Raw genomic sequence first — 55851 nt, forward strand, 5'->3', positions numbered from 1 at the left:
CGTCGGTTCTCCCGAGTTCGGCCAGCGCGCTCAGCGTATCCGCGTCCCAGTCGGATTTTTGGGGCACGGGTGCGATCAGACCGACCTCCTCCAGCGTCACGACCCGCCCGCCGAGCGCGCGGCCCAACGCCTCGGCCAGGAATACACCAACGTTCCCGGCCGGCTGACCGCCGTTCTTCCAGTGCGTGATGCTCGACTTGTTGGTCTCCAAGAGCTCGTCATGCTCGGCCGCCACTCGCCTGACCAGGCGCGCGATCGCATCGCCGGAAAGCTTCGTCTCGTCGATGACCTTCCGCAGTCGCTCGTTCGGTTCCCTCGTCGGCGCCAAAGCGCACCTCCCTGACGGGCCGTTAAACCGGTTAAACCGCTCAGCGTGCCCAACACCGTACTCCGAGTAGCGATTGGACGGTTCACTCATTGCATGCCGCTCCCCGGGTGGGACCGCCCTCGGATCCTGAACCCCTGCGGAGCGGCGGCCTGCGGCGGCTCCAGCCATGCATCCGGCATCGGGGGCGCCCTGCCGACTCGCGCCCCCGGAGACGCCAATGACGACTGCCGACCGCACACCCCACCCGTGGAGCCTCGCCGACTCCTCCACAACAGATGCCCTCGCCCCCGACCGGGAACGCGCCCGCCGACGCGCCCTGCGTCACCCCGCCGTCGGCCGCCGCCGCGAGCGACGGCCGGAGTCCGCGGCATGAGCGCCGGGAACTCCCCGGACTTCAAGCTGCTCGAGGACCGCCACCGGGGCCTGTCCATCCGCACGTTCAAGATCGCGCAGGACGGCACCCGGTACGACGACTCCGGCGTCATCACCGTGGAGTCGGAGCCCGACGCCTACGCCTACCACCCCTCGGCCACCTGGCCTGCCTGTCGCTGCCCGCAGCACCGAGGCGGCTGACCCGCTGTCCCTACGGCACCACCCATCCCACGAGTGAGAGGAAAAACCTCCCATGTCCCTCGAACAGCTCTCAGGAAAGACCGTGCTGGTCACCGGCGCCGGCGGCCTCATCGGCAGCCGCATTACGTCCCAGCTCCGCCGGCTCGGTGCCCGCCCCGTGTCGGTGTGCAAGCTCGACGCCTACCCGCACGAGGTGTACCGCGAGCGGTTCGGCGTCGACACCGCCGACCCGGACTTCATCGTCGGCGACATCGCCGAGCCGGACCTGATGCGTAAGGTGATCTCCGGCTGCGACTACGTCATCCACGCCGCCGCCCTGGCCGACGTGGCGGCCTGCACGCGTCGGCCGCTGGACGCCATCGACACCAACATCACCGGCACCCAACGTGTCCTGGACGCCGTCGCCGCCTCGAACCGGGTGCGCAGGATGGTGTTCGTCTCCTCCGCCAGCGTCTACGGCAACGGCAGCCCGAAGTTCGCGGAGGACGCGGCGGTCCAGCCGATGTCGGTGTACGGGAACAGCAAGGCGTGGGGCGAGTACCAGACCGCCGCCGTGCTCGGCGGCGCCGGGGTCTCGTACGCCGTCGTGCGGTACTTCTCGGTCTACGGCGAGCCCCAGGTCGTCAAGGAGCGCAGCCACTCCTGGGTGGTCGCCTGGTTCGCCATGCGGGCCACGCTCGGCATGCCGCTGCACCTCAACGGCGGCGGCCACCAGATCCGCGACATGGTCCACGTGGACGACATCGCCACCGGTACGCTGTGGGCGCTGGTCGCGCCCGATGCGCACAACGAGACCGTCAACATCGGCACCAGTACTGGCACTTCGATCCGGCAGGTCGCGGAGCTCGTTCGCAGCCACTACCCGGACGTCCCGTTGATCGAGACACCCATGCCGCCCGGCGACCCCGAGGGCGGATACGCCTCCGTCGAGCGGATGGAGACGCTGTTGGGGTGGCGGCCGGGCGTCACGATGGCGGAAGGCGTCGCCCGCTACGTGGCCTGGCTGAAGGCGACCCCGGAGGCTGTCCCCGGCTGGATGCGCCAGGCCGCAGCGGCCTAAATGATCGGCGGACGCCCCAGCTTGGTCATGCTCCACACCGTGCGCCAGCGCATCGGCTTGCGCCGACCGCACGGTGTGCGCCAGCCCTCGGCGAAGCCCGCGAACCACGCCTTCAGCCCGGCCGAATCCCGCGTCCGAGCAACGGTGAGCGCCATCCACACACTGAGGTAGACCGGCACGAGCAGGGTCGGGAGGTGTCGGCGCGCCAGGTACACCCGGTTGCGCGCGTTCACCCGGTAGAAGAAGGAGTGCCGAGTCGGGCTGGTGCGCGGGTGCTGGAGCAGCAGCTCGGGGACGTAGAGCACCCGCCACTCGGCATCCAAGGCACGCCAGGCCATGTCGGTCTCCTCGTGCGCGAAGAAGAAGGCGTCCGGCCAGCCACCGACCTGCTCCAGCATCTTCGAGGACAGCGCGTGGCCGCCGCCGAGGAAGCCGGTCACCTCACCGCCACGCATCGGATCACCAGCCCGCAGCCGGGGTACATGGCGCCGCTGGGTGACACCGGTCTCGTCCGCGATCCGGAACCCGACGATCCCGAGCCCGGGGTCGGCCTCGTACAGGTCGGCGATCCGGGCGAGGACGTCATCCGCGACCAGCAAGCCGTCGTCGTCCAGGTCGATCACCACGTCCACGTCCCGCAGGTGCTCCAGGGCGACGTTCCGCCCGCCGGTCACACCGAGGTTGTCCGCGAGCTCCACGCCCTCCACCCCGGCGGGCAGTTCCGGCAGCACGCACCCGTTGCCGACCACCACGACCTTCGCGGCCTTGACCGTCTGCATCCCCACCGACGCCAGTAGCTCGGCCAGTTCCTTCGGCCGCGTGCCCATGGTCAGGACCGCCACGCCCAGCTTGACGCCCACCGAACCTCTTCCCTTCGAGGAACCAGAGATGACCTCACGAACATCGAAGCCGGGTGCCACATCACTCCGCGATCTCGCCGAAAACCGGATCCTTCCCGCCCATCAGGTCATGGATCGGGACACACTCGCCTGGATCGACAGGAACCGTCCCGAAGCCCCAGTCGCGCCGCCCACCCTGCCACATCCGCCACTCATGCTGGTACCGGCCGACACCTGGTTCGCGCAGCCCCGGCTTGTGGACTCCATCCACGGCATCCGGCACAGCGCGCGCGTCTCCCTGCTCGCCGGTCTGCTCGCCCAGGAGTACGGACTCGACCCCGATCACACCGCGGCCCTGTGCACCGCCGCAGCAGTCCACGACTGCCGGCGGCGCGACGACCGCGACGATCCCGGACACGGCCGACGGGCAGCGCTCTGGTTCACCCGAAACCAGCAAGCCGTGACCACCATGCTCGGCCGAGAACTCCCCCCCCCCGGCCTCTCCCAGCAGGCAGCCATCGCCATCGGCCTCCACGACGTCCCGTACCCGGACTTCACCTCGCAGCAGGACCTCGCTTACCAGCGGGCGCCACACCTGATCGACCTGCTCAAGGCGGCCGACTGCCTGGACCGCTACCGGCTTCCCCTCACCCGCTGGTGGCCCGACCCGTCCCACCTGCGCATCGCCATCCCCGCATGGCTCCACCCCGTCGCCTTCCACCTCGTCGTCCGAAGCGAACAGGCCCGGCTCAACGGCGCCACCAACCACGGGGCACTCATCCACGCCAGCCGGTTCCTCAACCCCCGGCAGTAGGAGGCCGTTCATGCAGCACGAGTGGGACAACGCCCACACCGACCACACAGGCAGCGCCACCCGACCGGGGCCGTCCGGCCTCGCCGAGACCAAAGCCGACTGGCGCCGACACCTCGTACACGAGACGCCCAACGGCTGGCTGCTGAGCGGCAACGCCATGACCCAGGCGCTGACCTCCGGGCGCCCTGTCCACCTGATGCACACCATCGTCGCCCTGGACGCGATCCGCGCCAGCGGGCAGCTGTACGCCTCCACCGGCTGCCTGGCAGCCGCGCTCTACTGCGCACCCCTCGCCGCCGAGCCCGCCGGCCTACGTCCCCACAACCTGGGCAGCTACCTGCTTGAGACCAAGAAGCACACCCGCACCCTGGTCTTCGAGATCACCCCTGACGCTCCCGTGCCGCCCAAGGGCATCGACTACCTCCGGCTGGGCGCTGTCCACCTGCGCACCTACCTCACCCACCGCAACTTCCTCACCGAGGCCGAGGACGCCCAGCTCCGCCGAGCGGCGCTGGGCCGGGTCCGTGCAGCGGCGCCCTTCCTCGACACCCTCCTTGCCAACGCCACGGGGCACCCGACACCAGACGCGGAATTCATCGACCGGCTCGCCGCCACCGTGCCGACCTTCCCGTTCCTCGGCTACCTCTACTTCGAGGTGGTGTCCGAATACCTGATGCTCAACTCCAAAACCCCCGAGACGAAGGCATACGCCCAGGTCGCCGAGATGAACAACCGCCTCTACAAGAGGCTGGCATTCGCCGCCGTCCGGAACATGGACAAGCTCTTCGACCTGTCCCGCTTCAACCCGGGACACGATCGCCTCCTCCGGCTCATCGGACAGATCGAGGCCGGACTGACAGCCGGGGCAGCCTGCTACATCAGGCGGCGCGTGTCACACCTGTTCGCCACCGTGGCACTCGCACCCGGCCAGGACGCGACATCCGTCACCTTCGGAGCCGCGGACTTCGACATCCTCGGCGCGACCGCACCGCACCTGCTCGGGCAGCTCGTCTTCCGCGAGATGCGCGTCATCGACCGCTACCCGCAGCTGTACCTCGCATTCGAACAATCCAAGGCGCTTGAGGCGTGGGACTACTGGAACACCGAGGGCATCCCGATGCCGTTCAACGGCACGATCCCGAAAGGCGAGATCGGAATCAATCCGGCCTATCCTCGATCCCGGTGCATCGTATGGACTGCGGAGACCTGCGAGCGCGGCCTGCTGCACCCAACAGACCAGCTGGACGTGACCTTCCTCCCTCGCCTCGCCGAACTGGGCATGACCGCCATGCGGAGAGACGAGACAGGAAAGGCCGCAGGGCACCTTCGTTAGGTCATGTCACCCTCGCCCGGCGCGGAAGCAGATGAGGAGACGCAGCCGCCCGCCACCCTCTGCGCTCAGGCGGGTGAACCGTGCGGCGCGGGCCTGCCCCTGCGCGCGCGACACCACCTTCACCCCATGGGCCACCGCCCCGACCGCCTAGATCGAGGTCCGCGACACCGTCCGCTCCCCCACCACCCGGGGCCGGCGGCAGCCGGTGCACAGCTCAGCCGCCCCGCCAACAGGACGGCCGCACAGGCCGTCCCGCCCTGCGCACTCATGACGCCTCGGGCGCGGCACCGTCACCGGCTTCACTGCGGTGCCACGGCCCAACGGAACGGGCGGCACCTTCGTCAACCGCCCGCCGAGGATCGCCGCAACGCTGTGGGTCACCTTCCCCGGCAGCGGCGCGGCCAGGATGCCCATCAGCGCGTCCGCCGACCATCCGCCCGCCAACAGGCCCTCCACCCGCGCGGCCTGGTCCGCCAGCGGCTTGCCGGCCAGAGCCAACGCCGGCTCCTGGCAGCCGAGTTCGAGCAGAAGGCCCATCCCCTCCGTCATCCGGGGCACTGTCGTCACCGGAAGGACGGAAGGTTCCTTCCGCCTCACCGTCCTTACCCTCAAGGAGGGGCTTCCCGCCTTCCCGGGGCCGGACGGCCCGGCGGCCGGTGTCACGGGAACCGGTGGCAATGCGTGAACCGCCTTGTCCGCCAAGGGCACTTCATGCACGGAGACCACCGTCCTGACCCGACCCGTCACGGGGTCGCGCACGGTCCGCCGCACGTAGTGCCCGGCCGTCTCCAGCTCCCGCAACGCCCGGGCGACCGTCGCTCGCCCCTCGACGCTCTTCGCGGCCAGCGTCCGAACATCCTCCCGAGCGCCGTTCGGCAGACTGAGGAGGTAGCCGAGCAACCCGCGCGCCGCCCAACTGAGCGAGTGCTTCCGCACGACATGCCCGTTGTCGAGGATCGTGTACCCGGGCGCGTGCTTGGGGATACGATTGATCTGCATCTTGGAGGGCCTACTTCTCCTGGTGCCGTTCCCCGGGGTGTTGGCGCACCGCCGGGGCTTTCCTTTGCTGAACGCAATGATCACGCTAATCCAGCGAACAGCCCCGGAAACCTCATCCCCATCACCCGATCGGGCGGCGCACGCGCACCCACCCCGGCGCACTCGAATGCCGAACAGCGCCCCCATGTGATGAACCGTCCAATGCCGGACAGCGCCGCCGCCCATCACCGGGCGCGAAGGTCGGGCTCATCCCTTCGGCACCCCCACGACGGCGCGCCCCGGACGCCGTTGCGTCCGGGGCGCGCCGTTCCGCGAATGCGGGTCTCAGCCCTTCGGGCCGGCCGACTGCACCACGTCGAAGGACCAGAGCGTGGAGCCGCTGGCGGCGGGCCGCTGCGGGGCCTCGCCGTCCTTGGCCGCCGGGCGGTGCGCGGCCTGCATCGGGCCGGCGAGCCAGGCCTGGAAGGACTCCTCGTCCCGCCAGCGGGTGTACACCAGGTACTGGTCGGTGCCCTCGACCGGGCGGAGCAGCTCGAAGTACTCGAAGCCGTCCGAGTTCTCCACCGCGCCGGCCCGGGCACCGAAGCGCTGCTCCAGCACCTCCCGCTGCTCGGCCGGAACGGTCAGCACATTGATCTTGACGACGGACACGCCGTACCTCCTCAGGGTTGTTCCGGGAGGCAGTCTGCTACACCTCACACGATCCACGGCGGGGCGACCCGGTCACCGGTGTCCAGGTTGACGGCCATGGAGGGCGCCGGGGAGGCGACGACGGCGGTGAAGCCGTCCACGGAACGCATCAGCCGGGGGAGGTCGGCGGGCAGGACGAGGGTGTCCCCGGCGCCGAGGGTGAACTCCTCGCCGTCCAGGTCGACGACGGCGGTGCCGGTGAGGAAGGTCCACACCTGCTCGGTGTCCATGGCGTGGCGCGGGCCCGAGCGGGCCGGCCGCATCTCCACCCGCCAGAGCGCGAGCCCGGTGCCGCCCTGGGCGGGCGAGGCGAAGGTGGTCATCACGGCGTTGGGGGTCTCGGTGCGGCGGGCGTCGGTGCTGCGGATGACGGACAAGAGCGGGTGTCTCCTCTATGATGGACAATCAGGTTGTCTATATGGTCAATGAGGTTGTCGATCATGTCAAGGGATTCCGGGGAAGGCGTGACGCCGGGCTACGAACTGCCGCTCCGGCTGCTGTTCGCGTTCCGGACGGTCATCGACGAACTGCACGAGCGGATCGCCCGCGAGGGACATCCCGACCTCCGCCCCACGCACGGCTTCGTGTTCCAGGCGATCGGGCCGCACGGCACCACCGCCGTCGAGCTCGGGAAGCGGCTCGGGGTGTCCAAGCAGGCCGCCGGGAAGACCGTCGAGCAGCTGGAACGGCTCGGCTACGTCGAGCGCGGCAGCGACCCGGCGGACGCCCGCCGCAAGGTGGTCCGGCTGACGGCGCGCGGGGTGGACTGCCTGGTCCGGTCGGCCCGGATCTTCGAGGAGCTGCGCGCGGAGTGGGTCGCGCAGCTGGGCGGCGAGGAGCGCCTGCGGGGGCTGGAGGACGCGCTGCGGACGCTCGCGCCCGGGGACCCGTTCCGACTGGACACCCCGAGGTGGTTCGGGGGCCCGTGACGCGGGCGTCAGAAGGAGCGGCCCTCGCCCTGGTACGGGGGCTGGTCCAGCACGGGGTCCGGCCGGTCCCGGCTGTCGGCGCACAGCGTGGAGGCCAGCCGGGTGAGCAGTTCGGCCAGGTCGTCGAACTGCTTCTCGTCCCAGTCGCCGAGGAGTTCGGCGAGCTGCGCCCGCCGGGCCGCGACCAGTTGCACGGCCGCCGCCTCGCCCGGCTCGGTGAGCCGCAGCGGCAGCCCGCCGGTGCGGGCCGCCAGCCCCCGGCCCTCGACCTCGCGCACCGCCTCCTCCACCACCGAGAAGGGCACGATCCGGCGCTCCGCCAGTTCGGCGGGCTCCACCGAGCCGTGGTGGTACATCTGGAGCAGCAGCCAGCTGGAGGCCGGTTTGAGGTCGAGACCCGCCGTGGCGGTGATCCGTTTGAACAGGTCGCGCCGCGCCTCCCTGGTCCCGAGGACGGACAGGGCCCGGCTGATCTCGTCCAGCGAGGAGCGCTCGACCGGGTTGAGGCCGATGGACTCGGAGAGGTCGGGGGCGGTCACGGTGGTGCGCAGCTTCTGCTCGCGCAGGAACAGCGAGAGGACGAAGGCGACCACCGCCACCGGCACCGCGTAGAGGAAGACCCGGGTGATCGACTCGGCGTAGGCGTGGTAGACCGCGGCCTGGGTGGCGGCGGGCAGCTGGTCGACGACGCGCGGGTCCGAGGTGACCGCCCCGGGGCCGAAGCCGGGCGGCAGCGGGACGCCGGCCAGGGCGTCACCGAGCCGGTCGTTGAGCCCGGAGGCGAAGATCGTGCCGAAGACGGAGACCCCGAAGGAGGCGCCGATGGAGCGGAAGAAGGTGGCGCCGGCGGTGGCGACACCGAGGTCCTGGTAGCCGACGGAGTTCTGCACGATCAGCACCAGCACCTGCATCACCAGGCCGAGGCCGAGGCCGAAGACCAGGAAGTAGCAGCTCATCTCGAAGGTGCTGCTGTGCTCGTCGAGCATGGAGAGCAGCAGCAGGCCGACGACGGTGACGGCGGTGCCGGCGATCGGGAAGACCCGGTAGTGGCCGGTCCTGGCGACGATCTGGCCGGAGCCGATCGAGGTGACCAGCATGCCGATCACCATCGGCAGCATGTGGATGCCGGACATCGTCGGCGAGACCTTCATGACCACCTGGAGGAAGGTGGGCAGATAGGTGAGCGCGCCGAACATCGCGAAGCCGACCACGAAGGAGATGACGGCCACCAGGCTGAAGGTCCGGGAGCGGAACAGCCGCAGCGGCAGGACGGGCTCCTCCGCGGTCCGCTCCACCTGGACGAAGGCGACCAGCAGGACGAGGCCGAGCACTCCCAAGCCGATGATCTGCCAGGAACTCCACCCCCAGGTCGTCCCGCCGAGCGAGGTCATCAGCACCAGGCAGGTGGCCACCGAGGCGATCAGCACGGTGCCGGGGTAGTCGATCCGGTGCCGGCGCCGGGCCTCCGTCCCGTGCAGCACGGCGGCGATCACCACCAGGGCGACCACACCGATCGGCAGGTTGATGTAGAACACCCAGCGCCAGCTGAGGTTGTCGACGAACAGGCCGCCGAGCAGCGGGCCGAGCACGCTGGTGACGCCGAAGACGGCGCCGAAGACGCCCTGGTACTTCCCCCGGTCCCGGGGCGGCACGAGGTCGCCGACGATGGCCTGCGAGAGCACGATCAGACCGCCGCCGCCCAGGCCCTGGACGGCGCGGAAGGCGATCAGCTCACCCATGTTCTGGGCGATGCCGCACAGCACCGAGCCCAGCAGGAAGATCACGATGGAGGCCTGGAAGAAGACCTTCCGGCCGTACATGTCGCCGAGCTTGCCCCACAGCGGGGTGGCCGCGGTCGCGGCGAGCATGTAGGCGGTGACCACCCAGGACAGGTGCTCCAGACCGCCGAGGTCGCTGACGATGGTGGGCAGCGCGGTGGAGACGATGGTCTGGTCGAGCGCGGCGAGCAGCATCGCCAGCAGCAGGGCCCCGATCGGCACCCACAGACTGCCCGCGGTGACCGGAGGCTGGGCGGGGACTCCCGCCGGCCCCGGTCCTGGCCCCCGGTCCGGGCTCCGGTCGGACGCGGCGATCGGATCCGTCATGGCGTCTCCGTATCCCTCACAGGTCGGCAGATGATCACTCCAAGCCACCATGCTGTCAGAAATGCCCCGTTCTGCTCCGTTCAGTTGAGCCGAACGTAAGCACGGCCGTCAGCCGGACCTTCACATCCGCCCACCCACCATTCATCGACGACCAACCCCCACCAACCGGCACAAGGCCCCCACACCGGGCCGGACGCCCCTGTCCCCCCTCGGGGACGTCCTGCATAATCAGGCCCGTCCATCGCCTGAACACGAGTCCGACCGACCACGCGTCCGGGACCGCGAACGACCGCGAACGACCGAGAACCGAGGAGGGCCGGCCGATGCCGGACCAGCGCTGCCCGACGTGCGGCTCCGCACGATCCACCGGGTGCGGCTGCCTCCCACCGGACCACGGCCTCGACGACACCGCCGTCCTGCCGCACCTGGAGGGGCCGCCACTGGTCCGCCCGTACGTGCCGCAGGCCGTCGGCCAGGTGGCGGACCCGGCCTTCCCCGAGCCCCTCGAAGCTCCCCCGGCACCGGGGCCGCCGCCGGGCGACCCGTTCGGCACCACCGTGCTGCCGCCGGTCACTCACCCGCCGGTCAATCCCCCGCCGCTCGCTCCCCCGCTGGGGCCGGACGCCGACGCCTACGCGACCACCGTGCTGCCGCCGGTGGGCGCCGGCGCCCCGCGCTTCCCCCCGGCCCCGCCAGGGGCCCGGCCCCGGGCGTACGACGCCGCCGACGACGGCGAGCTGGGCGTCTTCCCGGTCGCCCCGGCCGCCCCGGCGCCCACCGGCGGCCGGGCCGCCCGGCGCGCCGCCGAGCAGGAGAACGGCGGCGGGCCCGGCCGCCGCAAGGGGCTGCTGGTCGCGGCCGGCGCCGGTCTGCTGGCGCTCACCGTCGGCCTGGCCTACGCGGTCACCCCGTCCGCCGACCCGGACGACCGGGCCGCGCCCCCGCCCAGCACCACGATCGCCCCCGCCCCGGTGGCCCCGACCACCCCGGCCGCGCCGAGCCCGAGCGCGCCGCCGCCCACCAGTGACACCCCGACGCCCACGCCGAGCCGGACGAGCGCCAAGCCCTCGCCGACCCGGTCGACCGCGAGCACCCCGCCCCCGGCCGCGCCGAGCACCACGGTGGCCGCCGCCCCGCCGGCCCAGGTTCCGGCACCGACCGCTGCCCCGGCCACCCAGCCGCCGGCGCCGTCGAGCCCCGCCCCGACCCCCTCGGCGAGCCCGACGCCGACGGCCACCGTGACGCCCAGCGGCACGCCGACGCCGACCCCGACCCCCACGACCCGGGTGCTGCAGTACGGCATGCAGGGCGCCGACGTGCAGGCCATGCAGCAGAAGCTCGCCGTGGTGATGTGCTGGATGGCGCCGGACATTCCCGTGAACGGCTACTACGACGGGGACACCGAGTACTTCGTGTCGTACTTCCAGAGCATGCAGGGGGTCCGGGGCGACAAGAAGGGCGTCTACGGGCCCAACACCCGGGCCGCCCTGGAGAAGCGCACCGGCTGCTGACCCCCGGGGCGCCGCCCCGGACGGGCCGTCAGCCCGTGACCGCCTTGAAGATGCTGAACGCGGCCATCAGCACCATGATGCCCGCCGCCACCCGGATGATCATCTTCATCGGCACGTGCTTCAGCAGCTTCTGCCCGCCCAGGATCGCGATCCCCGCGACCGCGCACAGCGCCAGCCAGGCACCCAGGCCCACGGCCAGCGGGTCGGCGTACTTGGCCGCCAGGTTGGCGGTCATGATCTGCGTCAGGTCGCCGAACTCGGCGATCGCCACGACCACGAAGCTGGCCCCGGCGACCTTCCAGAAGCTGTTCGCGGACGGCTCCTTCGCGGCGTGCCCGTCCTCGTCGTCGCCCCCGCCGTGGAGCAGCAGCATCGCCGCGCCGGCCAGGAACAGCACGCCGGTGACACCCTCGACCCAGCGCTGCGGCAGCAGCGAGAGCAGTTGCCCGGCGACCAGGGCGATACCCACCTGGAGGGCGAAGGCGGCGGCGATCCCGGCGAAGACGTAGCTCGCCCGGTACTTGGCGCCGAGCATCAGGCTGGCCAGGGCGGTCTTGTCGGGCAGTTCGGCCAGGAAGACGATGCCGAAAGTGATCGCGGCGACGGTCAGGCTCATCGGGGGTGGTGTCCCTCGGTTCGGGCTGCCGGACCGCGGGCAGCTCCGTCAGGGGTCGCTCCGGCCCGACAGCGCTGGTGGGAAGACACGTGGGACGCACGGACGCGCCCACGTACACAGCACTGCGGCCGAAGGTCTCGCCGGCACCCGTCGGACGAAGATCCGCGGTGCCCCGGGCGCCGGGCCCCGAGGGGCCAGTATGTCGACGGTCCGGTGGAGGGCTACTCCCCTTCAACTCGGGCCAGCCTACCCGATCACCGCTCCGGCCGGCCCGGCGCGGACCAGTCCCCGGCCGACCAGCTCCAGCACCACCACGACCGCCGTCGACTCCACCGCCAGCAGCGCCACCAGCACGAACAGCTGCACCGCGCCCGCCTGGACCGGCGAGGCCCCGCCCAGCAGCATGCCCACGAACGCCCCCGGCAGCGTGACCAGGCCCACCGTCCGGGTCTGGTCGAGCGCCGGGACGAGCGAGGTCGCGGCGGCCGTCCGGCAGATCTCCATCCGGGCGTCCCGCTCCTCGAAGCCGAGCGCCAGCGCCGCCTCGACCTCGCCGTGCCGCTGGCGCAGCTCGTCCAGGGCGCGCCGCCCGGACAGCGAGGTGGCGGTGAGCGCGCCGCCGATCAGGATGCCGGAGACCGGGATGACCGACAGGCCCTTCGGCGGCAGCAGTCCGCTGCCGAGCAGCAGCACCAGCACCGGCAGCACCCCGGCGCCGATCGGCGCGGCCGCCCACAGCCAGGCCCGCCCCCGGTCCGGGACCATCCGCCGCCCGGCGGTCCGCACCGCGACGGTGAACATCAGCAGCACGAACAGCGCCGACCACCACAGCGAGTCGACCACCCAGGCGATCACCAGCGCGACGGCGGCGAGCTGGACCACCGCGCGCAGCCCGGCCCGCAGCACGGCGTGCCCGTGCCCGAGCCGGCCCCCTCCCGCGACCGCGACGGCCGCCAGCAGCAGCACCGCGGTGACCGCGCCCAGCGCCGGGGTCACCGGCAGCAGCTGTCCCCCGCCGGCGGCCGACAGGACACCGGGCACCGGTCAGATCCAGGTGGTGAACCACATCCGGTCCTGCCAGGACGTCATCGGGATCACCTCCGCCGTGTACAGCGGGTAGAAGAACGCGAAGCAGGCCATGACCGCCAGCACGACCAGCCCGGCGCCGGCCGCGCCGATCCGCCGCCGTCCGGGCGGGCAGCCCTCCGGTCCGAGCATCGCGCCCAGCATCTGCGCGACGGCCAGGCAGAGGAAGGGGACGAGCACCACCATGTAGAAGGAGAAGACCGTCCGCTCCTGGTACTGGAACCACGGCAGGTAGACGCCGGCCACCGCGCACAGCACCGCGCCGGAGCGCCAGTCCCGGCGGAAGGCCCACCGCCAGAGCAGGTAGACCAGGGCGAGGCAGGCCGCCCACCAGAGCAGCGGGGTGCCGAGGCCGAGGATCTGGGCCGCGCAGCCGCCGGACGCGGTGCAGCCGTGCTGACCGGCCGGTACCTGCTCCCAGTACATCGAGACCGGTCGGCCCTGGACCAGCCAGCTGAACGGGTTGGACTGGTAGGTGTGCGGGCTGCTGAGGCCGGTGTTGAAGTCGTACATCTGCGCGTGGTAGTGCCAGAGGCTGCGCAGCGGCGCGGGCACCCAGCCCATCGGGAGCTGCGGCAGCGGGACGCCGAGGAAGCTGTCCGGGGACAGGCCGGCCCGGTCGTCGGCCCAGTGCCGGTCGAAGCCGCCGCCGGTCGCGCCCTTGCCGCCGCCGGTGAACAGCCAGCCGGCCCAGCCGCCGACGTAGACGACGAACGCGGCGCCGACCGTGGCGAGGAAGGCGGGCCCGGCGTCCCGGCGGAGCATCGAGCGCCAGGGGCGGCGGGCGCCGGCCCAGCGGCGGCCGGACCGGTCCCACAGGACGGTGAGCACACCGAAGGCGGCCAGCACCATGACGCCGTTCCACTTGACGCCGGCGGCGGCGCCCAGGCAGACGCCGGCGGTGATCCGCCAGGGCCGCCACCCCAGCCGGACGGTGTCCCCGCCCCGGTCGGGGAGGACGGCGGCGAGGCGGGCCCGGGCGTGGTCGCGGTCGATCAGCAGCGCGCCGAAGGCGGCCAGGACGAAGAACATCTGCACGCCGTCGAGCAGGCCGACCCGGCTCATCACCAGTTGCAGACCGTCCACGGCCATCAGCAGGGCGGCGGTGCAGCCGACCAGGGTGGAGCCGAAGAGCCGGCGGCCGATCCGGGCCAGCATCAGCACGGTGACGGTGCCGAGCAGCGCGGTCATGAACCGCCAGCCGAAGGGGTGCAGGCCGAAACCCCACTCGCCGAGCGAGATCACCCACTTGCCGAGCGGCGGGTGGGCGATGAACTCGGGCGCCGAGGTGAGCGGGATCTGCTGCGGGACGGCGAGCACCTGCTCGTTCGCGTGCTCCGGCCAGGTGCCCTCGTAGCCCTGCCGGAGCAGGGACCAGGCGTCCTTGGGGTAGTAGGTCTCGTCGAAGACGAAGGCGTTGGGGTGGCCGAGGTCCCAGAACCGCAGCAGCCCGGCGAAGAGCGCCACCGCGATCGGCCCGAGCCAGTCCCAGCGGACCGCCGCCGGGCGCGGCAGCCCTCGCCGCTCCGGTGCCGGGTCGGCGGGCTCCGTCGCGGCCGGTGGGTGGGTGAGCGCCGCTTGGGTCATGGTCTCGGTAGCCTCGCCGCTTCGCCGTTCTCGCCGGGTTCCGGCCCCGAGGGGGTCGGGCCGGACGGTCAACAGCCACCGACACTATGTGCCGGTGGGCGCGAAACCAAGCGCGACGGGCGCCGGACAGGTGACCTGTCGGGCGCCCGTCGCGGGGCGGTCGGGCGGCGGGGTCAGGCGGCGGTCCGCAGCTCCCGGACCGGCCGGGCCGGGGTGCGGACCGGGGTGGCGGGGGCCTGCTCGTCACCGGCGGAGGGGGCCGCGTTGTCCTGGGCCGCGGTGAGGTGGGGCCGCAGGCGCAGCGCCTGGACCACGATCAGCACGGTGCAGCCGGCCATCGCCGCCAGGTAGACCGGCCAGGTGCCGGAGCCGACCAGCAGCACGCCCACGGCGGGGCCGACGGCGATCGCGATCTGCTTCACCAGGGCGTACCCGGCGTTGTAGGTGCCGAGCAGCCGGGCCGGGGCGAGGTCCGCGACGATCGGGCCCATGGTCGGGGCGAGCAGCGACTCGCCGACGCCGAACAGGGCGTAGATCGAGACGATCGCGACCGTGGCGGCCATCGCCTCGGTCCGGACCAGACCGGCCACCAGGGCCATCGCCCAGGCGCCGAGCCAGACCACGCCGGCGGCGGCCATCGCGGTGGTGCGGCGGCGGCGGGCGGTGATCCGCACCATGAACATCTGCAGCACCACGATGGTCAGCGCGTTGGCGCCGATGGCGAGGCCCAGGGTGGACGGGGCGGTGCCGACGGTGTCGGTGGCGAAGGCCGCGACGCCGGACTCGAACTGGCCGTAGCAGGTGAAGAAGATCAGCCCGGCGAGCACGCAGAGCCGGACCATGGCCTTGTCGGCGACCAGGGCGCGCAGGCCCCGCGGGGCGTCGGCGCCGTCCTGGACGAGCACGGGCGCGGCCTTCGGGATCCGGGCGCTGCCGGTCACCAGGGCGAGGCCGAGGAAGGTCACGGCCTCGATGGTGAACAGCCGGGTCAGGCTGGCCGGGTCTGCGACGTCCACGATCTGCCCGCCGACCAGCGCGCCGATGCCCATGCCCAGGTTGATCAGGGTGAACTGGAGCGCGAAGGCGTGCGAGCGGGTCGCGGCGGTGGAGCAGCGGACGATCATCGTGGCGAGCGCCGGCTGGCAGGTGGTGATACCCGCGCCGAACAGGAACGAGGAGACCAGCAGTGCCGGGGTGCCGGTGGCGTGCCCGAAGGCGAACGCGCCGGTGGCGGCCAGCGCGGCGCCGGCCAGCAGCACCGGGCGCGGGCCGTAGCGGTCGATGCCCCGGCCGGTGAACGGCAGCACGGCGAGCGCGGCCAGCGCGAAGACGGTGAACACCATCCCGGCGGCCGGCGCGCCCAGTCCGCGCACCTGGTCCACGTACACGAACATGTACGGCATCGTGAAGCCGCTGCCGAACGCGCTGAGCGCGTTCCCGATCTGGACGCGGCGCAGCGGGCCGCCCGCCCCACGCCGCTGCTGCCTCTGCTGCTTCACCGTGCCGGTCACCGTGCACACACCTTCCTGTGGACTCCGCCCGTCAGGGCTTCGTCAGGTTTCACTGGATACTCTTAAGCCCGGAAGACTTAAGAGCTAAAGTTTGACTCTAAAGTCTTAGCACCGGAAGAGTGCGGAGTCAAAGTCTTAAGGAGTGCATGCCGCGTGCGACACTGGTCCGCATGACTGCAGAGAAGCCCGCGCCGGCCACCGCCCGCGAGCTGGGCATCGCCGAGCAGGTGGCGCTCTACCAGCGGGAATTCCCCACCGTGGACCCTCAGGTCGAGACCATCGTGCAGAGCCTCTCCCGGGTCGCCCGGCGGATGACCGTCGCCTACGACCGGCAGCTCACTGTGCTGGGAATCACCGCCGCGGAGTGGGAGGTGCTCAAGGCGCTGGTGGTGTCCGGCAGCCCCTACCAGCTCGGTCCGGGCGAGCTGGCCAAGCGGCTCGGACTGACCCCGGCCGCGATGACCCACCGGATCGACCGGATGGTGGCCGAGGGCCTGGTCACCCGGGACCGGGACGAGGCCAACCGGGTCCGGGTGATCATCGAGCTGACCGACCTCGGCCGGGACAAGTGGCTGGAGTCGATGCGGATGGCCGCCGTCTTCGAGGAGGAACTGCTCCAGGACGTCGTCGGCGAGGACCGCGCGGTGCTCGCCGGGATGCTGGCCAGGATGCTGCGGCGGATCGAGGAGAGCCGGCCGGACACCCCGGCGCGCGCCGCCGACCAGGGCTGAGGCAGGCCCCCGGGCAGCCGAAAACGTCCGGCCCGCCGGGGGATGTCCCCCGGCGGGCCGGACGCTCGGTGCGACGGGTGCGAGGGTCCGTCAGGTCCTCACCCGGTCAGTACCGCGGGATCAGCAGGGGCCGTTGTCGGCCCAGACGCCCCAGGCGCCGCTGGCGCTCGGGTCGTCGCCCTTGGTCCACCACTTGTTGGTGTAGTAGTGACCCTTCCAGGAGACCTTGGTCGAGGTCGCGTAGGTGGCGGCCGCGTCCCAGCCCGGGGCGCCCGCGCAACCGGCCGGGGTGGTCGGCGGAGTGGTCGGCGGGGTCGTGGGCGGGGTGGTGGGCGGAGTGGTCGGCGGGGTCGTGGGCGGAGTGGTCGGCGGCGTGGTCGGCGGGGTCGTCACCGGCGGCGCCGGGCAGCCCGCGGCGGAGCCGTTGGTGGCCTCGACCATCTTGTCGAACAGACCGGTCTTGGTGCCCAGGTCGTACAGCGAGAAGGCGAACGAGCCGCCGAGGCCGTTGCAGTGCGCGTAGTCCAGCTTGGCCTGGATCGAGCGGGCGTCCTCACCGGACCAGAAGGTGCTGCCGTCGTAGAAGTACGTCGTCTTGGCGTCCTCGTCCCAGTACGTCTTCGCCGGGTTGTCGACGAATCCGGCCAGCTCCTTGTACATCTGGATGCCCGCGACGTTGCCCGACATGGAGGCACCCGCGGCGGGGCCGGTGGCGGGCTGGAAGAGACCGTTCTTGCCGTTGTTCTGGACGCCGGTCCAGCCCCGGTAGTAGAACGGCACACCCACGTTGATCTTGTTCGCGGGGAAGCCGCCCGGGATGCCGTACTGCTGGTCGCCGGCGGTGTACGCCTTGACGGCCGAGTCGACCGAGTACTTGCCGGTGCCGCCCGGAACCGGGGTCATCGGGTCGTTCGGACCGGCGTAGATCGGGGCCTGGTGGTTGGTCGGGCCCTTGGACTCCCAGCCACCGTGCATGTCGTACGTCATGATGTCGAGGAACGACAGGTACTGACCGATCTTGTCGGTCTCGACGTTCTTGATCTTGTCCTGACCGGCGCCCACCGCGGCCGCGGTGTAGTAGCTCTTGCCGTCGGTCCTGCCCTGCGCGTCGAGCTGCTCGCGCAGCTCCTTCAGCAGCAGGGTGAAGTTCTGCTTGTCGTTCGGGCTCGACAGGTTGCCGGTGTGGCCGCCGCCGCCCGGGTACTCCCAGTCGATGTCGATGCCGTCGAAGATGCCGGCCGCCGAGCCCGGGCCGCCGTAGCCGGCCTCGACCGGCAGGTTGCCCTTGATGAACATGTCGATGCAGGACGAGACCAGCTTCTTGCGCGAGGCGTCCGAGGCGGCCGCCGCCGAGAAGTACTTGGAGTACGTCCAGCCGCCCAGCGAGATCAGGACCTTGAGCTTGGGGTTCTTCGCCTTCAGCTTCTTCAGCTGGTTGAAGTTGCCCACGATCGGCTGGCCCCAGACGTCGCCGACACCGTCGACCGAGATGTCCGGGCCGAAGCTCTTCTGGTAGTCGGCGAAGGAGTCGCCCGCGCCGTCACCGGCGTTGGGGTTGTTCTCGTCCTGGCTCGCCGCCTTGTTGGCCTCGAAACAGGTGAGGCTGCTGGGGTTGATGTTGGCGAACGAGTAGATCAGGTAGTCCAGCTTCCCGGCCACGCCGGTGTCCTGGATGGTCTTCGGGTAGTACCCGTTCGCGTAGATCGACCACTGGTCGAAGTACGCCACCTTGATGCCGCCGCTGGTGGCGGGCGCGCCGGTGGAGTTGGTGACGGCGGCGTTGGCCGTGGTGCCGCCGGTGAGCGCGAGACCCGCGCCGAGCAGCAGGGAGGCCGTGGTGCCGGCGGCGATCGCGGTCAGGCTCTTGGACCGCTTGCGACGGCCGCCCTCCTGAACCGGGGCGCCGGCCCTTTCGATGCGTGAACGGAGCATGGGTGCGTGACTCCTGGTGTGGGGGATTCCGCCGGGCCCGGGAAGCTCGCACGGGGTGGGGCCGTGCGACCAGGACATGACAGAACAGGATGGGGGAATCGAACGGAACATGCCTTGACGGACGCCGGGATATGCCGAACCGGCGCCAGCGGCGAACCGCTGACGCCGGCTCAGGGGCTCCCTGCACCTGGGCACTAAAATGGACTAGACCAACTAGCCCGTCAAGGGGTGATGTTGAGGCTTGAGCCGCCGTTAAGGTTCCCCCGGAACGGGTCCGCCCCCGCTGACCTGCGGGTCAACGGGGGCGGACCAGGTCGGACGGCCGGCCCGGAGCCGGCCGGGTCCGCTCAGTAGCGGACGGCATTGGCGACCACGGCCTTCACCGAACCCGAGAGGTCCCGGTTGCTGCGCGCCTTCACCTCGGTGCTCTTCCCGGCCTCGACGTCCGGCACGGTCACCGCGGTGGCGTCCAGCACATTGCCGCTGTCGTCGGTGAAGTTGACCTGGACCACGTACCGATTGCTGCCCTGCTGCTCGTGGTTGGTGACGGTCAGCGTCGCCTCGGCCTTGCCGTCCGTGAAGGACACCGCCCCCGCCGAGACGTCCGCCTTCGCGTCCAGGCCGCCCTTGACCCCGGCGAGCGCCGAGGAGGCCGCGGCCTGGGCGGAGGAGGCCGCGGAGGCCAGGGACGAGGAGATCCCGCCGGCCGCCGAGGCGAGCGCGGAACTCGCCGCCGAGGCGGCGGCGGAGGCCGCTCCCGCGATACCCGAGCCCACCTGCCCGGCGGCCGAGGAGACCGCGCTGCCCGCCGTGCTGTCCGAGGAGCAGCCCGCCAGCGCGGCCCCGCCGATCAGGGCGGCGCCCACGACCGCGGCCACGGCGCGGCCCGGCCGGCGGACGGCGGGGGCGCGCGGGTCCCCGGCGGTCGGCCGCGGCGGCGCGGCCGGGCGGGGGGAGGTGCCGGCGGTGGTGGCCGGGGCGGCGGTGGTGGGGGTGGTCGCGGTGGTGACGGCGGTCCGGCGGGGCGGAGCCGCGGTGCGGCGGAGCGGCTGGCGGTCCATCGGGGTCCTCGATTCTGGCCGGCGCCGGGGGCCCGGCGCGCCTCCCCGCCCACGTTCCGGGGGCCGGGAGACGCCCGCCAACAGGGCTGGTGCGTTCGGGTGAGCCCGGGCCGGCGGCGCCGGACAGGGCGGTCCGGGCGCGGTCCGGGCGGGTCCTGGTGCGGTTCTGGGGTGGCTGCGGGGCGGGTGCGGAACGGGTCCGGGGCGGGTGCGGGCGGCTCAGGAGAGTCCGGAGCCGTCCTGGGTGTCCGCCTCCACCGCCGCGCGCTCCTCCGCCAGCCGTACGGCGTGCCGGCGGCGGGCCACCACGCCGTACGCGGAGGCCGCGCTCGCCACGAAGGCCAGGGCGCCGATCCACGGCTGGTCGAAGGCGTGCCCGGTCAGGTGGTCGACCGAGTACCGGCCGGGACCGGCCAGCCCCAGCGCCAGGCCGGTCGTGCCCAGGAACGCCGGGTACTCGTAGCCGCCGGACGTCACGAAGAAGCCGGCCGGGGCGTGCACCGCGACCGCCCCGGCCATGGTGCCGGCCACCACCGCGCCGGCCGCCGGGGTGGCCAGCCCGACCAGCAGCATCGCGCCGCCGCCCGCCTCGCCGAGACCGGCGGCCAGGGCGCTCTGGCGCGCCGGATGGAAGCCCATCGCCTCCATCGCCTTGGCGGTGCCGTCCAGGCCGCCACCGCCGAACCAGCCGAACAACTTCTGGGTGCCGTGGGCGATCAGCACGCCGCCGACGGCGCCGCGCAGGGCCAGCAGCCCCAGGTCCTTACGGTTCAGAGCCATGTCGATGTCCCCTTCGGGAGCCCTCCGCCGAACGGAGGGGCGGTCCGGCTTCCATGGCACCGGAAACAGCGGCTCCACTCGACCCGGGGCGGCCGTTCGGGCGAATGACGGCGCGAGCGGGAATAACCGGCCGGGGGCGTGGCGGCCGGGCGGCGGTGATCGTCGCGGCCATGCTTGGCCCATGTTCGTCTTCAACCTGAGCAGCGCCTTCATCGCCTTCTTCGCCGTGGTCGGCCCGCCGAAGGTCCTGCTGTCCTTCGCCCGGCTGGCCACCACCCGGACCACCGGGGAGCTGCGGCGCCTCGCGGCGTGGAGCACCGTCATCTCCGCGCTGATCGGCACGGTCATGGCCCTCAGCGCGGACTTCATCACCACCCTGTTCCACATCAGCGACCAGTCGCTGCAGCTCGCCGGCGGGCTGATCTTCTTCGTCTACGCGGTCGCCCTGGTCTTCGGGGTCCACCTGGGCTGGGGCACCGACGAGGCGGACGAGCACCTGGCCGGGCCCCTGGTGGACGGCATCCGCGAACTGCTGCTGCCCTACCTGGCCAGCCCACTCGCGGTCACCGCGGTGCTGGTCGCCTCGCTCACCAAGGACGACTGGGGCTGGCACACCACCGTGGCCGGCGCGTACGTCGCCGTGGTGCTGATCAACTACGTCTGCGTCTTCCTGCTCGCCCCGCTGATGCGGCACAGCCACCGCACCTCGCTGGAGGTGCTCTCCCGGCTGCTCGGACTACTGCTGGCGGCGGTCGGCGTCGAGCTGTTCCTGAACGGGCTGGCCGGACTCGGCCTGCACCTGCCCGACGGGCACTGAGCCGCCCGCCGGTACAGGTCCCGCCCCCGGCGACGCCCGGCGGCTCAGACCGCCGCGGCCAGCCGGGCCAGCGCCTCCGCGATCCGGTCGCGCACCAGCGGGTCGGCGACCAGCCCGTCCGCGCCGACGTCCCCGCGCGCCAGCGGCAGCCGCACACAGGCCGCCTCCACCACGGCCGCCCCGGTGTACCCGAGCACCGTGCGCAGCGACTCCTCCGCGCCCAGGCCGCGCCCCGGCCCGGCGGCGTTGATCCAGGCGGCCGGCTTGTCGACGATCTCCATCCCGCCGACCGTCCAGTCCAGCAGGTTCTTGAAGCTGCCCGGCAGGGTCCCGGCGTACTCGGGCGCGCAGACCAGCAGCGCGTCGGCGGCCTCCACGGCCTCGCGCAGCGCGACGACCGGCCCGGGCAGCGGATCGGTGTCGAGGTCCGGATTGAAGTGCGGCAGCCCGGCCAGCCCGGTGTAGTAGGTGGTCGCGACGCCCTCGGTGGCCAGCGCCACGGCGGCGGCGGTGCGTAGCACCGTCTCGTTGACGGACCCGGCGCGCAGGCTGCCCGGGAGCAGCAGGATGTGACGGTCGTTCGGCATGGGCAGGAACCTATAGGTCGCAGCACCCCGTCCGCGCCCGATGTCCACCGGTCACGGCACGACCACCGGCCGCCAGGGCACCGGGCTGGAGAGGATCATCGAGCTGGCCGGCTGGCCGTAGGCGCCGAGGCGGTCGATCAGGGCCTCGAAATCGGCCATCGCGGGGACGGCGACCAGCAGGGCGCAGCAGGCACCGCCGGTCACCCGGTGCAGTTGCAGCACCTCCGGCCACCGGGCCACCTCCGGGTCGCGCAGCACGCAGCGCGGGCCGTAGCACTGGATCTGCACCAGCGCGGTGATCGGCAGGCCGGCCCGGGTGAGGTCGACGTGGGCGTGGTAGCCGGCGATCACCCCGTCGGCCTCCAGCCTCCGGACCCGTTCGGCCACGGCGGGTGCGGACAGGCTCACCCGGCGCGAGAGTTCGTTGTAGGAGAGGCGGGCATCGGCCTGCAGCTCGGCCAGCAGACGGCGGTCGACGGTGTCCACGACGGGCTCCCGAGGGTGTGGTGCGGGTGTGCTCCGGTTGGCCGGATCCCACCGCTTTGCGATCGTGAAGAGGATCAGGAAAACACCTCTTGTACGACAGGCGCGATCGAGGTTGCCGTGCCCGCCGCCCATTCAAATGCGGGACCGGACCACCGCACAATGGGGCCCCGGTGAGGACCGGGGCGACGGGACCGGATCCCGGGCCCGTCCGGTGGTCCCGCCGCCGGTGACTTCAGGAGGGATCGGTATGGGGCACGACACGGTGGAGAAGCCCAACCTGTCGTTCGGCCGGGCCGGGGAGCCGGTTCGGGGCACCCCGTACGCGCGCTACGCCCGGCTGGACGAACTGCACAGCCTGCAGCAGCCGCTCAGCGAGGCCCCGGCCGAGCTGTCGTTCATCGTCACCACCCAGGTGATGGAGCTGCTGTTCGGCCTGCTGCGGCACGAGTGGACGCTCGCCCAGCGGGCGCTGCGCGCGGACGACCTGCCGGGCGCGCTGGCCGCGCTGCGCCGGGGCACCCACGTCCAGGACGTGCTGGCGGAGTCCTGGGACCTGCTGGCCACGATGACCCCGCAGGAGTTCAACTCCTTCCGCTCGGTGTTCGGCGAGGCCTCGGGCTTCCAGTCCTCGGCCTTCGTGCACCTGGAGTTCCTGCTCGGCAACAAGAACGCCGCGCTGCTGCGGATGTACGACGACAGCCCGGAGGCGCTCGCCGAGCTGACCGAGGTACTGCGCTCCCCCGGCCTGTACGACGACGCGCTCGCGCTGCTGGCCCGGCGCGGCCTGGAGCTGCCGGACACCGTCTCCGAGCGGCGCCACCAGAGCGACGAGGCCGTCGCCGCGGCCTGGCGGCGGGTCTACGCCGAGGACGGGTACGCCGAGCTGCGCCCGCTGGCCGAGGCGCTGCTGGACGTCGCCGAGCGGGTGACCCGCTGGCGCCACCGCCACCTGATGGCGGTCAAGCGGGCGATGGGCGCCAAGCCGGGGTCGGGCGGCTCCAGCGGCCTGAGCTGGCTGCGCCGCTCCGCCGAGCAGGACGTCTTCCCCGAGCTGTGGGAGATCCGGGACGGTATGTGACCGGCACCGGCCGGGCAGGAACCGGGGCAGAAACCGGGGGCCGGAACCGGGGGCAGGAACCGGCCGGGCCAGGCGCCCGGACGGGCGCCTGGCCACGCGCCGCGGGCACGCAGCCGCGGGCACGGAGCCGCGGGCACGAACGAGGAACGGGAAAGGGCAGGGCATGATCACGCGCGAGGAGTGCGCGGCGCTGGACGCCGCCGATCCGCTGGCGGCGTTCCGCAAGGAGTTCTCGCTGCCGCCGGGGGTGGTCTACCTGGACGGCAACTCGCTCGGCGCGCTGCCGGTCCGCACCCCCGAACGGGTGCGGGCGGTGGTCGAGGAGGAGTGGGGCCGCGAGCTGATCCGCAGCTGGAACGACGCGGGCTGGTTCGAGCAGCCGTACCGGCTGGGCCGGCGGATCGCCCCGCTGGTCGGCGCCGCGCCCGAGGAGGTGGTGGTCTGCGACACCACCTCGGTGAACCTCTTCAAGGTGCTGACGGCGGCGCTGCGGCTGCGGCCGGGCCGCTCCGCGGTGCTCGGCGACCGGGCGGCCTTCCCGACCGACCTCTACATCGCCGAGGGCGTGACCGGGCTGGTCCCCGGCGCCCGCAGCCTGCTGGTCGACCCGGCGGAGCTGGACGCGCACCTGGACGGGGACGTCGCCGCGGTCGTCCTCTCGCACGTGGACTACCGGACCGGTGAACTCCTCGACATGCCCGGGATCACCGCCCGGGTGCGGGCCGCCGGGGCGCTGATGATCTGGGACGTCTGCCACTCGGTGGGCGCGCTGCCGGTCGAACTCGGTGCGAGCGGAGCGGACTTCGCGGTCGGCTGCACCTACAAGTACCTGAACGGCGGCCCCGGTTCGCCGGCCTTCCTCTACGTCGCCGAGCGGCACCTGGCGGCCGGGCCGCCGCAGCCGCTGAGCGGCTGGTTCGGGCACGCCCGCCCGTTCGCCTTCGAGCCCGGCTACGAGCCCAAGGACGGCATCGGCCGCTTCCTCACCAGCTCGCCCTCGCTGCTCGGCCAGGCCGCGCTGGAGTCCTCGCTGGACATCTGGGAGCGGGCCGACCGGGCCGCCGTCCGGGCGAAGAGCCTGGCGCTGACCGATCTGTTCATCGCCCTGGTCGAGGACCTCGACGGGATCGAGGTGGTCACCCCGCGCGAGCACGGGCGGCGCGGCAGCCAGGTGGCGCTGCGGCACGCCGACGGCTACCCGGTGGTGCAGGCGCTGATCGCCCGCGGGGTGGTCGGGGACTTCCGCGCGCCGGACCTCATGCGCTTCGGCTTCACCCCGCTCTACCTCTCGCACACCGAGGTGTGGGACGCCGCGCGGCACCTCGCCGAGGTGCTGGCGAGCGGCGAGTGGAAGGACGAGCGCTTCTCGCGCCGCGGCGAGGTGACCTGAGCCCCTCGTGACGCGAACGGCCCCGCGAACGGCCCGCGCCCGGGTTCCGGGTGCGGGCCGTTCGCGCCAGGGCGTTCGCGTCACGGCGTTCGCGTCAGGCCGTTCGCGTCACGGCGCTCACGTCACAGCACAGTCAGCTCCTGGACCAGCCCTCCGTAGACGGCGAAGGCCGGCTTGGGGGTGTAGTCGTCACGGAGCAGGCCGAAGTGGTGGAACAGGCCCGGCCCCGCGCTGTCCGCGTCGCGCAGGCCGAAGTGGCCGTAGCCGGTGAGGTTCAGCTCCCCGGCGAGCCCGGCGACCGTCCGGACCACCTCCTCGACCACCTCGGCCTGCCGCTGCTCGGGGCGGTCCGGGCCGGTCGGCCAGCCGTTCTCGCACACCCTGATCGGCACCGCCGCCCCGATCCCGGCCCGGACCACGGTCTCCCTCCGGAAGCCGGTGAGCACCGCCGTGACCGCCGCCCCTAGCACCCCGGCGGGGACCGGCCGGAAGACGTCCGGGAAGAAGTCCAGGCCGACGTGGTCGAGCGCGCGGTGGAACCGCTCGTCGGCGAGTTCGCCGAGCGCGGACCAGAACGGCTCGGCCGGGTCCGGGCTGAAGGCCGCGTTGAACCCCACGGCGAGGTCGAGGCCGAGGGCGAGCGCCTCCTCCTTGGCCGCGACCACCCCGTCGACCAGCGCCCGCAGGACGCCCGGGGCGGAGCCGTCGAGTACCGGCGAGTCGACGTTCGGCTCCTCGCAGATCTGCAGGGTGCCGATCCGCCCGCCCTCGGTGCGGACCGTGTGCCGGACGAAGTCGGTCCAGCCGTCCGGCCGTTCGCCGGGGCCGCGGTACTGGAGCACCAGGTCGAGCCGGCGCCCCTCGCCGAGGTACCGCTCCGGCTCGGCCGGGGTGGGCGGCAGGGCCGGGCCCGGCGGGTACGAGCGGTAGGCGCGGACCAGCAGGGCCGGTGCGGCGCCCTGGAGTTCGCGCAGCGCGGCGGTGATCCGCGCCGGGTCGTCCGGGCGGACCGGGGTGATCACGCGGCTCTCGTCGCCGAGCAGGCCGCCGGGATAGACGCCGAAGGTGAAGGTCATGGCCCCACCGTAGCCGAAATTCTTGGTGTCACTGCAAGTTTGGAGCGGCACTATGATTCCCTTATGGGACTTCGCGAGGAGAAGAAGCGGCAGACCCGGGCCCTGCTCGCCGACACCGCGACCGGACTGTTCGCCGAGCACGGGTTCGAACGGGTCACGGTGGCCGAGGTGGCCCGGGCCGCCGGCGTGGCCGTCAACACGGTGTTCAACTACTTCCCCACCAAGGAGGACCTCTTCTTCGACCGGCAGGAGGAGGTGGTCTCCCGGCTGGCCCTGGTCGTGCGCGAGCGGCCGCCCGGCAGCTCCCCCGTGGACGCCGTCCGGGCCGAACTCCTGGCCGGGCTGGACGCGACCGAGCCGACGTACGGGCTGGACCCGCGGGCCGCGGCGTTCTGGCGGACGGTCGAGGACAGCCCGGCGCTCCGGGCCCGGCTGCTGGAGCTCGGCGAGCGCGCCGAGGAGGCACTGGCCGGGGCCCTCGCCGAGGAGGCCGGTACGGCGCCCGGCGATCCGCTGCCCCGACTGGTGGCGGGCGCGCTGGCCGGGGCGCACCGGGCGGCCCTGGCGGAGGTCCGCCGGGGCATGGTGGCCGGCGAGCCGGTGGACGCCGTCCGGGCGCGGGTCGTGGCCGCGGTGACGGCGGCCTTCGGTCTGCTGACGGCGGGCCTCGACGGCTGGCCGGGCCGAGCGGGGGGCTGAACTCCGCCGCCCGGCCGGCCCGGGACGCGTCCTCGAGCCCCCGCCGACGGCCCCGGGCCGCCCGGTCGGAGTGACCGGGCGGCCCGGGGTACTGCTGGGGTACTGCCGTCGGCGCTCGCGTCAGCTGTGGCGGCCCCGGCGACGGGCGGCCAGGACGGCGAGGGCGCCGAGGCCGAGCAGGCCCACGCCCGCCAGGCCGAGGACCACCGGGGCGCTGCCCGCGCCGGTGGCGGGCAGCTGGCCGCCCCCGCCGCCGTGGCCGGGCGCCGGGTGGTGACCGGTCGGACCGTGACTGCTGGGACCGTGGCTCGACGGGCCGTGGCTGGTGGGCGCCGCGCTGGAGGAGCTGGGCGAGGTGGTCGGGGTGGTCGGGACGGCGGAGCCGGTGGTCGGCGTCGGTGAGGTCGGGGTCGGGGACGTCGGCGCCGGGGAGGTGCTGGTCGGGGTGACCGGGCTGGGCGAGGTCGGCGCCGGCGAGGTGGTGGTCTCGGTCGGGGTCGGGGTCGGGGTCGGCGTCGGGGAGGTCGGCGAGGGCGACGGCGAGGTGGGCGAGGGACTCGGCGTCACCTCGCACTCCGGCAGGTCCCCGTCGAACGGGTAGCTGTGGATCTCGTAGCCGCCGCTGCCGTTCTGGACCAGGTTGCCGGCCAGGTAGACCCGGCCGTTCATGCCCGGCATGGTGATGGTCGTGGTGCCGGCCGGGTTGCCGGCCATCACGGAGCCCTGGAACTGCGCGCTGCCGAGGATCTGCGCGCCGGTGGAGGTGGGGAAGTTCCACATCAGCCGGGAGCGCATCTCGGTGGTCTGGTCGCCCGCCAGGCCGGTGCCGGTGTAGGTGTTGATCACCGGGTTGTCCGCCAGCATGTTGACCACGACGGTGGCGCCGGCCGGGATGTTGTTGAACACCAGGCCGATCTGCCCGCCGGTCGGCGAGGCCAGGTTCCCGGGGACGTTGAAGACCTGTTTCATGCTGGTCCCGTCGCCGGTGAAGGTCGCCTCACTGCTGGTGACGGCGACGGTGCCGGTGGCGGCCGCCCGGCCGACACAGGAGGAGACCTCCTCGATCTGCGTGAGCACCGACCGGTACGGGGCGGCCGCGTCGGCGTCCTTGATCGCCTGGCCGGTCGGGTCGATGGCGACCGTGCCGGTGAGCGTGCCCGCGTACCGCAGGTTGCCGAAGGCCTCGCCCTTGGAGTCGCTACCGCCGATCAGCAGGCTGTTGCCGGGCTGGACGGTGACGTTGCCGCCGACGGTCAGGAAGTCGCTGCCGTTCGGCGGGACCACCCGCGAGCCGACGCCGACCACACCCGCGTTGAAGGCGCCGCCGCCCTCGCTCTTGTTGATCTCGAAGTTCCCGAGGGTGACGATCCTGCCCTCGGCCTCGGCTGCCCGGCCGGCCACCAGGTAGTTGCCGCCGGTGAAGACGGTGAGGGAGGCGTCCCGGCCGGCGAAGTCGCCGTTGTTCGGCGGCGTCGGCCAGACGGCGGGGCAGTCCGGTCCGCTGCACGGCCCCAGCGGCGGGGCCAGCGGAGCGGCCGAACCCACCGTCAGCACCGCCGCCAGGGGCAATACGGCGACGGCGGTCGCCACCGCGACCCGGACGGTCGTCCGCCCCCTGGGGGACGGCGGACGCTCCACGGTGGTCCTGCTGCGGTCCGGCGCACCGGTTCTCTGACCCTGACCCATCGGCACATTCCTCCGCACAGAGAAAGGCAGGTGGAGCAGCACCTGCCAGATTCCAGTCGATTCCCGATCATCTCGTCCCATTGCGGAGAATCCCGATATACAGGGAATTCCCTACTAAATCGGACCATCCGTACCTTACAGACCATCAGCGGCGATCCGAAAATGCTCCGGTCGGACGAGCCGACCGTGTCCTTCCGGGCCACGCGCGGCCCCCGCTAGGTTGGAGCCATGACTTCCGCCGACAGGACCTCCGACGCGGCCCGCACGACCGACGCGATCGCCACCGTCGCCGCGAGCGCCGACGTGCTGCGCCACCCCGAGGCCGGGGAGCACCTGCTCACCGGGGTCGAGAAGGAGCGCGCGGCCCGCTTCCGGTACGAGTCGGGGCGGGTCGACTTCACCGCCGGGCACATCCTGGTCCGGCTCTGCGCGGCCCGGCTGCTCGGCGTCCCGGCGGCCTCGCTGACGCTCGCGCAGCACTGCCCCGACTGCGGCAAGGGCGACCACGGCAAGCCCTACCTGCCCGACCACGCCGGGATCTCGGTCAGCCTCTCGCACACCAAGGGCGTGGTCGCCGCCGCCGCCGGGCACCGGCCGATCGGCGTCGACGTCGAGCTCACCGACCGGGGCGGCACCCTGCTCGACGTCGCCCCCCGGGTGCTCGCCGAGGAGGAGCTGCGGCAGGTCCGGGCGCACGCCGACCCGGCGCGCGCCTTCCTGCGGCTGTGGGTCCGCAAGGAGGCGCTGATCAAGGTCGGCCGGACCACCCTGGACGGCCTCGCCGCCGTCGACCTCTCCGGGCTGCCGCTCGACCTGCCCGGCGGCCGTCCGCTGCTCGGTCGCTTCGAGGACCTGGAGCTGCTCGACTGGGCCGACGAGTCGCACGGCGCGGCCGTCGCGGCGGTCTGCGGGCTCCCGCCGCGGGTGGTGGAGCTGTCCGCGCTCTGACCCGGGGGCTGCGGCGGCTCCGACGTGGGTGGCTGCTCCGACCCGGGGCCTGCGGCGGCTCCGACCTGGGTGGAAGGCGGTCGGATAAGCGGTGTTAGCGTCCTGGACGGGGCGATGAGAACCGTCCGCCCCGGCTGCCCGCGCCGCGACCGCCGCCGGGCCGCCCCGCTGAACCGCAAGGGTGCCCGCCATGGCCAAATTCCTGCTGAGCCTGCACGTCCTCGCCTCGGTGCTGTTCATCGGCCCGGTGGCCGTGGCCGTCAGCATGTTCCCGCGCCGGGCGGGCGCCGCGCTGGCCGGCGGGCCCGAGCAGGCGGCCGACGCCGGCATGCTGCGGCAGTTGCACCGGATCACCCAGGTCTACGCGCTGCTCGGGATCGCGGTGCCGGTCCTCGGCATCGGGCTCGCCCAGGTGATGGACGTGCTCGGGCAGTCCTGGCTGATCGCCTCCATGGTGCTGACCGCCGTCGCCGCCCTCGCGCTGCTGCTGTTCGTGCTGCCCGCGCAGCAGGCCGCGGTCGACGCGCTCGCCCTGGAGCCCGGCTCGGCCGAGCACGGCAGAGCCGTCCGCGGACTGAAGCAACTGCCGATGACGGCGGGCGTGTTCAACCTGCTCTGGGCGGCCGTGGTGGTGCTGATGATCGTCCGGCCGGGATCGACCACCGGCGCCTGACCGCCCCGGCGTCGGCAGTAGTACTGCCCGGACCGCCGCGGCACCGACAGTAGTACTGTCCGGCCATGACGATCATGGCGGGGATGGGGCCCGGCACCGGGACGGGAATAGGGCCGCTGCTGCGCGGCTGGCGGGAACGGCGGCGGCTCAGCCAACTGCGGCTCGCCCTGCTGGCCGACTCCTCGGCCCGGCACATCAGCTTCGTCGAGAACGGCCGCGCCCGGCCCAGCCAGGACCTCGTGCTCCGGCTCGCCGAGCACCTCGACGTCCCGGTGCGGGAGCGCAACGCGCTGCTGCTGGCCGCCGGCTTCGCGCCGCTCTACCCGGAGAAGCGGCTGGACGATCCCTCGATGGCGGCGCTGCGCTCCGGTATGGAACGGCTGCTCGCCGCCCACGACCCCTACCCGGCGCTGGTCGTCGACGGGTCCTTCCAGGTGCTCGCGGCCAACCGGGCGCTCGGGCTGCTGCTGGCGGGGGTCGCGCCGCACCTGCTGGAGCCGCCGCTGAACGCGATGCGGATCACGCTGCACCCGGAGGGGCTCGCGCCACGGATCGTGAACCTGCGGCAGTGGCGGCGGCACCTGCTGGAGCGGATGGAGCGGCAGCTCGGGCTGGTCCGCTCGGCGCCGCTGCGGGCGCTGCTGGAGGAGGTGCGGGCCTACCCGGAGCCACCGGGCGTGGCACAGGAGGCCGAGGAGGACCTCACCGAGCTGTTCCCGTTCGCGCTCCCGCTGCGGATCGCGCACGAGGGGCGGGTGCTGTCGTTCCTGTCGACGATCGCGACCTTCAACACGCCGATGGACGTGACCGTCTCCGAACTGGCCCTGGAGGCCTTCCTCCCGGCCGACACGGAGACGGTCGTGTTCCTCCAGGCCGCCGTGGGGGCGGAGCGGTAGGACCCTTCCGGCGGGCGGGCGTGCGGTCAGGCCGGGATCCGGCGCAGGGTGGTGAACTGGAGGACGGCGAAGAGTGCGACGGTGCCGGCCTGCAGGGGGATCCAGACGTAACCGGCGGTGCTCGGCTCGAACCACAGCTCCATCGCCAGCACGCTGAGCGCCGTCCAGCCCAGGTTGATGTCGATCACCGCCCGCACCGCGGTCCGCGACGGCTGCGGACGGGTGGCCAGCAGGCCGACCGCCAGGCCGAACACCGTCAGCACGGCGCCGAGTTCGAGCAGGGTCGAGCGGCCCACCCCCAGCAGGTCGCCGAGCGGGCCGGAGAAGGCCAGGTAGGCGAGGCCGTTGCCGCCGCTGACCACGGCGTCGAGGGCGAGGAACCGGCGCAGCGCCGTCCAGGAGGCGGGGGCGGTGCGACGGGCGGTGGTGACGGTGTGGGCGGACATGGCGGATCGACCTCCGGCAGTGGGGTGGGTTCCCGGTCGGCGCTCCGCCTCCGGGGTGGGCACCACTGTGCCGGGCGGCCGGACGGCCGTCGATTACCTCCGGGGTCATCCGTCCTCCTCCGGGGTCCTGCCCCGCGCCCGGGCGGGTGTCGGCCGGATCAGAACCGCTGGGCGCGCGGCCGGAGTACCTCGGCGCCCGGCGGCCGCAGCGGCACGCCCGCGCGCTTGACCGCCCGCGCGACGATCGCCGTCTCGGCGCGGTCCACACCGAGCGGGCCCAGAGTGTCCGTGACGAACCGGTAGAGGCCCCCGTGGTCCGGGCAGAACACCGCGGCCATCAGATTGGCCGGCCCGCTGGTCGCGAACACACCGTGCACCTGCGGGTGCCGGCCCAGCGCCGCGCCGACGGCCGCGAGCCGGCCCGGCGGCACGTCCAGCCACAGGTTGGCGTCCACCGCGAGCCCCAACAGCCGCGGGTCGACGGTGACATGGGTGCGCAGCAGCCCCGCCCCGTCCAGCCGGTGCAGCCGGCGCCGGACGGTGGACTCGGGGGTGCCGGCCGCCGCCGCCAGCATCGCGTGCGACTGCCGGGCGTCCTCGCCGAGCCTGGCCAGCAGGTCGCGGTCCAGCGCGTCCAGCGGCACGCCCCCGGCGGCGGGGCGGGCGGCCGGGAGTTCGGCGAGCAGGGCCGCCTCCGCCTCCTCCAGATGGCCGGAGCGCCATTGGCCGGCGTCCGCGAAGGCGTGCAGCACGGCGTGGACGGTGGTCTCGGTGACCGCGGCGGTGGCGGGCAGTTGCCCGTACAGCAGCCGGTCGCGGGCGCCCGCTCCGGCGAGCATCACCGCGCCGACCTCCTGGCCGCCGAGCATGACGTCGACGAAGGGCACGTCCGGCCGTTCGGCCAGCGCCCCGGCGACGGCGTCACCCTTGCCCCGCAGCACCCGGATCCGCAGCAGCAGCGCGCCGACCGCCGCGTTCCCGGCATCGGGCATCCGGACCACCCGGACCAGGCCGGTCTGCTGGAGCCGGACGAGCCGGCGGGTGACCGTGCGCGGGGAGACGCCGAGCACCTCGGCGATCCTCCCGGCCCCGGCCCGGCCGTTCACCTGGAGCGCGCAGACCAGCCGGCGGTCCAGGGTGTCCAGCACGGTGTCCGGATCAGCAGCAGCGGCGTCCATGGTGTCCGATCTCCGTCGTCCGTCCGCTCCGGACGTCCTGTCCGGGCGCTCCGACGGTACTCCTTGACCACGTGACCACATGACCACGTGGCCACGAGGAACGGGAGAGGGACCATGGGCGACATCGAGGTGCGGGAATTGCGGACGCTGCTGCCGGCCGTGGAGGCGGCGGTCCGCGAGGTCGGCGCGCGGCTGGCCGAACGGCGGCCGGCCGAGCCCTGCCCGGAGCCCGGCCTGGCCGGGGCGATGGCGCGGTTCGCCGCGTTCGACGACCCGGCGGCTGCCGAACTCCGCGCACGGCTGGGCGTGTTGCGCCCGGCGGCGGGCTGGGTGGAGGACGAGCTCCACTGCGCGGTGCCGGCCGAGGGCGAGTGGTGGCTGTGCGACGCCGTCGACGGCGCGGTGCAGTTCCTGCTCGGCATGCCGCAGTGGGCGGTGACCGCGACCCTGGTGCGCGACGGCGCGGCGGTGCTGGCCGTGGTGCACGCGCCGCAGCTCGGCGCCCGCACCTACCGGGCGGTGCGCGGCGGCGGCGCCGAGCTGGACGGGCGGCCGATCGCCGCCGTGGAGCGGGAGTTGGCGGCGGCGGTGGCCGGGACCAGCCAGCCGCCGACGGTCGCCGCCGACCCGGTGGCGCTGCGCCGGGCGGGCGCCTCGCTGTCGGCGGTGGCGGGCGCGGTGCTGGCCGTCCGCAATCTGGGACCGACCTCGCTCCAGGTGGCCCAGGTCGGCTCCGGACACCTGGGCCTGTTCTGGGAGTTCGGCGCGGACGCGGCCAATCTGCTGCCCGGCGCACTGGTCGCGGCGGAGGCGGGAGCGGCGGTCACGGACACCGCCGGGGCCCCGTGGACGCCCGCCGCGGACGCCTTCCTGGCCGCGGCGCCGGGCCTCCACGGGCGGGCCCTCCCCCTGCTGAACGACGTTGACTGACAGTCAGATCCGGAGCAGCGCAGCCGCGTTGTCGTGACAGACGGCACGCAGCCAGTCCTCCCCCAGCCCGAGCCGGTCCAGCACGTCCAGCTGGTGCCCGTACCGGTAGGGGATGTTGGGGAAGTCGCTGCCGAGCAGGACCTTGTCCCCGAGGGCGCGCAGCCGGGGCAGCTCGGCGGGCGGGAAGGGGGTCTCCCGTTCGGAGAAGTCGGTGAACGCCATGGTGGTGTCCAACCGGACACCGGGGTACCGCTCGGCGAGGTCGAGGAATTCGGTGTACTCGGGCAGGCCGAGGTGGGCCACCACCAGGACCAGCCGGGGGTGCCGGGCGAGCACCGCGCCGATCGGGCCGGGGCCGGTGTGCTTGCCCGGGACGGGTCCGGAACCGCAGTGGGTGACCACCGGCGTGCCGGTCTCGGCGAGCAGTCCCCAGACCTCGTCGAGCAGTTCGTCCGCCGGGTCGTAGCCGCCGACCTGGAGGTGCGCCTTGAACACCCGGGCGCCGTCGGCGAGCGCCCGGGCCACATAGCCGGGCGCGCCGGGCTCGGGGTGGAAGGTCGCGGTGTGCAGGCAGTCGGGGGTGCGGGCGGCGAAGCCGGCGGCCCAGGCGTTCAGCCACTCGGCCATCCCCGGCTTGTGCGGGTAGAGCATCGCGGTGAACGCCCGGACGCCGAACTCCCGCAACCGGGCGACTCGTTGCTCCTCCGCCTCGCGGTAGGCGATCGGCCAGGGGCGGCCGGTCAGCGGGCCGGCGGCGTCGAAGTACGCCCACACCTTGTCGAGCACGTTCTTCGGCATGAAGTGGGTGTGGACGTCGATCAGGCCGGGCAGGCCGAGGTGCTGCCAGAAGGCGCGCACCCCGGCCGGCTCGGCGGCGGGAACGGGGGCCGGCTCGGCGGCGGGAACGGGGGCGGGAACGGGGGCGGCCACCGGGTCGGGTCCGCTCATACGGCGGGCACCGGCCGGGCGCGGTCGATGATCGCCGCGACGTCCGGGCCGGGCGGCAGGGTGCCGAACGCGGCACCGTGGTCGCCACCGAGCCGGGAGGCGCAGAACGCGTCGGCGACCGCCGGGTCCCCGTACCGGACCAGCAGCGAGCCCTGGAAGGCCAGCGCCATCGCCTCCACCAGCCGGCGGGTGCGGTACTCCAGCTGGTCGAGGTCGGTCAGCTGCTTGCGCAGCCCGGCGACGGCCGCGTCGAGCCTGCGGTCGGCGCCCGCCGCCGCGTCCAGCTCGCCGAGGAGGGCGTCGACGGTCTCCGGGTGCTTGGCCATGGCGCGCAGCGCGTCCAGGGCGGCGACGTTGCCGGAGCCCTCCCAGATCGAGACCAGCGGCGCCTCCCGGTAGAGCCTGGGCATGCCGGACTCCTCGACGTAGCCGTTGCCGCCCAGGCACTCCAGGGCCTCGGCGGCGTGCGCCGGACCGCGCTTGCAGACCCAGTACTTGGCGACGGCCAGGCCGAGCCGGCGGACCAGCGCCTCCCGCTCGTCCCCGGCGAGGGCGGCGTCGGTGGCCTGGGCGAGCCGCATCGCCACGGTGGTGGCCGCCTCGGACTCCACCACGAGGTCGGCGAGCACATTGCGCATCAGCGGCTGGTCGACCAGCGCCCGGCCGAACGCCCGGCGGTGCAGGGCGTGCTGGACGGCCCGGGTGGCCCCGAGCCGCATCCCGGAGGCGGCGCCGATCGTGCAGTCCAGCCGGGTCATGTTGACCATCTCGATGATGGTCCGCACCCCGCGCCCCTCCTCGCCGACCAGCCGGCCGTACGCCTCCTCGTACTCGACCTCGGCGGAGGCGTTGGACTTGTTGCCGAGCTTGTCCTTGAGCCGCTGGAGGCGGAGCCGGTTGCGGCTGCCGTCCGGCAGGACGCGCGGCAGCAGGAAGCAGCTGAGCCCGCCCGGCGCCTGGGCGAGGGTGAGGAAGAGGTCGGACATCGGCGCCGAGGTGAACCACTTGTGGCCGGTGAGCCGGTAGCTCCCGTCGGGCTGCGGGACGGCGGTCGTGGTGTTGGCACGGACGTCCGAGCCGCCCTGCTTCTCGGTCATCGACATGCCGGCGATCAGACCGCGCTTGCCGTGCGGCTCGCGCAGCCCGAAGTCGTACTCGGTGGCGGCGAGCAGCGGTTCGAACTCGGCGGCCAGCGCGGGGGTGGCGCGCAGCGCGGGAACGGCGGCGTAGGTCATCGAGACGGGGCAGGTGTGGCCGGCCTCGACCTGGCTCCAGACGTGGAACCTGGCGGCGCGGGCGGTGTGCGCGCCGGGCCGGTCGTCCCGCCAGGGGGCGGCGTGCAGGCCGTGGCCGACGGCGGTGCGCATCAGCTCGTGCCAGTACGGGTGGAACTCGACCTCGTCGATCCGGTGGCCGAAGCGGTCGTGGGTGCGCAGCACCGGTGGGTGCTCGTTGGCCAGCCGCCCCCACTCGGCGGCCTGCTCGGAGCCGGCCAGCCGGCCGAGGGCGTGCAGTTCGGGCTCGGCCCAGCCGGCGCCGGCCCGGTGCAGGGCGGCGAGCAGCGCGGGGTCGGCGGCGGTGTCGTGCCCGTACGGGGGCGGGGCCTGGTTGGTGACCTCATGCGTCGCTGTCATCGCGTTCTCCAAGCGCTCGGAGGGTGAAGGAGACGAGGGCGGGGACCACGGCGTCGGGGGCTCCGGGGCCGTGCGGGGGTACCGCGGCGAGCGGGGGTACCGCGGCGAGCGGGCCGGTGAGGGCCTCGGCGGTGGCGCCGACGATCGCGGCGGCGGTCAGCTGCGGGTCCTGGGGCGGCAGCCGCCCGGCGGCGAGCGCGGTGGCGATCTCGGCGGCGAGCACATCGCGGAAGGTGCGGCGGAAGACCAGGCGCTCGGCGTCCACCACGGTGTCGGCCGGTTCGACCAGCAGGGCGTGGGCGAGCCGGGGGGCGCGCAGGGCGCGGGCGGCGAAGGTCTCCACGACGGCCGCGATCCGGTCCCGGGGGGTGTCGTGCCGGGCGACGGCCTCGTGCACGGCGGCCACCTCCCGGGTGACCACCCGGCGGAAGAGCTCGACCGAGAGTTCGGCCTTGTTCGCGAAGTGCCCGTACATCGAGCCGGTGGCGATACCGGCCCGCTCGGCCACCGCGGCCATGCTGCAGCCGCCGTAGCCGCGCTCGGCGAGCAGGCCCACCGCGGCCTGGAGCACCGCCTCGCGCTGGGCGTCCAGGCGGGCTTGCACGGCGGGGGTGCGACGGTAGGCCATGGAAGTATTGAAGCACCGATTCACTGCTTCGGGGAGGCATCGGACGCGGGCCCGGGGGTCGCCGGCGGGCGGCGGGCGGCGGGCCGCGGCGCGGACCCCGGAACGGCGGAGGGCCGCCCGTCCGCCGGGCGGCCCTCGCTTCGTACGGTCCCGGGTCCCGCGACCGCGGGCGGTCCGGACTACAGCCGGACGCGGTCCTGCTTCAGCCCCTCGATGTCCAGCGGGCCGATCGGCGGCACCTGGTACTGCCCGGTCAGCGCGCGGGCCGAGGCGTCCGCGCCGAGACCGGCCCACTCCAGCACCTTCGCGGTGGCCGCCGCCGACTCGCCGGCCGGCAGCTTGGCGATGTTGGAGCCGTGGTTGCCCCCCGGCACCGTGTAGACGTAGCTGTCCTCACTGCCCCGTCCGAGACGGAACGGCTCGGCGCCCCACGGGTCGTTCTGGCCGTAGACGTAGATGATCCGCTCGGCCGAGTTCCGCACCCAGCGGTCGATGTCGCGCATCGCGGACGGGTCGAAGCGCATCGGGATGGAGCGCGGCACATAGGTGCGCGGCGCGTACAGCTCCTTGTAGTCGTAGTGCAGCAGGCCCTTGAGGGCCGAGACGTCGAAGGAGGGCGAGCCCAGCTCGGTGCCGGCCTGGTAGTAGTACGCGGTGTACCCGGCGAGCGACTGGTCGCTGTTGCCAGTGATGCCGGACTGGGTGTCGAGCCAGGCGTACAGCGCGTCGTCGGTGCCGGCGGCGCCCGGGACGTTCACGCAGTCGGCCGCCAGGCTGTACTGCCAGAACGCCCAGACCGAGTCCAGTACGGCCAGCTCGTACGCCTTGTCGGCGCTGCCGATGGTGGTGAAGGTGGAGCCGGCGGCGGCGTTGTCGGCGGCGTAGCGGGGCTCCAGCCGGTCGCGGCGAGCCAGCAGTTCACGCTGGGTGGCGGTCAGCGCGGCCCGGCACTCCGGGGTCCCGACCTCGCGGAAGAACCGGCTGTACGCGGAGTCCTCGCGCTCGTCGACGTCGTTCGGGGCGACGTAGGCGATGGTGCCGGCCACGTCGTCCGGGAAGAAGCGCCGGTGGTAGGTGGAGGACATGCCGCCCTTGGAGCCGCCGGTGGACAGCCACTCCTGGTGGTAGATCCGCTTCAGCGCGGTGATCATCCGGTGCGCGTCGGTGGCCGCCTGCTTGATGCCGGCCTTGCTCCAGTCGGCGGGCTCGGGGCGGGACGGCGTGAAGTAGCGGTACTCGATGGAGACCTGGTTGCCGTCGACCAGCCGGGCCGGCTCGGTGCGGGAGGGCGTGGTGCGCAGCGTGTAGCCGTTGGTGAAGAACACGGTCGGCCGGTCGTAGCCCCGGTGCAGCACGCTCAGCCGCTGCTGGAAGGTGCCCAGCCAGGGGCGGGCGTGGTCGATCGGCTGGGTGTAGGTGAGCAGGAAGTACCGGTGGCCGGTGGTGGTGGGCTGCTCCTCGGTGACGGTCATGCCGGGGATCCCGGCCAGCCGGTCCTTGATGTCGGCCGACGGGTCGTCGGCCGCCGAGGACGCCGCGGCCGTACCGGTCGCCGCAGCGGTGCCATTCGCCCCGGCCGCGGCAGTCGTCCCGGCTGTGCCAACCGTCCCGGTGGGCCCGGCGAGTGCCGTCGGGGCCAGGCCGAGGCCGAGCAGCGGTATCAGCAGAACGGCGCCCAGCAGCCTTCTGATCGTGGTGGTCATCAACTCTCCATCGGGTCAACGGAACTGTGCGGTGTTCTGGTCCGAACTCTCCGGCAGTCGGCGCGCCGCCGCCGGGCGGACCGGCCGTCCGGTAGACGGCCGAATGGGCCACCCGCCGGTCGCGGATGGCCCATCGGGGAAGAAGCGCAGGTCAGGGGCGCGGCAGGGTGCAGCCGGCCCTGGTGAGGTCGAGCTTGTTCCCGGCGCCGAAGCAGGCGGGGATGAGGTACGTCTCCTGGGCGTAGCCGATGCCCCGGCGGACGGTCACCACGCCGTTCTGGTCCACCTCGCACGGGTTGTTCAGGGTGCAGCGCTGGCCGTCCTCGTTGATGGTGTTGTTCACCGCGACGACCTGCCCGCTGTTGGCGTCGACCACCGGGGAGCCGGAGGTGCCGCCGATGACGTTGCAGGTGGAGGTGTAGCGGAGGGAGTCCTTGAAGGTCCAGTCCGCTTCCTTGAGCCGGTAGGCGAAGCCGTCGGCCGAGCAGGAGTAGATCTTCTTCCAGTACCCGGAGACGACCTTGATCGAGCTGCCCTGGACGGGGTGGGTGGCCGCGACCGTCAGCGGGGCGATGCCGTAGCGCGACTGGATCGCGGCATAGGTGGTGTTCAGCTGGTAGATCGACACATCGGTGTCGGTCATGGTGCCGTAGACCATCTTGCTGGCCTTCACCGTGCCGAGCGATCCGCCGCTCGCGCTGAGCAGGGTGAAGCTGCGGCTGGAGGTCTGGTTGGTGACCACCTGGCCGGGGCCGGGCATGCCGGACTCCAGGCAGTGGCCGTTGGAGAGCACCAGGGCCGGGTCGTTGGCGGTCGAGGCGGGGAACCGGACCAGCGAGCCGGAGCAGTTGCTCAGCGCCACCGTCCCGGCGAACGTGACGGCGGCGGCCTTCGCGGCCTGCGGCGACGTCGCGGTCGTGCTCGTGCTCGTGGCGGCGGTGGACGCGGTCGCGGCGGGGGCGCCCGCCAGGGCGGTCGCCCCGGCGAACAGGAGCGCGGCGGCCGTGCCTATGAGCGGCTTCTTCATGAGAGACCTCTCGGTGTTCTCGGCGTGGGGGTGCCCCAAAGCTGGCGCGGACATGACGCCCTGTCAAGGGTCCTGTCGCGGCCCCCCGGGCCAGAGGGCCGTGTTCCGGCCGCCGGACCCCGGTACTGTGATCGGGACGGCAGGAAGACCATCTGGGGGGCTGACATGACCGGCGACCACCGCACGGACGACACACGGCTCGGACCGACCGGAGGCCGGCTGCTCGCGGTCAGCGACCTGCACGTCTCCTACCAGCAGAACCGCGACCTGGTGGAGCAGTTGCGCCCGGGCTCGCCCGACGACTGGCTGATCGTGGCCGGCGACGTGTCCGAGTCCACCACCACCATCCGCTGGGCCCTGGGGCTGCTGGCCGAACGCTTCGCCAAGGTCGTCTGGGCCCCCGGCAACCACGAGCTGTGGACCCACCCCAACGACCCGGTGCAGGTGCGCGGCGTCGAGCGCTACCAGCACCTGGTGGACATGTGCCGCGAGCTGGGCGTGGTGACCCCCGAGGACCCGTACCCGGTGTGGACCGGCGCGGGCGGCCCGGTCGCGGTCGCCCCGCTGTTCCTGCTCTACGACTACAGCTTCCGGGCCCCCGGCACCTCCACCAAGGAGGAGTCCCTGGCGGCCGCCTACGAGACCGGCGTGGTCTGCGCGGACGAGCGCTTCCTGCACCCCGACCCGTACCCGGACCGCGACTCCTGGTGCCGCGAGCGCGTCCGGCTGACCGAGAAGCGCCTCGTCGAGCACGACCCCGGACTGCCGCTGGTCCTGGTCAACCACTACCCGCTGGTCCGCCGGCCCACCGAGATCCTCTGGTACCCCGAGTTCGCCCAGTGGTGCGGCACCGAGCTGACCGCGGACTGGCACCTCCGGTTCAACACCGCCACGATGATCTACGGGCACCTGCACATCCCCCGGCGGACCGAGTACGACGGGGTGCCGTTCGAGGAGGTGTCGCTCGGCTACCCGCGCGAGTGGGGGCGGCGCGGCCTGCCGGACCCGCTGCTGCGCGAGGTGTTCCCGGACGCGTGAGGCGTCGCGCGCCGGGGTGTCCGGGTCCCCGGCGCGCCTGCCCGGTTACTCCGCCGCCGACTCGGGACGCGCCGGCTCGGGACGCGGCGGCTCGGGGCGTGCCGGCTCGGGACGCTCCGACTCGGGCTCCGGATGCGCCAGCGCCACCGTCAGCCGGCCGTCCGACGCGTCCGCGACCAGTGTGTCCCCCTCCCCGACCGTGCCGTCCAGCAGCAGGTCCGAGATCCGGTTGTCCAGCTCCTGCTGGATGGTGCGGCGCAGCGGCCGGGCCCCGAACGCCGGCTGGTAGCCGAGGTTCACCAGCAGTTCCCTGGCCTGGTCGGTCACCTCCAGGTCGACGTCCTGGGCCTTCAACCGGCGCCGGGTGCGGTCCAGCATCAGGTCCACCACCTGCAGCAGGTCCTTGCGGGTGAGCGCGTGGAAGACGATCACCTCGTCGATCCGGTTGAGGAACTCCGGCCGGAACTTCGCGCGCAGATCCCGCATCAGGTCGTCCCGGATCTGTTCCACATCGCCCGCGTGGTCGAGGATCCGCTGCGAGCCGATGTTGCTCGTCATGATCAGCACGGTGTTGCGGAAGTCGACCGTACGCCCCTGGGCGTCCGTCAGCCGGCCGTCGTCCAGCACCTGGAGCAGCAGGTTGAAGACGTCCGGGTGGGCCTTCTCCACCTCGTCGAAGAGCAGCACGCTGTACGGCTTGCGGCGCACCGCCTCGGTGAGCTGGCCGGCCTCGTCGTAACCGACGTACCCGGGCGGGGAGCCGACCAGCCGGGAGACGGTGTGCTTCTCCTGGAACTCGCTCATGTCGAAGCGGATCATCCGGTCCGGGTCGCCGAACAGCAGCGCGGCCAGCGCCTTGGCCAGCTCGGTCTTGCCGACACCGGTCGGGCCGAGGAACAGGAAGGAGCCGGTCGGGCGGTCCGGATCACCCATCCCGGCCCGGGCCCGACGGACCGCCTGGGCCACCGCGGTGACCGCCCGGTCCTGCCCGATCACCTTCTCGTGCAGGTGCTCCTCCAGCCGGAGCAGCCGCTCCCGCTCGGTCGCGTTCAGCTCGGCGACCGGGATGCCCGTCCGGCCCGAGAGCACCTGCGCGATGTCGTCCGCGGTGACCTCCACGACCTCCTCGCGGTCCTCGGCGACCGCCGCCAGCTCGTCCTCGGTCTGCCGCAGCTCGGTCTTCAGATTGGCGGCCCGGACGAACTCCTCCTCCGCCACCGCCTCCTCCAACTCGCGGCGCAGCTTGGTGATCCGGTCCCGCACCGGCACCGCGGCCGTGGAACCGCCCAGGCTGCGCAGCCGCACCCGCGCACCCGCCTGGTCCAGCAGGTCGATCGCCTTGTCCGGCAGGAAGCGGTCGCTGACGTAGCGGTCCGACAGCGTCGCGGCCGCGTCCAGCGCCTCGTCCGTGAACCGCACCTGGTGGTGCGCCTCGTAGGCGTCGCGCAGGCCCCGGAGGATCTCGACCGTCTCCTCCACCGTCGGCTCGGGCACCAGCACCGGCTGGAAGCGGCGCTCCAGCGCGGCGTCCTTCTCCACGTACCGGCGGTACTCGTCCAGGGTGGTCGCGCCGACCACGCTCAACTCACCGCGGGCCAGGGCCGGTTTCAGGATGTTGCCGGCGTCCATCGAGCCCTCTCCCCCGCCGCCCGCGCCGACCACGGTGTGCAGCTCGTCGAGGAACAGGATCACGCTCTGGTCCGCCTCCGTGACCTCGTCGATCACGTTCTTCAACCGCTCCTCGAACTCGCCCCGGTACTTGGAGCCGGCCACCAGCGCGGTGAGGTCGAGGGTCACGACCCGCTTCTCCCCGAGGGTCCGCGGCACGTCCCCCGAGACGATCCGCTGCGCCAGCCCCTCCACGATCGCCGTCTTGCCGACCCCGGGCTCACCGATCAGCACCGGGTTGTTCTTGGTCCGGCGGGACAGGATCTCGACGGTCTGCTCGATCTCCTCGGCCCGCCCGACGACCGCGTCCAGCCGGCCCGCCCGGGCCTCCTCGGTGAGGTCGCGCCCGTACTCGTCCAGCGTCGGCGTCGCGCTCGGCTGCCCGCCGCCGGCGCCCCCGGCCGGGTCCCGCCCGTCCGGCGCCGCGCTGCGCACCGCCGCCCCCGCCCCGGACCGCTCCTCCTCCAGCAGCGCGCCGAGGATGTGCTCCGGCCCGATGTACGAGGCACCCGCCGCCTGCGACCGCGCGTGCGCCGCCAGCAGCGCCCGCTTGGCCGCCGGCGTCAGCGCCGGCCGCCCCTCCTCCCCCGCCGCCCGCGACCCGGACGGCAGCGCCTCGCCCAGCTCCCCCGCCAACCGGTCCGGATCCACCCCCGCCCGCTCCAGCATCCGCCGCGACGGATCCACCCGGGTGGCCGCCCACATCAGATGCCCGGTGTCGAGATCACTGCCGCCACCCTCGGCCGCCCGCCGAGCGGCGGCCGCGAGCAACTCCTGCGCCGACTCGCTCAACAGCCGCCCGATCGGCACCCGTTGCACCGCGGGCGGCGAGGCCAACGGGCTCATCCCGAAGAACCGACTGAGCAGGTCCGAGAACGGGTCGTTCGACCCGAACGGCGGCATGGTCACGGAGGATCACCTCTCCCGAACGTTGTGCGCCCACCCAAACACAGGCCCCACCCACGCGCCTCCCGGCCAAAGCACCCGACTGACCCCGCCGCCCGTCAGCTCCGCTGCAGCAGCAACCGCTCCCGCGCCGCCCTGGGCATCCCGGCCACCACCCGCTCCCAGGAGTGCTCCACCATCTCCCGCAACTCCTCGTCCGGGACGGTCGAATCCAGCACAACCGTGATCCAATGCCGCTTGTTCATGTGGTACCCGAGCCCCACCGCCGCGTACTGCCCTCTCAGATGCACCGACAACCCCGGCTCACACTTCAGCGTCACCCGCTCCTCCCCCAGCACCGCGAACACCTTCCCCTCCACCTGCAACACCGTCACCCCCGGCCCGAACGCCTCGTCGTCCGTCACCCCCGGCAACCCCGAAGCAACCTCGAACAACTTCTCCGCCACCATCCACTTCCCCTTATCTCCCACCCCACAGTCCGATCACGGAACCGTACGCCCCCGCCCTGATCGACCGACGGCCTTCTTGTCAGAGTGCGCGCCGCGTGCTGATCTCGTGTCAGGGCCGGAGCGGAGGGGGCAACGTGGCGGAACTGACGGTCAAACCGTGGCGGCGGGCGGGCAAGGATCGGCTGTACGTCAATCTGGCCGGTCCCCGTGGCCAGGCGGTCGCGTGGCTGGACTGTCCGACCGGGGTCGTCACGATCACCGATGCCGCCCATGAATCGTCGGCGCTCGATCGGATCAGGGAGTGGTGCCGGACCTGTGGTCGGGCGATCCCACCGCTGACCGTGGTCCACAAGATCTCGCCACCCGTCCCACCACCCGTCCCACCGCTCGTACCTCCTCGTCCTACCTCTCCACCGGTGGTGCTGCCCGCTCTGCCGCCGCTCACGACCGAGGACGACCTTGCTTCGAACTGCCCGGGCGAGGGAGTCCGAGGCATGATCCGGGCTGATGAGAGCAAGCGGACGTGGCTGGTGCGCATGGCGGCCAAGCTCTCCGGCGACGACCTCACCCGCTCCGAGCTGAGCAAGGGGCTTGACGGGGAGAAACTGGTCGGTGGGCTGCTCGACGGGCTTCGGGCCTACGGCTGGTACGTGTTGCACGCCGTCCCGCTGCCGAGCGGTGCGGACATCGACCACGTGGTGATCGGGCCACCCGGGGTGTTCACGGTGAACACCAAGCACCACCCCGACGCCATGGTCTGGGTCGGGGACAAGCGGATCACGGTCAACCGCAACAGCTACCCGTACATCGAGAAATCCAGCCTCGAAGGCAGCAGGACGGCAGAACTCCTGCACCGCTGGTGCGGTCTCGCTGTCCCGGTGCATCCGGTGATCGCCGTCGTGGGCGCCCGGACGCTGACACAAAAGGGAAGCCCTGGTGTTGATGTGGTGGACGGCACCCGGATCGCGGGTGTCCTCGGCTCCCGCCCTCCAATTCTCGAGGCTCACCGCGCAGCGGCCGTCTTCGAAGTCGCGCGTCGCCGAAGCGTCTGGGCCCAGTTCGGTCGCCGTACCGGTTGAAGTCACCCGGTCAAGGCGCGAGCAGGAACCCCAGAAACGATCAAGGGCCGGTTCGGGAGGACGCTGCCTCCGAACTGGCCCTTCTCTGCTGTGGGCGCGGACGGTTTCGAACCGCCGACATCTGCTTTGTAAGCCTTGGCCTGCGACGCCCTCCCCGACCTGCAGCCCACCCGACCTGCCTGTTTCCAAACCACCGCCCCGCCAGCGTCTGCGGCCGACCGCCATGCACCGCCCGATCTGGCACGCCTGTGGCACGGTCAGCGCACGGTCCCTAGCAGCAACCACCGGCCGAGAGCTGCCGCAACTGGTTTTCCCTTCTCATCCCTATCGCATGATTCACTTATGCGTCAGAAGCCTCAGCGTCTTCTCGGCCCTTAGAGCATCAGGGTGCTCAGGGCCAACAGAGCCACAATAGATGGCAATTGCCTTACCCAAGTTCATCACAGCCGCAGGAATCTGGCCGCACAGAGCCTCGACATTTGCGAGGCCTTCAAGGCATTTAGCAGTCCTTACATTGTCGATCCCAAATGATTCCAGAGAGATATCCAGTGCAAGTCTGAGCCATTTAATGGCGGCTGCGGACTGCCCCAGTCGCATTAGGGAATTTGCGAAGTTATTTAGGTCTGCTATTAGTTCGGGGTGACGCTCCCCATATACTGCTTTATCGATGTCGATAGCCCGCTTGCACACCTTGACAGCGTTCGCATTGAGCCCTAGCGAGGTGTACACAGTTGCGAGGTTAACCAGCGTCACTGCGACCTCGCGGTGTGCTGGACCAAGAAGCTCCTCCTGCCTGGCGAGGACATTCTCCATGATCTTCCTGGCCTCGACGTGAGAGCCAGCCGCGTCATGGGCCCTAGCCAAATTTAGCTGAGCAGTGAGAGACCTCGTAGTGTGAGAACCTTCCAGGCCTTCATAAATTTCAGCAGATCTTGAAAATGCTTCAGTGGCCTTCTCGATGAGGCCTAGCTCAAACAACGCAAGCCCAGCATTATTCCAGTCTCTCGCCGTACTTGCGTGGTCACCGTGAGATATCTTCTGATCATAATCAAGAGCAACCAATGAGGAATCAAGAGCGGCCCGAAAGTCCCCGTTCTCCAAATATGACAACGAGAGATTGCAATGCAACGTAGATAGCATACTTCCCGACGCATTATCGCCAACCTCATCAATGCAGCGCAGGAATTCTGAAATTGCCAGCTTTGCATCACCAAGTTCTCTCGCCAAGCTAGCACGACTGGAACGAATTGCAAGGACACTGTGAGAATCGGAGCTCACGGAACTCGCGGAAAATGAAGCCTCGCAGGACTCGAGCGCAGCAAGAGCACCTTTTAGATCCCCTTTTAGGTGATACAGGGAAGCCATCCGGCTCTTAATAATCGCCACGGAGAATCCGTCCACCTGCCCAACCTCAGGTCGATTGAGGGTGTGATTGCCTAGATCAAGGGCTTCGTCCAGCATGTCTGCGCCGGCCAGCGCCTCCATAAGGACACCGCGAACATAGAAATCTGATTCCATATCCGAAGATCCAATTGAGTCGAATTCACGAAAAGCTTCCTGTGAATATCCAAGGCTGCTGGCTCGAAGCCCGACCGCCCCAAGATATTCGGAGATCGAGGTGCAGAATAGGACCCGGCAGAACCTCGCCTGCTCTATTCCGGCCAGGCTATCAATGACTGATTCAAAATGAGGAAGAATGTGCGCGTAATGAGGCCAGTGATCGGAGTGATTAGGTGCCAGATATGTAACCTTGTAGAGCAGGTAGGCTGCAGTCAGCAGTGCCCCTTCACTCTCTTCTTGGGAGCACGATTGCCTAGCAAGCGCCTGCAGCAGGCTGTGGCACCTCAGCCCAGTCCCTTCCACCTCAAGCAGTGAAAACTTCCTTAGAGCAAAGATTGCATCGTGGAGATGGATGGGGTCAGCAAGCAACGTTCGCAGGGCTTTAAGGTTCGGCAGGTCATATTCACACTCAGCGGCATACGAGAGGCCCTGCCGGTAGACAGCTGGAGCCCCCGCTTTAATCTCCTCCTCTGACCTGACACTCGGGACCGTCCAGCCGAACAGCTCTTTAGGGAATACCTGATCCGCGAAGAATGAAAACACCTGAAGAAGCGTGAGCGCATTCGGATGGTCTTCTTTGAGCCTGCCCACTGTGACATCCCAGGCAGCCGCAACCCCTATATGTTCTACAGGGAGCGCCCTCGCCATAAGCTCTCTTGTACGGCCGCGCAGAATTGATGTATAAGAATCCACTGAGAGGCCAGTCACACTGATATACCCTGCAGCTTGCAAGAGCGCGAGCGGGTGGCCTCCAAGTGCAACCGAGAGAGCCTCCAGATCCGCTTCCTCGGCTATTGGCAGTGATGACTTCAGCAGCTGGATCGAGTCGTCGATCGGAAGCGGCCTTAGGTTAATTACCGCTGCGTAATTAGACCATGTCTGATCGGTGCTTGAAACCAAGACTTGCGACTTTCCGACCCGCGCGACGAATTCGATGATCTCAGGCGCAGCCATCGCCCCATCAATAACGATAAGGCCATGATTTCTGGCGACTAGCTCTATAACTGCATCAAGCGATCGCTGGGGCGAATCAGAAGTGATACCAAGCTCAGATCCGAGCTCAAGTAGGTCTGACGCAATCGAGGTCCAGGACTCACCCACTATCCACCAGACAAAATCAGCTTCGTCCCCCGCAGCAGAAATGAATTGCCTAAGAAGTTCCGTCTTTCCGACTCCGCTCATTCCTACGACCGCAACAACAGCAGGGTCGGAACCGAAGGACGAGAGCGAATCCCTAATTGAGGCCAAGGAATCCTGGCGTCCGAAGAATCTTCCCCTGGGGCGCCTTGTCTTGATGTTGGACACTCTTTGAATTGCAGGGCTCGCCGGCGATTCTGAAATGGCCTTCAGCACGTCTTCTTTGGTGATCGTTCGGCGATGAATCTTGGCAGAAACGAGCCGAGGCGCATGCAGGCCGTCAATACTCGAGAGCGAAAGCTGATCTGCATAGTCTCGAGAATCGAAGTCGCGGGAGGCCGAAGCAACCAGGTTGACAACAGAATCCCATGCCCTGCTCAGATCAATTCCACGATCTTTAAAGTCTGGAATTATCTTGGTCGCAAGGTTAACTATCGAGTCGGCTCGCATTGTCGTGCGATCGGGAACGCCAACCTCCAGATCAAGGGAGGTTAGGAATTCAATAGCCTCTACTTTGGAGCAGGAGAGACGTCGCATAGCATCGTCTGCAAACCCTTCCAGGGTCGATTGATCGCGATTCTTACATGCCGTCTCCAATTCAACTGCACGGTCCTTGCCGCCCTTCATTACCCCATTGGTGACAAGTCGGCATCGACTTCCATCGGGACTCTCCCGCCAACGCCCAAAAAGCTTCTTCAACCCTCCTTTTCCCCATAGATCTGCGAGTGGCCAGGGCCCTGCACTGAGTTCACGGTGCTTCACTGATACCAGATGAAGGGTGCCATTATCGTATTCAAGAGAATAGTCCGTGTGCCACTCGCAAATTACTGACTTAAGCGAGCCGCCAAGGATCATTGCAAGGCAATGCCTTGCGGCGCACTGATATTGAAAGTAGTATCGCGATGCGGTCTCGGTTCCCGAATCCTCCGGCGGCGGAGAATTAAGAAAGGCATCCACCGCCGAGATCTGCGGACTGTTCAAACGGCTCTCCATCTGGCTATAAGTCTTCCAGGTGACACAGCAATGCTCCCCTGGCGGCTACCCGCCTGGCAATACCCCTGGTGAGGGGTCGTCACGCGGGCGGTGGAGCGCTTTTGGCCGGTGTCCTGTCCGGTCTGGGTTCGGGCATGATCGGGGGGCCGTAAGCTGCTGCGGCTCGGTCAGGGCTTTTGGGCCTGACCGCAGTGTGGCCGAGTGGCCCCCCGGTCTTGTTCGACGCGGGTCCCTGGCCGGGGAGGTGGGTAAAACCGCGGAGCCGCCGGCCCCAGCCACCCTGCTGCCCCGTTCGGGCGGTCGCGACGGGAACGGGCGCCAGCCCGCACGCCCGGCGTCGGCCGCCCGGGGCGGGGCAGCGGCGCGCGCAGGGCGCGCGCCCTTGACCTTGTAGAGCGGAATTCGGCAGTGACTTGGGTTGGGCTTCGGGGCTCGCGGACTACAGCGTGACGGTGGCGACGGCGGTGTCGTCGTGGGCCTTGCCGCGGGGCCAGCGTTTGCCGTCGGCGTCGGCGAGTTCGGCGGTGCGGACTGCGCGGATGAGGGCGTCCGGGCCCTGGTCGTGGATGAGCTTGAGGGCCTCGGGCCAGTCGGCGAGGTGGAAGCGGTCGACCAGGCGGGAGGCGCCGTCGCTGACCATGGTGAAGCCGGTGGCCTCGGTGCGCGGGACGGTGCCGGTGAGGGCTGCGTGGGCGGCGGTGGGGTCGGCGGCGGCGACCCAGAAGCCGTCGGGCTGGTTGCGGTGGGCGCGCATGGCCTCGACGTAGCGGCGGAGGGCGTCGCCGTGTTCGGCAGTGCCGGTGGGAACGGCGTCCATGGAGCCGCGGAGGGCTGCGCCGACCAGGGCCTCGCGGTCGTCGGTGATGGCGACGGGTCCGGTGGCGGGGTCGGTGTGTTCGACGATCAGGGTGGAGTCGGCGAGGACCAGGTACTGGAGGTCCTGGTCGGTGAGGCGGACCGCGACGACGGTGGCCCACGGCGTGCCGGGGTGGGTGAGGTCGCACTCGGCGTGCAGTGCGGCGGTGGTGGTGATGGCGTCCGCGAGGCAGTCGGTCAGGGCGCGGTCGGGCTGGTTGGTCACACCGGCGAGCAGGTTGACGCCGAGCCGGGTGACGAACCACGCCACGCCTTGGGAGCAGCCGCAGTCGGATCCGGGCGGGGTGCCGGCGCCGTCGAGCAGGAGGACGGCGCTCGGGCTGGCCGCGACGAAGTCCTCGTTGGAGCGGTCCTGGCGGGCGGATTCGGTGGCGATCTCCAGATGCACCCGACAGTAGGCGGACGCGCACGGGTTCGTTGTCCTGGGGGTTGTAGTCGACGTTCAGCAGGACGGAGAACCGGCCGGTGCCGGCCTGCTGGTAGAGGTCGTTGACGATCAGGTGGACGACTCCGAGCGTGCCCTGCGGGTGGATCCCGGTGAGGACCATGACCAGGCCCTGGCCGTCGGGCCGCGGGAGTCGACCGAGGTAGGCCACGTTGGAGTTGAGGGCGGGTTCGGAGTCCATGCCGGAGCGGTAGGCGACGCCGGCCTCGCGGTCGCGCAGGTCCACGGTCGGTCGGGGCGCGTTCGAAGCAGATCGACGGGTCCTGGGCGAGCACCCCGGCGACGTGGCTGGACAGCCGGGGGCCGCAGATGACGATCATGTCCTCGCGGTTGAGGTCGATCTCGCCGCCGATCGGCACGTGCTCGAAGCTCGGTCCGAGCTTGTACGAGCGGGCGAGGTCGCCGAGCCGCTGGGCGGCCGAGAAGTCCTCGGCGGCCAGGACCGGCCTGGCATTGCCGGCCTCCTGCTTGAGCGGCGTCGCGATGATCAGCCGCGCGTTGCCCAGGAACGCCCCCTCGGGCGCGGGTGCCGACTGCTTGAAGTCGGCGACTTCGCCGCCACCTGGCTGCGGGACCGCAAGCTGGAGGAGAGCACCCGCGAGCGGTACGCGATCACGCTCCGCCAGTACATCCAGCCCGGCCTGGGCCACCGGACACTCGCCGAGATCACCCCTGTACGGGTGCGGTCCTGGCGGTCCGCGCTGCTGGAGGACGGAGCCGGCGAGCCCTCGGTGGTCAAGGCGTACCAACTGCTGCGGGCCATCATGAACACCGCCCTCGACGACGAGTTGATCCAGCGCGACCCGTGCCGGATCAAGGGCGCCGACACCTACGCCGTGCCGGAGCGACCCGTCCTCTCCGTCACCGAGGTGTTCGCCGTCGCCAGCGCGATCGGTCCGCGGTGGCGGGCGCTGGTGCTGCTGACCCCGTCCACCACGCTCCGCTTCAGCGAGCTGGCCGCGCTCCGCCGGCGGGACGTCGACCTCACAAACCGGCTCGTCCGGGTCCAGCGCAACCAGGCCGAGCTGAACAGCGGGCGCCTCTACGACAAGGCACCCAAGAGCCGCGCGGGCTTCCGGCCTGTGGCCTTCCCCGCCGAGATCGTCGACGACCTGGCCCACCACTTCGACGGCTACGCCGGCCACGGCCCGGACGGGCATCTGTTCACCGGCCCCGTGGCGGCAAGCTCCGCCGGAGCAACTTCCGGGACGACTGGATCCGGGCCCGCACGGCTGCCGGGATCAGTGAGGATGCCCACTTCGACGACCTCCGCCACCCCGGGAACACCCTCGCCTCGCAGAACGGGGCCAGCACCCGTGAGCTCATGACCAGGATGGGCCACAGCAGTACCCGGGCCGCGCTCATCTACCAGCACATGACCAGCGACCGGGACCGGGCCGTCGCCGACCGCATGGGGGCTGCGGTCAGAGGCGCTCGGCCGGCCGGGGACTTCTGGCGCGGGGGTCACCCGGGGCGAGTAGGGCACCAGCTAACTCAGGGGCCAGTTCGGGCAGGTCCTGCCTTCGAGCTGGCCCTTCTCACCTGTAGGCGCGGATGGTTCCGATCCGCCGACATGTGCTGCGGGTAGAACTACATGCCACGGCTGCCGCGTCCTGATTTGGGCCCTGAAGACTGGCTGCCTGCGAGATCTACCAAGGATGCGACTCAGGACGTTGGGATGTGTTGGTCCGCGTCGGCGCTGGGACGCCCTTTTTCTGCGTCTCGCTGACCACTGAGCGCGGCATCACTAGCATGAGGGTGCGCGCGACGGATGCAGAGACTAACGCACCTGCAGAGCACCGCACTTCTGCGTACTTGCGGCCGACATGACACCGCCCGCCTGACCGTAATGCTGCCATCGAAGGACCGGAATGGCCGATCAGCCCACCCCGTACCCCCACTGGCCTCCCGCGCCTGCGACCGAAGCGCCGCTCCTCCGTTGGATACGGCATAACCCAAGGCCCACCATCGCGATAGGGACAACCACGCTGCTCGTTCTGGCGGCTGTCGTTGCCGGTACTACGGCTTCCGACGACCTCGACCGTACCGAGTACGACGCGAGCAGCGACGTGGTAGGTGTGAGCTGTAGTAGCAGCCCTGAGTACACCGCTGGCATTCTCATGGAGTGGACTGGGTGCACCGCGAGCATTCACAACACCACCGGCCGCCTACAGGCATACACGCTCTACCTCAACTGCCGAACCTTCGCTGGCTATGGACCAGACGCAATACATGATGTCCAGTATGTCGCCCCTGACCCGAACCCGAGTAGTCAGTTCGTCGAACTGAGCCGGTTTGCGAGCCAGGTCACCTACGGTCCACAAGACTGCCAATTCATATCGGCGACACGGCGAAACGTCCGTCCTGACGAGCTTCAGCCAACCACTTTCCAGTAAGACACAGCCTGCCATTGCGCTCCGGGGTCGCTGGCCATGACCGGGATCGGCCACTGCCTACTTGGGCGACGGCAAACCCGCGATGACCGGGACGGAACGATCGCCAATCGGATGGGCCGCTATCAGGGAGGCGCTCGGCCGGCCAGGGGCTTCTGGCACGCCAGTGGCACGGGAGAAGTAGGCCCCCACAAACGATCAAGGGCCAGTTCGGGAGGATCCTGCCTCCGAACTGGCCCTTCTCTGCTGTGGGCGCGGACGGTTTCGAACCGCCGACATCTGCTTTGTAAGAGCAGCGCTCTACCACTGAGCTACGCGCCCCCGGTCGGGCGGGTCCCGGGGTGGGGCGCACGACGAGTGCCCAGGGTACCTGGTCCGGCGGGTGGTGTGGTGCAGGTGGTGGGGCGGTGGGGCGGGTGGGGTGCCGGGTCCGGGGGGTGATCGGGAAGAATGGGGGGTGGATCAGCGGTCGGGAACCAGGGAGCGCGCAGTGAGGGTGGCCGGCGGTGGCGGGCGGGGGCGACGGCGGGGGCCGGGGAGCGCGGTGGCCGAGGCGCTGGTGCTGCCGGTGGTGGTCGCGGGGGCGTTGGCGGCCGCGGGGGCGGCGTCGTTCGGGGCCGGCGGGGGCTGGTGGGGGCGGCGCGGCGGTGACGGCATGCGGGCGGACGCCCGGGCGGCCAGGGATGCGGCGCAGCAGGCGTTCTACGACGTGGACTCGACCCAGCGCGAGGTGCGGCTGGCGGTGGAGACGGTGCGTGCGGTCGGGGACAGCGCGACGGCCCGGCGGGCGGTCGCGGACTTCGAGGCGATCTCGGGCCGGGTCGACCAGGTGACCGTGAACTACCTGTCCGCCCTGGACGCGCACGACCTGGACGCGGAGGAGCTGGAGTCCGGCGCGGCCGCGCGGGCCAAGCACCAGCTGGACGATGTGAAGGGCCAGCTCGGTTCGGCGCTGGCGGAGCTGAGCGACTTCCTGCGCAGGCTGCAGCCGACGCTGGAGCGGGCCGAGTCGCAGTTGATGCGGGTGGCGCCGGCGGTGGAGCAGGCCAAGCGGGCGCTGCTGGACGCCAGTAACGCGCTGGACGTGGCGCGCGGCGCCGGGCTGCGGGCGGACGGGCCGGCGGCGCGGCTGGCGGAGCTGGCGCCGGAGCTGGGGCGGCTGAACGAAGGGGTGGCCCGGCACGGGGTGCCGGACACGCTGGAGCGCGCGGAGCGGGTGAAGGAGCGCGCGGAGGCGATCGCGGCGGAGGTCGGGCACCTGCCGGAGCGGGCCCGGGAGATCGACCGGCGGGTGGCCAGTCTGCGGACCAGGATCCAGGCGCTGGAGACCAAGGCCGGCACGGTGCCGCCGGCGCTGAGCGAGCTGCGTCGGCGGTTCTCGGCCTCGTGCTGGCAGGACCTCCAGCGGGTGCCGGACCAGGTGGCGGAGGCCGGGCAGGCCGCCGAGGGCAAGCTGGCCGAGGCGGCGCGGGCCCGGGACGAGCAGCGGTGGGCGGATGCCACGGGGGCGCTGGGGACGGTGCGCGCGCTGCTGGAGACGGCGGACGGATCGGTGGTCGCGGTGAACGAGCGGCTGCGGCAGCTGAACGAGGTGCAGATCGACCCGAACAAGGAGGTCGAGCGGGCCCGGTTCGCGCTGCGGGACGCCCAGCGGCTGGCGATGGCCGGGCGGCACGCGCCGGATCCGCGGCACGCCGCGCCGTTGGACGCGGCGGTGGCCCGGCTGGACCGCGCGGTGGCCGAGTTGGAGGCGGCCGGGCGGCACCCGGACTACTGGCGGTTCCTGACCGAGTTGGCGGCGGTGCGGGAGTCGGCGGCGCACGTGGTGGAGCTGATCCGCGGCGAGCTCGGGGGGCAGAAGTAGGACCCGGGGACAGAAGTAGGGGAGGAAGGCGGGAGCGGGGGCCGGTGGCCCGGATACGCTGGCGGGTATGCCTCGTTATGACTTCCGCTGCCGCTCCTGCGGCGCCACGTTCGAGCTCCGCCGCGCCATGGCGCAGGCCAACGACCCCGCGGTCTGCCCGCAGGGCCACCCGGACACCGTGAAGCTGCTGTCGACCGTCGCCGTGACCGGCGCGGCCTCCGCCGGCGCCGCGCCGCAGCAGGCCCCGTCGGCCGGTGGCGGCGGGGGGTGCTGCGGCGGCGGCTGCTGCGGCTAGCCGGAAGTCAGGCGCCGAGCGCCGGAGCCGGGGCGGGGACCGGAGTCCCGACCCCGCCCCGGACCCGGGACAGGAAGCGGCGGGCGATCTCCTCGCCCGCCGCGACGCCGATCTCGTCGAGGGCGGTGACCCCGGGGGCCGTCCAGCCGCTGTCGGCCAGTTCGCCGTGGCCGGGGCGCCAGGCGGCGTCGGCGGCGAGCAGCAGGTCGGCGTCGAGCAGCGAGTCGCCGGCGGACAGCACCGTGGACGGGCCGACCCGGCGGACGACCTCCGCCAGCGCCGCGCTCTTGCTGAGCGGCGCCGGCACCGCGTACACCTTGCGGCCCTGGAGCGAGACGGTCCAGCCGCGTTCGGCGCACCAGCCGGTGAGTTCGGCGATCCAGCCCGGCGGCAGTTCGGCGCGCTCGACGACCAGGTAGGCGAACAGCTCGTCGGCCACCCGCCGCTTGTGGGTCCACTCGGGGTCGGCGCAGAGCGCCAGGTGTTCGACCACCTCCGCCAGCGGCGCCGCCCCCTCGGCCAGCCGGCCGGCCATCTCGCTCTGCCAGTCCTCGTCCGGAACGCCGTCGACGAGCAGTCGGCCGCCATTGGCGCAGATCGCGTAGGGCGGGACCCAGCCGGGCGTCGGGCCGGGCAGGTTGACCCGCTCGTACTGGGCCCGGGTGCGGGTGGTGGCGGGGACGAGCACGGCCTCGCGGGCGAGTTCGACGAGCAGCGCGGCGGCCTGTTCGGTCATGAAGGACAGCGCCTTGCCGTCGTGCACCTCGACCGAGAGCAGGCGCGGCGCGAGCCGGTCCGGCACGTCCAGGGCGAGGGCGCGGTTGGAGTAGATCAGGGTGCGGTCGAGGTCGCTCGCGACGACGAAGCGCGGTGCCGCGACGGAGCTCGGTGCGGCGACGGAGCTCGGTGCGGCGACGGAGCGCGGTGCGGCAACGGAGCGCGGTGCGGCAACGAGGCTCGGTGCGTCGACGGAGCCGGGTGCGTCGGCGGATCCGCCGTCCTGGCGTGCGGGACCACTCATCGGGTTCAGGACTCCTTGGTGAGGACGGCCGTGCCGGAGGCGCCGGTCGCCCCTCGGGTGTAGCGGGGGTGGATGAGGCCGACGCAGGAGTACGGCAGGTCGTCCACCTCCTCGACCGGCACCCCCCGCTGGGCGGCGAGCAGCCGGACGTGGTCGAGGTCGGCGCCGGCGCCGCGCCGGGCGAGCACCCGCCAGGGGACGCGGCGCAGCATGACCCGGGTGGTCTCGCCGACGCCGGGCTTGACCAGGTTGACGCTGTCGATACCGTACTCGGCGCTGATCCGCTCGACGGCGGCCCAGCCGGCCCAGTCGGGGGCGCGCTCGTCGGCGTGCTCGGGGGCGAGGAACCGGTCGGCCGCCGCGAGGGCCTCGGCCCGGACGTCGGCGAAGTGGTCGGCGACGGTGTCCAGGAAGGCGCCGGAGACGTCGGCGCCGGCGAGTTCGGTGTAGTGCTTGGCGCCGTGGAAGTCGTCGGGGCCGATCAGGTCGGGGCGCAGCACGGTGCGCGAGACCAGGCCGGAGACGGTCGAGTTGAGGCAGGCGGAGGGGATCAGGAAGTCGTCCCGGGTGCCGAAGGTGCGCACGCAGCGGCCGGGGTCGGCGAGGACGGCGAGGTCGGGGTCGAAGCCGGTCCCGGCGAGGGCCTCGGCGAGTTCGCGGGTGATCGCGCCCTTGCCGGTCCAGCCGTCGACGAACACCACGTCGGCGGCCCGGTGGTGGGCGTCGAGGTAGCGCAGGGCGGCCGGGTCGATGCCGCGGCCGCGAACGATCGAGACGGCGTAGTGCGGGGCGTCGAGGCCGTGTCCGGCGGC

Annotated in this window: 51 protein-coding genes, 1 tRNA gene and 1 pseudogene (1 of these 53 only partly in view); 22 read left to right on the top strand and 31 right to left on the bottom strand. The window is 71.7% G+C overall.

The annotated features are described in order from the left end of the window. Positions 1-328, bottom strand: a pseudogene (locus SM793_RS21620) (tetratricopeptide repeat protein); the annotation flags it as partial. Between the two features lie 217 nt (positions 329-545). On the opposite strand from SM793_RS21620, the gene SM793_RS21625 reads away from it, so the two are divergent. The 3 genes from SM793_RS21625 to SM793_RS21635 are packed head-to-tail and all read left to right on the top strand — an operon-like array spanning position 546 to position 1961. Next, a complete protein-coding gene (locus SM793_RS21625) occupies positions 546-701 on the top strand; it encodes a hypothetical protein (protein ID WP_320439896.1) in 156 nt (51 codons plus the stop codon). Next, complete coding sequence (locus tag SM793_RS21630) at positions 698-901, top strand: hypothetical protein (RefSeq protein WP_320439897.1); 204 nt, start codon at positions 698-700, stop codon at positions 899-901. Before SM793_RS21625 ends, SM793_RS21630 begins: the two co-directional genes overlap by 4 nt. 52 nt (positions 902-953) lie before the next feature. After that, positions 954-1961, top strand: a complete 1008-nt coding sequence (locus SM793_RS21635; protein WP_320439898.1) for an NAD(P)-dependent oxidoreductase — start codon at positions 954-956, stop codon at positions 1959-1961. Here SM793_RS21635 and SM793_RS21640 read toward each other — a convergent pair. Continuing rightward, entirely contained in the window at positions 1958-2788 is an 831-nt protein-coding gene (locus SM793_RS21640; protein WP_413816010.1) for a glycosyltransferase family 2 protein, read from the bottom strand. The genes SM793_RS21635 and SM793_RS21640 overlap by 4 nt on opposite strands. A 226-nt stretch (positions 2789-3014) precedes the next feature. On the opposite strand from SM793_RS21640, the gene SM793_RS21645 reads away from it, so the two are divergent. Continuing rightward, positions 3015-3614 carry a hypothetical protein gene (locus SM793_RS21645; protein WP_320439900.1) on the top strand — a complete coding sequence of 200 codons (600 nt, stop codon included), beginning with the start codon at positions 3015-3017 and terminating at the stop codon, positions 3612-3614. A gap of 10 nt (positions 3615-3624) precedes the next feature. After that, positions 3625-4947 (top strand): hypothetical protein, encoded by a 1323-nt coding sequence (locus tag SM793_RS21650; RefSeq protein WP_320439901.1) that lies wholly within the window; start codon positions 3625-3627, stop codon positions 4945-4947. 147 nt (positions 4948-5094) lie between these two features. On the opposite strand, the gene SM793_RS21655 is transcribed toward SM793_RS21650, so the two are convergent. From SM793_RS21655 to SM793_RS21665, 3 genes are all read right to left on the bottom strand, one after another. After that, complete coding sequence (locus tag SM793_RS21655) at positions 5095-5946, bottom strand: helix-turn-helix domain-containing protein (protein WP_320439902.1); 852 nt, start codon at positions 5944-5946, stop codon at positions 5095-5097. 324 nt (positions 5947-6270) lie between these two features. Next, the gene (locus SM793_RS21660) at positions 6271-6597 is read right to left on the bottom strand and encodes an antibiotic biosynthesis monooxygenase family protein (RefSeq protein ID WP_045938573.1); all 327 of its coding nucleotides are present in this window, start codon (positions 6595-6597) and stop codon (positions 6271-6273) included. Between the two features lie 44 nt (positions 6598-6641). Then, complete coding sequence (locus tag SM793_RS21665) at positions 6642-7013, bottom strand: cupin domain-containing protein (protein ID WP_320439903.1); 372 nt, start codon at positions 7011-7013, stop codon at positions 6642-6644. Between the two features lie 63 nt (positions 7014-7076). On the opposite strand from SM793_RS21665, the gene SM793_RS21670 reads away from it, so the two are divergent. Further along, positions 7077-7565, top strand: coding sequence for a MarR family winged helix-turn-helix transcriptional regulator (locus SM793_RS21670; protein WP_320439904.1), 489 nt, complete (start codon positions 7077-7079; stop codon positions 7563-7565). A gap of 8 nt (positions 7566-7573) precedes the next feature. On the opposite strand, the gene SM793_RS21675 is transcribed toward SM793_RS21670, so the two are convergent. After that, positions 7574-9670 (bottom strand): MFS transporter, encoded by a 2097-nt coding sequence (locus SM793_RS21675; protein WP_320439905.1) that lies wholly within the window; start codon positions 9668-9670, stop codon positions 7574-7576. Positions 9671-9993: 323 nt separating this feature from the next. Between SM793_RS21675 and SM793_RS21680 the strand changes: the two genes are divergently transcribed. After that, entirely contained in the window at positions 9994-11181 is a 1188-nt protein-coding gene (locus tag SM793_RS21680) for a peptidoglycan-binding domain-containing protein (protein ID WP_320439906.1), read from the top strand. Between the two features lie 28 nt (positions 11182-11209). Here the strand turns inward: SM793_RS21680 and SM793_RS21685 are convergent, their stop codons facing one another. From SM793_RS21685 to SM793_RS21700, 4 genes are all read right to left on the bottom strand, one after another. Next, on the bottom strand, positions 11210-11797 hold the full coding sequence (locus tag SM793_RS21685) for a TMEM165/GDT1 family protein (protein WP_320439907.1): 588 nt from the start codon (positions 11795-11797) through the stop codon (positions 11210-11212). 246 nt (positions 11798-12043) lie between these two features. Beyond that, positions 12044-12838: an ABC transporter permease gene (locus SM793_RS21690; protein ID WP_320439908.1), complete on the bottom strand. Its 795-nt coding sequence runs from the start codon at positions 12836-12838 to the stop codon at positions 12044-12046. Between the two features lie 3 nt (positions 12839-12841). After that, positions 12842-14470, bottom strand: coding sequence for a dolichyl-phosphate-mannose--protein mannosyltransferase (locus SM793_RS21695; protein WP_320439909.1), 1629 nt, complete (start codon positions 14468-14470; stop codon positions 12842-12844). A gap of 173 nt (positions 14471-14643) precedes the next feature. Then, positions 14644-15981, bottom strand: coding sequence for an MFS transporter (locus tag SM793_RS21700; protein WP_320439910.1), 1338 nt, complete (start codon positions 15979-15981; stop codon positions 14644-14646). Positions 15982-16151: 170 nt separating this feature from the next. Here SM793_RS21700 and SM793_RS21705 point away from each other — a divergent pair, with 170 nt between their 5' ends. After that, positions 16152-16712 carry a MarR family winged helix-turn-helix transcriptional regulator gene (locus SM793_RS21705; protein WP_320439911.1) on the top strand — a complete coding sequence of 187 codons (561 nt, stop codon included), beginning with the start codon at positions 16152-16154 and terminating at the stop codon, positions 16710-16712. Between the two features lie 120 nt (positions 16713-16832). Here the strand turns inward: SM793_RS21705 and SM793_RS21710 are convergent, their stop codons facing one another. The 3 genes from SM793_RS21710 to SM793_RS21720 form a co-directional block, all read right to left on the bottom strand. Beyond that, positions 16833-18644, bottom strand: coding sequence for a glycosyl hydrolase family 18 protein (locus SM793_RS21710; protein WP_320439912.1), 1812 nt, complete (start codon positions 18642-18644; stop codon positions 16833-16835). A 347-nt stretch (positions 18645-18991) separates the two neighbouring features. Further along, on the bottom strand, positions 18992-19705 hold the full coding sequence (locus SM793_RS21715) for an FxLYD domain-containing protein (protein WP_320439913.1): 714 nt from the start codon (positions 19703-19705) through the stop codon (positions 18992-18994). Positions 19706-19924: 219 nt separating this feature from the next. Beyond that, complete coding sequence (locus SM793_RS21720) at positions 19925-20485, bottom strand: DoxX family protein (RefSeq protein WP_320439914.1); 561 nt, start codon at positions 20483-20485, stop codon at positions 19925-19927. A gap of 181 nt (positions 20486-20666) precedes the next feature. Here SM793_RS21720 and SM793_RS21725 point away from each other — a divergent pair, with 181 nt between their 5' ends. Beyond that, on the top strand, positions 20667-21302 hold the full coding sequence (locus tag SM793_RS21725) for a MarC family protein (protein WP_320439915.1): 636 nt from the start codon (positions 20667-20669) through the stop codon (positions 21300-21302). A 44-nt stretch (positions 21303-21346) separates the two neighbouring features. On the opposite strand, the gene SM793_RS21730 is transcribed toward SM793_RS21725, so the two are convergent. Next, a complete protein-coding gene (locus tag SM793_RS21730) occupies positions 21347-21889 on the bottom strand; it encodes an NADPH-dependent FMN reductase (protein WP_320439916.1) in 543 nt (180 codons plus the stop codon). Positions 21890-21940: 51 nt separating this feature from the next. Next, entirely contained in the window at positions 21941-22375 is a 435-nt protein-coding gene (locus SM793_RS21735; protein WP_030391649.1) for an Lrp/AsnC family transcriptional regulator, read from the bottom strand. Between the two features lie 247 nt (positions 22376-22622). Between SM793_RS21735 and SM793_RS21740 the strand changes: the two genes are divergently transcribed. Both SM793_RS21740 and kynU read left to right on the top strand, forming a co-directional pair. Next, entirely contained in the window at positions 22623-23453 is an 831-nt protein-coding gene (locus tag SM793_RS21740) for a tryptophan 2,3-dioxygenase (protein ID WP_320439917.1), read from the top strand. A 163-nt stretch (positions 23454-23616) separates the two neighbouring features. Next, positions 23617-24843: a kynureninase gene (gene kynU / locus SM793_RS21745; protein ID WP_320439918.1), complete on the top strand. Its 1227-nt coding sequence runs from the start codon at positions 23617-23619 to the stop codon at positions 24841-24843. 122 nt (positions 24844-24965) lie between these two features. On the opposite strand, the gene SM793_RS21750 is transcribed toward kynU, so the two are convergent. After that, positions 24966-25919: a hypothetical protein gene (locus tag SM793_RS21750; protein ID WP_320439919.1), complete on the bottom strand. Its 954-nt coding sequence runs from the start codon at positions 25917-25919 to the stop codon at positions 24966-24968. Between the two features lie 63 nt (positions 25920-25982). On the opposite strand from SM793_RS21750, the gene SM793_RS21755 reads away from it, so the two are divergent. Continuing rightward, positions 25983-26618, top strand: coding sequence for a TetR/AcrR family transcriptional regulator (locus SM793_RS21755; RefSeq protein WP_320439920.1), 636 nt, complete (start codon positions 25983-25985; stop codon positions 26616-26618). A gap of 120 nt (positions 26619-26738) precedes the next feature. On the opposite strand, the gene SM793_RS21760 is transcribed toward SM793_RS21755, so the two are convergent. Then, positions 26739-28304, bottom strand: coding sequence for a choice-of-anchor A family protein (locus SM793_RS21760; RefSeq protein WP_320439921.1), 1566 nt, complete (start codon positions 28302-28304; stop codon positions 26739-26741). Between the two features lie 228 nt (positions 28305-28532). Between SM793_RS21760 and SM793_RS21765 the strand changes: the two genes are divergently transcribed. The 3 genes from SM793_RS21765 (at position 28533) to SM793_RS21775 (ending at position 30821) form a co-directional block, all read left to right on the top strand. Continuing rightward, on the top strand, positions 28533-29252 hold the full coding sequence (locus tag SM793_RS21765) for a 4'-phosphopantetheinyl transferase family protein (RefSeq protein ID WP_320439922.1): 720 nt from the start codon (positions 28533-28535) through the stop codon (positions 29250-29252). Between the two features lie 190 nt (positions 29253-29442). Then, a complete protein-coding gene (locus tag SM793_RS21770; protein WP_320439923.1) occupies positions 29443-29925 on the top strand; it encodes a DUF2269 family protein in 483 nt (160 codons plus the stop codon). Between the two features lie 65 nt (positions 29926-29990). Next, positions 29991-30821, top strand: a complete 831-nt coding sequence (locus SM793_RS21775; RefSeq protein WP_320439924.1) for a helix-turn-helix transcriptional regulator — start codon at positions 29991-29993, stop codon at positions 30819-30821. Positions 30822-30847: 26 nt separating this feature from the next. Here SM793_RS21775 and SM793_RS21780 read toward each other — a convergent pair whose 3' ends face one another. Continuing rightward, a complete protein-coding gene (locus tag SM793_RS21780) occupies positions 30848-31267 on the bottom strand; it encodes a hypothetical protein (protein WP_320439925.1) in 420 nt (139 codons plus the stop codon). 158 nt (positions 31268-31425) lie between these two features. Beyond that, on the bottom strand, positions 31426-32445 hold the full coding sequence (locus SM793_RS21785) for an Lrp/AsnC family transcriptional regulator (protein WP_320439926.1): 1020 nt from the start codon (positions 32443-32445) through the stop codon (positions 31426-31428). Positions 32446-32559: 114 nt separating this feature from the next. On the opposite strand from SM793_RS21785, the gene SM793_RS21790 reads away from it, so the two are divergent. Continuing rightward, complete coding sequence (locus tag SM793_RS21790; protein ID WP_320439927.1) at positions 32560-33375, top strand: inositol monophosphatase family protein; 816 nt, start codon at positions 32560-32562, stop codon at positions 33373-33375. Between the two features lie 3 nt (positions 33376-33378). On the opposite strand, the gene SM793_RS21795 is transcribed toward SM793_RS21790, so the two are convergent. From SM793_RS21795 to SM793_RS21815, 5 genes are all read right to left on the bottom strand, one after another. After that, positions 33379-34323, bottom strand: coding sequence for an amidohydrolase family protein (locus tag SM793_RS21795; protein WP_320439928.1), 945 nt, complete (start codon positions 34321-34323; stop codon positions 33379-33381). After that, positions 34320-35957 (bottom strand): acyl-CoA dehydrogenase family protein, encoded by a 1638-nt coding sequence (locus SM793_RS21800; RefSeq protein ID WP_320439929.1) that lies wholly within the window; start codon positions 35955-35957, stop codon positions 34320-34322. The genes SM793_RS21795 and SM793_RS21800 overlap by 4 nt, the downstream gene beginning before the upstream one ends. Next, entirely contained in the window at positions 35941-36585 is a 645-nt protein-coding gene (locus tag SM793_RS21805; RefSeq protein ID WP_320439930.1) for a TetR/AcrR family transcriptional regulator, read from the bottom strand. Before SM793_RS21805 ends, SM793_RS21800 begins: the two co-directional genes overlap by 17 nt. Before the next feature lie 179 nt (positions 36586-36764). Further along, positions 36765-38288 carry a S28 family serine protease gene (locus SM793_RS21810; RefSeq protein WP_320439931.1) on the bottom strand — a complete coding sequence of 508 codons (1524 nt, stop codon included), beginning with the start codon at positions 38286-38288 and terminating at the stop codon, positions 36765-36767. A gap of 151 nt (positions 38289-38439) precedes the next feature. Continuing rightward, positions 38440-39315 carry a serine protease gene (locus tag SM793_RS21815; protein WP_320439932.1) on the bottom strand — a complete coding sequence of 292 codons (876 nt, stop codon included), beginning with the start codon at positions 39313-39315 and terminating at the stop codon, positions 38440-38442. Between the two features lie 165 nt (positions 39316-39480). Here SM793_RS21815 and SM793_RS21820 point away from each other — a divergent pair, with 165 nt between their 5' ends. Then, on the top strand, positions 39481-40353 hold the full coding sequence (locus tag SM793_RS21820) for a metallophosphoesterase (RefSeq protein WP_320439933.1): 873 nt from the start codon (positions 39481-39483) through the stop codon (positions 40351-40353). Between the two features lie 45 nt (positions 40354-40398). On the opposite strand, the gene SM793_RS21825 is transcribed toward SM793_RS21820, so the two are convergent. Further along, positions 40399-42924 (bottom strand): ATP-dependent Clp protease ATP-binding subunit, encoded by a 2526-nt coding sequence (locus SM793_RS21825; protein ID WP_413816011.1) that lies wholly within the window; start codon positions 42922-42924, stop codon positions 40399-40401. Positions 42925-43025: 101 nt separating this feature from the next. Continuing rightward, complete coding sequence (locus SM793_RS21830) at positions 43026-43376, bottom strand: MmcQ/YjbR family DNA-binding protein (RefSeq protein WP_320439935.1); 351 nt, start codon at positions 43374-43376, stop codon at positions 43026-43028. Between the two features lie 134 nt (positions 43377-43510). Between SM793_RS21830 and SM793_RS21835 the strand changes: the two genes are divergently transcribed. After that, positions 43511-44455: a nuclease-related domain-containing protein gene (locus SM793_RS21835; protein WP_320439936.1), complete on the top strand. Its 945-nt coding sequence runs from the start codon at positions 43511-43513 to the stop codon at positions 44453-44455. A gap of 336 nt (positions 44456-44791) precedes the next feature. On the opposite strand, the gene SM793_RS21840 is transcribed toward SM793_RS21835, so the two are convergent. Next, entirely contained in the window at positions 44792-48133 is a 3342-nt protein-coding gene (locus SM793_RS21840; protein WP_320439937.1) for a dsDNA nuclease domain-containing protein, read from the bottom strand. Between the two features lie 451 nt (positions 48134-48584). Beyond that, positions 48585-49409 carry a protein phosphatase 2C domain-containing protein gene (locus tag SM793_RS21845; protein WP_320439938.1) on the bottom strand — a complete coding sequence of 275 codons (825 nt, stop codon included), beginning with the start codon at positions 49407-49409 and terminating at the stop codon, positions 48585-48587. Between the two features lie 416 nt (positions 49410-49825). Here SM793_RS21845 and SM793_RS21850 point away from each other — a divergent pair, with 416 nt between their 5' ends. Next, positions 49826-50794, top strand: a complete 969-nt coding sequence (locus SM793_RS21850) for a hypothetical protein (protein ID WP_320439939.1) — start codon at positions 49826-49828, stop codon at positions 50792-50794. Beyond that, on the top strand, positions 50683-51054 hold the full coding sequence (locus SM793_RS21855) for a hypothetical protein (RefSeq protein WP_320439959.1): 372 nt from the start codon (positions 50683-50685) through the stop codon (positions 51052-51054). Before SM793_RS21850 ends, SM793_RS21855 begins: the two co-directional genes overlap by 112 nt. A gap of 1054 nt (positions 51055-52108) precedes the next feature. On the opposite strand, the gene SM793_RS21860 is transcribed toward SM793_RS21855, so the two are convergent. Next, positions 52109-52180 (bottom strand) — tRNA-Val (locus SM793_RS21860). A gap of 223 nt (positions 52181-52403) precedes the next feature. Here SM793_RS21860 and SM793_RS21865 point away from each other — a divergent pair. Both SM793_RS21865 and SM793_RS21870 read left to right on the top strand, forming a co-directional pair. Next, the gene (locus tag SM793_RS21865) at positions 52404-53723 is read left to right on the top strand and encodes a hypothetical protein (protein ID WP_320439940.1); all 1320 of its coding nucleotides are present in this window, start codon (positions 52404-52406) and stop codon (positions 53721-53723) included. Positions 53724-53790: 67 nt separating this feature from the next. Continuing rightward, on the top strand, positions 53791-54018 hold the full coding sequence (locus SM793_RS21870; protein ID WP_320439941.1) for a zinc ribbon domain-containing protein: 228 nt from the start codon (positions 53791-53793) through the stop codon (positions 54016-54018). 7 nt (positions 54019-54025) lie between these two features. On the opposite strand, the gene SM793_RS21875 is transcribed toward SM793_RS21870, so the two are convergent. Then, positions 54026-55039 carry an HAD family hydrolase gene (locus tag SM793_RS21875; protein WP_320439942.1) on the bottom strand — a complete coding sequence of 338 codons (1014 nt, stop codon included), beginning with the start codon at positions 55037-55039 and terminating at the stop codon, positions 54026-54028. Between the two features lie 5 nt (positions 55040-55044). Next, on the bottom strand, positions 55045-55851 hold the 3' portion of the coding sequence (locus SM793_RS21880; RefSeq protein WP_320439960.1) for a phosphoribosyltransferase. Its footprint extends 1653 nt past the window's final position; the window shows 807 of its 2460 coding nt (coding positions 1654-2460); its start codon lies beyond the right edge, outside the window; it ends in the stop codon at positions 55045-55047.

Source organism: Kitasatospora purpeofusca (assembly GCF_034043715.1).
GTDB classification, from domain to species: domain Bacteria; phylum Actinomycetota; class Actinomycetes; order Streptomycetales; family Streptomycetaceae; genus Kitasatospora; species Kitasatospora purpeofusca_A.

Bases quoted from the DNA above. Each gene is read 5' to 3' on its own strand.
- SM793_RS21625 (WP_320439896.1), top strand. From the start codon at position 546: ATGACGACTGCCGACCGCACACCCCACCCGTGGAGCCTCGCCGACTCC.
- SM793_RS21630 (WP_320439897.1), top strand. From the start codon at position 698: ATGAGCGCCGGGAACTCCCCGGACTTCAAGCTGCTCGAGGACCGCCAC.
- SM793_RS21635 (WP_320439898.1), top strand. From the start codon at position 954: ATGTCCCTCGAACAGCTCTCAGGAAAGACCGTGCTGGTCACCGGCGCC.
- SM793_RS21640 (WP_413816010.1), bottom strand. From the start codon at position 2,788: ATGGGCACGCGGCCGAAGGAACTGGCCGAGCTACTGGCGTCGGTGGGG.
- SM793_RS21645 (WP_320439900.1), top strand. From the start codon at position 3,015: ATGCTGGTACCGGCCGACACCTGGTTCGCGCAGCCCCGGCTTGTGGAC.
- SM793_RS21650 (WP_320439901.1), top strand. From the start codon at position 3,625: ATGCAGCACGAGTGGGACAACGCCCACACCGACCACACAGGCAGCGCC.
- SM793_RS21655 (WP_320439902.1), bottom strand. From the start codon at position 5,946: ATGCAGATCAATCGTATCCCCAAGCACGCGCCCGGGTACACGATCCTC.
- SM793_RS21670 (WP_320439904.1), top strand. From the start codon at position 7,077: ATGTCAAGGGATTCCGGGGAAGGCGTGACGCCGGGCTACGAACTGCCG.
- SM793_RS21675 (WP_320439905.1), bottom strand. From the start codon at position 9,670: ATGACGGATCCGATCGCCGCGTCCGACCGGAGCCCGGACCGGGGGCCA.
- SM793_RS21680 (WP_320439906.1), top strand. From the start codon at position 9,994: ATGCCGGACCAGCGCTGCCCGACGTGCGGCTCCGCACGATCCACCGGG.
- SM793_RS21685 (WP_320439907.1), bottom strand. From the start codon at position 11,797: ATGAGCCTGACCGTCGCCGCGATCACTTTCGGCATCGTCTTCCTGGCC.
- SM793_RS21695 (WP_320439909.1), bottom strand. From the start codon at position 14,470: ATGACCCAAGCGGCGCTCACCCACCCACCGGCCGCGACGGAGCCCGCC.
- SM793_RS21705 (WP_320439911.1), top strand. From the start codon at position 16,152: ATGACTGCAGAGAAGCCCGCGCCGGCCACCGCCCGCGAGCTGGGCATC.
- SM793_RS21710 (WP_320439912.1), bottom strand. From the start codon at position 18,644: ATGCTCCGTTCACGCATCGAAAGGGCCGGCGCCCCGGTTCAGGAGGGC.
- SM793_RS21715 (WP_320439913.1), bottom strand. From the start codon at position 19,705: ATGGACCGCCAGCCGCTCCGCCGCACCGCGGCTCCGCCCCGCCGGACC.
- SM793_RS21720 (WP_320439914.1), bottom strand. From the start codon at position 20,485: ATGGCTCTGAACCGTAAGGACCTGGGGCTGCTGGCCCTGCGCGGCGCC.
- SM793_RS21725 (WP_320439915.1), top strand. From the start codon at position 20,667: ATGTTCGTCTTCAACCTGAGCAGCGCCTTCATCGCCTTCTTCGCCGTG.
- SM793_RS21730 (WP_320439916.1), bottom strand. From the start codon at position 21,889: ATGCCGAACGACCGTCACATCCTGCTGCTCCCGGGCAGCCTGCGCGCC.
- SM793_RS21740 (WP_320439917.1), top strand. From the start codon at position 22,623: ATGGGGCACGACACGGTGGAGAAGCCCAACCTGTCGTTCGGCCGGGCC.
- kynU (WP_320439918.1), top strand. From the start codon at position 23,617: ATGATCACGCGCGAGGAGTGCGCGGCGCTGGACGCCGCCGATCCGCTG.
- SM793_RS21750 (WP_320439919.1), bottom strand. From the start codon at position 25,919: ATGACCTTCACCTTCGGCGTCTATCCCGGCGGCCTGCTCGGCGACGAG.
- SM793_RS21755 (WP_320439920.1), top strand. From the start codon at position 25,983: ATGGGACTTCGCGAGGAGAAGAAGCGGCAGACCCGGGCCCTGCTCGCC.
- SM793_RS21760 (WP_320439921.1), bottom strand. From the start codon at position 28,304: ATGGGTCAGGGTCAGAGAACCGGTGCGCCGGACCGCAGCAGGACCACC.
- SM793_RS21765 (WP_320439922.1), top strand. From the start codon at position 28,533: ATGACTTCCGCCGACAGGACCTCCGACGCGGCCCGCACGACCGACGCG.
- SM793_RS21770 (WP_320439923.1), top strand. From the start codon at position 29,443: ATGGCCAAATTCCTGCTGAGCCTGCACGTCCTCGCCTCGGTGCTGTTC.
- SM793_RS21775 (WP_320439924.1), top strand. From the start codon at position 29,991: ATGACGATCATGGCGGGGATGGGGCCCGGCACCGGGACGGGAATAGGG.
- SM793_RS21780 (WP_320439925.1), bottom strand. From the start codon at position 31,267: ATGTCCGCCCACACCGTCACCACCGCCCGTCGCACCGCCCCCGCCTCC.
- SM793_RS21785 (WP_320439926.1), bottom strand. From the start codon at position 32,445: ATGGACGCCGCTGCTGCTGATCCGGACACCGTGCTGGACACCCTGGAC.
- SM793_RS21790 (WP_320439927.1), top strand. From the start codon at position 32,560: ATGGGCGACATCGAGGTGCGGGAATTGCGGACGCTGCTGCCGGCCGTG.
- SM793_RS21795 (WP_320439928.1), bottom strand. From the start codon at position 34,323: ATGAGCGGACCCGACCCGGTGGCCGCCCCCGTTCCCGCCCCCGTTCCC.
- SM793_RS21800 (WP_320439929.1), bottom strand. From the start codon at position 35,957: ATGACAGCGACGCATGAGGTCACCAACCAGGCCCCGCCCCCGTACGGG.
- SM793_RS21805 (WP_320439930.1), bottom strand. From the start codon at position 36,585: ATGGCCTACCGTCGCACCCCCGCCGTGCAAGCCCGCCTGGACGCCCAG.
- SM793_RS21810 (WP_320439931.1), bottom strand. From the start codon at position 38,288: ATGACCACCACGATCAGAAGGCTGCTGGGCGCCGTTCTGCTGATACCG.
- SM793_RS21815 (WP_320439932.1), bottom strand. From the start codon at position 39,315: ATGAAGAAGCCGCTCATAGGCACGGCCGCCGCGCTCCTGTTCGCCGGG.
- SM793_RS21820 (WP_320439933.1), top strand. From the start codon at position 39,481: ATGACCGGCGACCACCGCACGGACGACACACGGCTCGGACCGACCGGA.
- SM793_RS21825 (WP_413816011.1), bottom strand. From the start codon at position 42,924: ATGCCGCCGTTCGGGTCGAACGACCCGTTCTCGGACCTGCTCAGTCGG.
- SM793_RS21830 (WP_320439935.1), bottom strand. From the start codon at position 43,376: ATGGTGGCGGAGAAGTTGTTCGAGGTTGCTTCGGGGTTGCCGGGGGTG.
- SM793_RS21870 (WP_320439941.1), top strand. From the start codon at position 53,791: ATGCCTCGTTATGACTTCCGCTGCCGCTCCTGCGGCGCCACGTTCGAG.
- SM793_RS21875 (WP_320439942.1), bottom strand. From the start codon at position 55,039: ATGAGTGGTCCCGCACGCCAGGACGGCGGATCCGCCGACGCACCCGGC.